Genomic DNA, 57,284 nt, shown 5'->3' on the forward strand with positions numbered 1-57,284 from the left:
CTCGCCCGGCTTGCCGCGCACCGCGTCCTCGATCGTGCCTTCCGCGCCGCCGGTGTCGGGAACCAGGAACAGCGTCATCTGCCGCGCGCCCTTCGGCACGGTCAGGGACAGGCTGTTGTCCTTCGCCTTCTTCTTCCAGCTTTCGGCGGACTTGATCCAATCCTTGGGCGGCGGGTTGGTGGCGCCGCGCAGAAAGGTGGAGAGCAGCAGGAACTTCGCGCCCTGATCCTCCGGCAGGTCGGCCCTGATCGACAGCCTGTCGCCTTCGGCCAGGCTGGGCACCTGCGCGATGGGCAGCACATCCTTCCCCCGCGTGACGGCGATGCGCAGGCCCGGCCCGCCAAGCTCGAACGGCGCGGGATCGGCGGCCTGCGCCGACGCGGCGCACAGCGCGGCGGCTGCGGCGCCGCAGGTCAGGGGCAGGATATTCCGTCGGCTCGGCAGCGGCATAAGTCCCGGCATCTTCCTGTCAGCGATCCAGATTCCGCTGTCCCATATCGCTCCCCCAATTCCAAGAGCGCGGACGAGGCAACCGGCCTTGCGACGAAGGGTCAGGATCGCGGGACGAGCAGGGGCGGCCGGTGGAGCCGCGGGGCCGTCAGGGCTGCTCCATCGCCTCCCCCGAGCGGGCGGTGACCGCCGTGCCGACAGACGCGCAGATGATGAGGCCGATGGCGAACCACTGGGCCAGGGTCAGCACTTCGCCCAGCAGGATCAGCGCCATGACCGCGCCGACGGCGGGTTCGGCGCTCATCAGGATGCCGAATGTGTTGGACGGCAATCTGGGCAGGGCCACCATCTCCAGCGAATAGGGGATGGCGCTGGAAACGATGCCCACCGCGACGCCGAGCAGCAGCGCGTCGGGCGCGAGCAGCGCGGCGCCGGCATGGACCATCCCGACCGGCGCGACGAGCAGGGCGGCGACGATCATGCCCCCGGCGGAGGCCGCCGCTCCGTGCATGCGGCCCGCGCGCCTGCCGATCAGGATATAGCCGGCCCAGCACGCGCCTGCCATAAGCGCCAGCGCGATGCCGCGCCAGTCGAGCCGGGACGATGCGCCCCAGAGCGGCAGCAGGCTGGCCAGGCCCAGCACCGCAAGGCCGATCCAGAGAAAGTCCAGCCTCCGCCGCGAGGTGAGCAGGGCGACGGCCAGGGGGCCGGTGAATTCGATCGCGATCGCCAGCCCCAGCGGAATATAGGCCAGCGCATTGTAGAAGGAGAGGTTCATGACCCCCAGCACCACGCCATAGGCCAGCAGCGGCCGCCAACCCGCCCGCCAGTCCAGCCGCCAGGGCCTGAACACCAGCGACAGGATAACCGCGCCGACGATGAGGCGCAGCGTCGTCGCCCCCTCCGGCCCCACCAGCGGGAACAGCCGCTTGGCCAGCGACGCGCCGGAAGTGACCGACAGAAGGGAAAGCGAGAGCGCCCCGAAGGCGATGGGATCGACACGCGTGGAAACGGATCGCGGCGCGGCAACAGAGGGCATGCGACACTCGAACTTTGAGGGACGGTCGCGGAATGGCCATGCCGCGAGGACGAACTGGGATGTCCGGAAACGGCCAATAGCCGATGTTGGCCGCCCTTGCCATAGTCGTCCCCCTGGACGCCGCGCATCGCGGCGCGGGACATGGCGGACCGCGACAATCCGGCGCGGCGCCTGTTCGCCGGCCCGGTCCCCAATACGAAGTCCCCAATGCGAAAAGGCTCCGGAGCATGGATGCTCCGGAGCCTTTCCTCGTCCTTCAATGCCGCATTTTCCCAGCCGTTGACCGTGAACGGTCGACTTGAAAATGCTCCGGCGACCGGGCGGAAGGACTACATGCGGATGCGCAGGCCCACCGAGACCATGCGGCCGATCGGGTTGGAGACAAAGCCGTTATAGCCCCATGCGCCGCCCAAAATGCCGTTGGTGTTGCCGTTGTAGAAGGGCGGATCCTTGTCCAGGATGTTCTGCGCGTCGACATAGATCTGCCATCCCCTGGCGAAGCTCTCGCCCTGGAACTCATATTGCAGGTGCAGGTCGAACGTGTCGTTGGCCTTGACCTTGTCGCCGCCGCCGATGGGATTGCCCGCCGAATTGACGATGATCGGCGCCACCGTGGTGCTGATCCAGTTGCGGTAGGAACCCGTATGGTTCCAGAACAGGTCAGCCGACAGCCCGTCCTTCGCCCAGCCCAGTTGGGCGCGGTTCTTGAACCGCACAGAGGGGAAGGTGGTGTTGTAACCCGACGTGTTGAGGATGCTGAAGTCCGTGCCTCCGCCGAAATTCTGCCGGAACTTGGTGAAATAGGTGAAGCCCGTGCCGATCACGAAGCTGCCCAGTTCGCCGATGTCCGCGCGATAGTTGAACTGGCCGTCAATGCCCTCCACCGTCAGGTTCAGCGCGTTGCGGCTGCTCTGGTCGATCAGGAAATAGACCTGCGGCGGGATGGCGCCCGACACCGTCGCGCCGTTGGCGATATTGGCGAACTCGTCGATCTGCGCCGGCGAACAGGTCTGCGGACAGATGGTCAGCAGGTTGCGCAGCCCGGCCGAGTTCACGATGGCGCTGGGGCTGGGGGAGGAGACGCCGCCGATGAACTTGTTGTGGAAATAGGTGAAGGCGGCGGTGAAGCCGGGCAGGAAGCGCGGCGCGAGGTCGATGCCCGCCGACCAGCTCCGCCCCTTTTGCGGGGTCATGTTGGAAAAGCCGCCGCCAAGCTGGCGCCGCATGCCCTGGATCGCCGGGGTGCCGATGGTGCAGGTGGTCGCATCGCACTGCACGCCGGGGATGTTCACGACATCGGGATAGTTGGCGATGGGCACGGCGATCTGCGTGCCGTTCACGCCGACGCTGCCCGAAGCGTAGAGATAGCCCTGGGTCGGATCGCCGATGACGGCGGTCGGCGGCGCCACGAAGGCGCGGGAATAGTTGCCGCGCAGCTTGACGCCCTCCACCGGCTCCCAGTTCGCGGCGAACTTCGGATTGGTGGTCGATCCCACGTCGCTATAGCTGTCGTAGCGGCCGGAAATGCTGAGGTCGAAGCTGTGCACCAGCGGAATGCCCATATCCGGGGAGACGACCGGAATATAGAGTTCGGCATAGAGCGACTTCACGTCGCGCTTGTAGTTGTAGACGCGGAAGTTGGAGCCGGTCGTGGTCGGGCCGGTATTGTTGGAGCCGGTGATCTTCTGCGTCTGTTCATACCAGAGATATTCGCCGCCGACCGCGATCTTGAGCTTGCCCGCGGGAAGACTGAACAGCGATCCGTTCAGGTCCAGCTTCATCTGGTTGAACGTGTTGTAGTTCGTATTCTCGCTATTGTTGCGATAAAGCGAGCGGATGACCGCTTCGGAGGTCCGGTTGGTGCCGTCGAAGGGCCGCCAGACGTCCAGCGCGTTCGCCGCCGTCAGCGGCAGGTTGAGCGCGATGACGTTCTGGCCGGGAATGTTGGTCGCCGTGGTGCTGCCGCTCAACTGCGCGGTGCCGTTCAGCGCCAGCAGGGCGCAGGCCGAACAGAAGCCGTTGACGGTGTTGAGCGCCGAGCGGTTCCAGCCGAAGGCGTCGCTGAAGGTCAGCGTCCAGTCGTCATTGACGTGATATTCCGCGACGGCGGTCGAATAGATCGAGTCCGACTGCGATTCCTGTTCGCCATAATTTCCGTCGGGCAGCAGGGCGAGCCATGTGACCGTCTGCTGCGTGGCGCCGGGCGCGCCGGCGGGCGCCTGGTAGAAGGGGTTGATCTGGCCGCCCCGGCCCGATCCGGGGCCGAAGGCGGCGGCGTTGGTCAGGCCGCCGGGGCCGGAGGCGTTATGGGTTTCCTGGCGGTTGTAGTTCATCATCGCCGTGACGGTGAACTTGTCCGAAAAATCGTTCGTCACCTTGATCATCGCGTTCGCGCGGAACTGCGAGGGCAGGAGATTGGCGTAGACCGAATTGTTGCAGGGCGCGTTCGCCTGGATATTGGGGACGGTCGTCGTCGCGCCGGGCGAAAGGAAGACGCCGCTGACCCCCGGCGCGATGATCGTCGCGGGGCTGCACTGATAGCTGTTGGTGTTGGTGCCGCCGACCGGGCGATAGTCGCCCAGGCTGGAAAAGCGGCGATCCCTGTTCTTCAGTTCCGACTGGTCCGAATAGGAACCCGCGACATAGACGCCGCCCGTGTCCCACTTCTTGCCCCAGATGAAGTTGAAGTTGGTGTTGTGATAGCTGTCGGCAAAGCCCGCCTGCGCGTTCGCCTCGAACCCGTCGAACGTCCGCCGGGTGATGAAGTTGACCACGCCCGCGACCGCGTCCGACCCGTAGACGGACGACGCGCCGTCGGCCAGAACCTCGACCCGCTGGATCGCGCTGACCGGGATGATGTTGGGGTCGGTCTGGGCGAACTGCGTGCCGCCGCCGGGCAGGCGCAGGCCGTCCATGATCACCAGCGTCGTGTTGGACGAGGATCCCGCAAGGCTGTGGATCTGCGGCGAATAATAGGAATAGGCGTTCTCGCCCTGCGCGACCGAGCCGGCCGTGGAAATGGACGGCACGGTGTTGACGAGCTGCGACACGTTGACGGGCGCGGTCTTCTCGATCGTGTCCTGGCCCACCGAAATCAGGTTGGACCCGACCGGCGCCACGCCGCGAATGGCGGAGCCGGTGACGATGATGTCGCTGTCGGCCACCGACTGGCTGCCCTGGGGCGGCGGCGCGATGGTCGCATTATCCTGCGCCAGCGCGGGCTGGCCGGCCACCATCGCCGCCGCGATCGCGATCAGCGAGCTGTTCAATCGTGCAGGCAGATATTCTCCCAACATGACTCTCTCCCTTTCCATATCATATACTATAGGATTTCTGGTTGAACTTGCGGTTTTCCGAAGAGGCTGAAAGCCTCTGGATCGTCGAGCTTTGGCGATGCGCTCCGGGGAGCGCGCTTCAGTGCGGCTGGAAGCTGTGCAGGCCGCGGGGATAAGGGTTGATCGCGACGCGCGTGGCCATCCGGCCCGGTTGCCCGCCGAAGCTGGCCCGGTGCCACCGGCCCTGCGCGGCAGTCACGACGTCGCCAGGCGACGCGGTGAAGAACGGCACGCCTTCGATCTGGTAATCGATATTGCCTTCCATGACGAACCAGAATTCATCATAGCCGAAGTGGAAATGGCCCAGGTCGCTGGCCGGCGGAGTCTGGATGCCGGCGCCGCGAATATTGTTCACGAACAGATGATCGCCGGCAATGAAGGCGCCAGCCCTTTGCCCGCCCGTCACCACATCCTTGTAATAGTCGAGATAGGGCCGGTCGGCGGCGCCGTAACGCCCGTCCCCACCCATCAGGGCGGCCTTCACATAGGTGAAGCCGGGCACGTCCTTCGGCTTGTCCGGCCTGGTCGCGACGGGATAGAGCGGCACGTCGCCCGCGCCGTGCACCTCCAGCCACAGCGCCGGCTCCTCGCCCACGCTTTCCAGCGTGAACGGCAGGCGGAAGGGGATGTTGACCTCCCCGCCCTTGACCGCGACGAAGGGTTCCTGCCCCTTGATGCTGACCCGGAGCTGCCCGCCCCAGACGATGAGGGCGGTGGCGTTGTCGGCGTACATCAGCGGTTCGGTGCGCTGCCCGGCGGCCATCTGGCGCCAGTCCGCCTCCAGGTCGCGGTTGCGGACGATGGCGTGCGTCCAGCTTTTCTCGCCCTTGTGCGCGGCCAATATGTCCGCCAGCTTCCACCAGGGACGATTGGGCGCGTCATAGGCGCGCGGCGGCGTCCGCTTGGGCGACCAGGCATTTTCCATGGGCGGCCGGGCGGGCGGCGTGGATGGGGCCTGGGACGGGGACGGCGCGGATGTCTGGGCCGCCGCCCCCAGGATGAGCAGAGCGGGCGAACACAGATAGAATGCGGCCTTGACGATTGCCATCAATCCTCCCCTTGAGCAGACTTTTGCGTCTTGCAATTGATCATATAGGATATGATGTTAGGGCATTAGTCAAACAAATTATGACATGAAAAGAGGAGAAGGGCGTGAAGCACATCTGGAAACTGGCCGTGATCGGCGGGATTGCGTTGTTTCCGCAATGCGTCGCCCATGCGCAGGAAGATGGCTGCGCGCGTCTGGACGACCCGTCGGAACGCCTGGCCTGCTATGATCGCCGGTCGGGCCGCGCGGCGGCGGACAGCCGCCCGATTCCCCTCCCCGCGTCGCCCGCACCGGGAGCGGCGGCGGCAGCGGCAGAAAGCGACAGCTATCAGGACCGTCGCGACGCGCTCAAGAGCCGCACGGATTTCGACAGCCGGCTGAAGGCCGCCGTCCCGTTGCGGCATGGCTATTACCGGCTGGAGCTGGAAGACGGCACCGCCTATGACATGACGACCGTCGGGCCGCCGCCGCCGGTCGGCGCCATGGTCCATGTCCGTCGCACGCCCTTCGGCACCACCTTCTTCGACATGGAGGGACGCAAGCCCTTCACCGTCAGGCTGTCGCGCCGCCAATAGGCCCCAGGGCGCCCTCCCCGGCCGGCTGCTCCAGCAGCCGGTTCGGGTCGACGACCGCCCAGGCGAGCACCCCCGCCAGCACCACGGCGGACCCCGCGATGAAGGCCGCCGTCCAGCCGAACTGCGCGGCGATCATCGGCGTCAGGGTGGAGGTCAGCGCCCCGCCGATCTGGCACCCCATGTTCATGAAGCCGGACACGACGCCGCTATGCGGCCCGGCGATGTCCGCCGTCACCGACCAGAAGGAGCTTTGCGAGAGGTAGATCGCGCCTGCTCCGCCCGCCAGGATCAGCACCGCCAGCGGGGCGTTGTCGACCATCGATCCGCCGGCCAGGAACAGGCCGGTGAGGACGAAGGACAGGATGCCCAGCCCGGATCGTCCCCAATAGAGGCCATGGCGCGCCGACACCCGGTCGTTGATCACGCCGCCCAGCAGGCAGCCGAAGGTCATGCACAGGAAGGGCAGCATGGAGAAGACGGCGCTCGACTTGACGTCCAGGTGCCGCGCTTCGGCCAGGTAGATGAAGAACCAGCTGAAGAAGATCCAGATGACGTAGCCGAAGGCGAAATAGCTGACGAACAGGCCCCAGACGTTGCGGCTGGAAAATATGGCGCCCCAGGGAATGGGTCCGGACGACGCCCTTTTGGCTGGGGGCAGGCCCGCCTCAATATGCGCGAGTTCGGCCGCGTTGACGGAGGGGTGCTCCTGCGGCCGGTCCCGCGCCAGCCAGAACCAGATGGCGGCGGCGGCAAGGCCCAGGACCGCGCAGACATAAAAGGATGCGCGCCAGCCGCCCCACAGGATGATCGCGGTGATCAGCGGCGGCGTGATGCCCGACCCGGCCCCCACCCCGGCGAAGATCCACCCGTTCGCCTTTCCCCTCTCCTGCGCGGGTATCCAGCGCGACAGGAACTGGTTGCCGCATGGATAGACGACCGATTCGCCGATGCCGAGCGCGAAGCGGGTCAGCGCCAGCAGCAGCAGCGCGGCGCTGCCCTCCGGATGGATGAGCGCCGTCGCGGCGGTGAACACGCCCCACCACAGCAGCGCGCCAGTCAGCACGATGCGCGGGCCGTAGCGCGCCGCGAGCCAGCCCGCCGGCACCTGGAACAGCGCATAGCCGATCAGGAAGGCGCTGAAGACCCAGCCCAGCTGGACCTGGTCTATGGCATATTCCTTCCGCATCTCCACGCCAGCGACGGAAATATTGGTGCGATCGAGAAAGGCGATCGCGCTGATGATGAACAACAGGAAGATCAGGCCCAGCCTGACCCTGGACCGCGCGGCTCCATTCATAACATCCCTCCCGCTTGGCTTCTGCGCCAAACAATATACTATATGATTCGAGACAAGATGATGTATGTCCGCATAAGCAGGCAAGAGCAAGCATTGGAGAGGGGAAGATGGGCATGGGCACGCCGCGCATGGCGCTGGTCGCAGCGCTGATGGCCTTTGGCGGAACCGCCGCGCAGGCCGCGCCGCCGCTGGCGCAACGCATCGGCCATACCGATCCGGACGGCATGCGGGTCGCGAACGGCGTCCATGGCGGCGCGGGATCGATGAAGTTCGGGCCGCTGCTGGGCGCCGCTGCGCTCAGCACCAACCTCATCTTCGTCCATCGCGGGACGATCGCGCCGAAAAGCGGCATCGGCCAGCATTTCCACAATGATTGCGAGGAGATGTTCGTCATCCTCGACGGGGAGGCGGAATTCACCATCGACGGGCGCACCTCTCGCCTGGCCGGGCCGGCCGGCGTGCCCGACCGCATGGGGCATGCCCATGGCATCTACAATCCGACCGACCGGCCGCTGCAATGGCTGAACGTCAATGTCGGCATGACCAAGAGCTACGACAATTTCGATCTGGGCGACCCGCGCACCGGCGCGACGCTCGATCCCGTGCCGCAGTTCATCAGCATGCGGCTGGACCGCGCCCTGCTGAAGCCGGCGGCGGCAGCGCTGCCCGACGCGACCGGGGCCGTTCTCTATCGCCGCGCCCTGGGGCCCGCGGTGTTCTCCACGCCCTGGTCCTATGTCGACCATATCCTTCTGCCCGCCGGCGCGACGCTGGGCCGCCGGACGCAGGCGGACATGAGCGAGGTCTATTATGCGATCTCCGGCACGGGCGAGGTGACGCTGGGCGGGGAGACCGCGCCCATCAGGGCGGGCGACGCCGTGCCCGTCGACCTGGGCGAGGCGCGGGCGATCCGCCAGACGGGCGGCCAGCCGCTCGAACTCATGGTGATCGGCGTGGCGCGCGATCTGGCGGCGAAGGCCCGCTACCGCGCCGAAGCCGAGGCGCGCCTGCGACCGCGCCGATAGCGTCGCGCCGGTCCTCTCGCCTCCCCCCTTTCCATCATCCAAGAAGGAACCAAGCCCATGTCCTCCCGCCTTCGCGCCGCCCTGCTCGCCGCGGCGCTCTGCCCCCTGACCGCGCCGTCGCTGGCGCAGGCGCCCGCCGCAGCGGCGGCCGCGCCCTCCTTCGAACGGCTGGACCCGGCGTTCGATGCGATCATCGCGCCCGACACGCCGATCGAGCGGGTGGCGACCGGCTTCGGCTTTACGGAGGGGCCGCTCTGGCATGAGGGCCGGCTCTGGTTCTCCGACGTGACCGGGGACAAGATGCGGGCCGTCACCCCGGACGGGAAGGTCGAGGAACTGCTCGCCAATTCGGGCGGCCTGCCCAATCCCCCGGCGGGCGCCAGCATCGGTTCCAACGGCATGGCCCCCGCCCCCGACGGCACGGTGCTGATGACGCAGATGGGCGCGCGCCGCATCGTCAGGGTCGGCAAGGACGGCAGCCTGCAACCCTTTCTGTCGGACTATCAGGGCAAGCGGCTGAACAGCCCCAACGACCTGGTCTATGACAAGAGCGGGGCGCTGTGGTTCACCGATCCGCCCTTCGGCCTGTTCAACGGCATGGACAAGGACCCGGCCAAGGAACTGCCCTATAACGCCGTGTTCCGCTATGCCGACGGCCGGCTGACGCCGGTCATCACCGACATGACGCTGCCCAACGGCATCGGCTTCTCGCCCGATTTCAAGACCCTCTATGTCGGCAATTACGGGCCGGACATGTATATCCGCGCCTATGACGTGCGCCCGGACGGCGGCCTGTCCGCCCCGCGCGAGCTGATCCGCTTCCCCGGCGGTCGCGGCGGGCCGGACGGGCTGAAGGTCGACAGCGCGGGCAATATCTGGACGACGGGGCCGGGCGGCATCCGCATCATCACGCCGCAGGGCAAGGTGCTGGGGCAGATCAGGCTGCCCGAAACGGCGGCCAACCTGGCCTTCGCGGAGGATGGGCACATGGTCTACATCACCGGCAGCACCAGCATCTATCGCCTGCGCAGCAAGGTGAAGGGGATGCTGCCGCTCTACGCCAGGGGTCAATGAAGGGCAGCGGGCGGCCACGCGCCGCCCGCTTGAGCCGAAGCGCGTTTAACGGCCGCCCGCGCTCGGCGCGGCGCCAGGGGCGGGGGCATAGTTTTTCGCCAGATAGGCGGTGATCGTCTTGATCTCCTCCGGCGAGACCTCCGCCCCGCGATCGGCCATGCCCTGCACGGTCGCCGCCCATTCCGCCTCGCTCCGCCGCTTCTGGAACACCTGCCCGGTCGTGTGGCAGAAGCCGCAGCGTTCATTGATCAGGTCCAGGCCGGGGCCGGGCGGCGGGGTCGCCGCGGCTACGGTGGCGGGCGCCTGCTGGGCCATCGCCCCCGCCCCGATCAGGGGCAGGGCAAGGGCCATGATCGTCAATCCGACTTTATGCATGTCATGTCCTCAAGGAAGCGCATAGGCCACCACCGCGTCGCTGGTGGCCGGTGAAAAGGCGAAGCCCCCCGTCGCCACGACGGCGACCATCTGCCGTTTCCCCGCGGCATAGGTCATCGGCGTCCCATAGCTGGAACCGGGCAGTTCCGCCGTCCAGAGCAGCTTGCCCGTCTTCGTTTCGAAGGCGCGGAAGCGCTGGTCCTTGGTCGCGCCGATGAAGGTCAGCCCGCCCGATGTCGTGAACGGCCCGCCCGCGCTGGTGATGCCCGCATCCTTGAGCGCGGGATGGCCGGTGTCGCCCAGGGGGCGGCGCCACGCCACCGCGCCCTTGACGACATCCACGGCCACCAGCTCGCCCCATGGCGGCTTGTGACAGGGGAAGCCGGTCTCCATGTCCGCGAAATAGGCGTAGCCGCCCTTCATGCCCCAGCTTCCGTCGGGCTGCTGCTCCAACTGCTGGGGGCTGGCGAGTTCGTTGAGGTTGATGACGTAAAGCCCCAGATCGGGGTCGAACGCGCCCCCGCCCCAGTCCGCGCCGCCCAGGCTGCCGGGGAAGAAGTTGATCGCGCTGTCGGCGCGCAGCGGCTGGAACGGCTTGCTGGGGGTGATGTTCAGCTTCTTGACCAGCGCCTCGCACCGGGCCTTCAGCTCCGGCGTGACGTCCAATATGTCGTCGGCATCGTAGGACAGGCGGGTCAGCGGCGGCGGCGCGACGGGCATGGGCTGGGTCGGCCAGGGCTGCTCGCCCGGCACGTCGGTCTCCGTCGGCACCGGCACTTCGCGCACGTCGAACAGCGGCTTGCCGGTCACGCGGTCCAGGATGAACATGATCGCCGTCTTGTTCATCGCCACCAGCGCCGGCGTGACCCGCCCGCCGCGTTTGATGTCGACCAGCGTCAGCGTCGGCAGGTCGAGATCCCAGATGTCGTGGTGCACGGTCTGGAAATGCCAGAGATATTTGCCGGTCGCCGCGTCCACCGCGACCACGGAGTTGGAATAGAGATTGGCGCCCTTGCGGTCCGCGCCCCACCTGTCGAAGGTCGGCGCGCCGACGGGCAGATAGGCGATGCCGCGCTTTTCATCGACCTGCACGAAGGTCCAGACATTGGTGCCCGACCGCGCCTTCGCGCTGTCCCCCTCCCAGGTCTCCGACCCCTTCTCCCCCGCCTGCGGGATGGTGTGGAAGGTCCAGACCAGCTTGCCGGTGCGCGCGTCCCAGGCGCGCACGTCGCCCGCCGCGCCCTTGACCGGCATTTCCTGCACCCGCGATCCGGTGATGACCAGATCCTTGTAGATGGCGGGCGGGCTGCTCATGCCCAGCGGCGCGGCGCGCAGGCCGTTCATCACCTCGGGCGTCTTCATGTTGACGATTCCCGCCTCCCCGAAGGCGGCGGCGGGCTGGCCGGTCGCGGCGTCGAGCGCGATCAGCTTGCCCGACCGCGTGCCGAAGAAGATGCGCGCCCCGTTCCCCCTGGCTCCGGGCCAATAGGCGACGCCGCGGGTCGAGGGCTGGTCCTTGTTCGCCAGCGTATAGGCCCAGCGTTCCTTCCCCGTCGCGGCGTCCAGCGCGACGACGCGATTATAGGGCGTGGCGAGATACATGACGCCGTCGACCACCAACGGGGTCGCTTCCGACGCCGAAAACCCCGTGGCGAACTTGGCGCGCATGCCGTCGGGCATCGGCCCCGTATCCGCTGTCACGCCGGGCGGGCGCATATGATATACCCAGGCCTGCCGCAGCGTGGATACGTTGGCGGTGGTGATCTGCCTGAGCGGCGAATGGCGCGCGCCGCCGGGATCGCGGCCATAGGCGGCCCAGTCGGCGTCGGCGGACGGCGCCGCCCCGGCCGCGCCGCCCAGGGCGCTGGCGGCAACGGAAATCATGGAGGCCAATGCGATGGACCGGCGGAACGAAGATGCGATTTTCAACGACATGCCTCTCCTGAAGGCGGGGGTTGACCTTTGGCCGACAAGCCCGGTTGTTCTTTTGTCTTAGTAATGCTAGCAGAGGGTTAAATCATATACAATATGATCTGCACGGGAAAATCTGCGCCTTTCGGAACGGCGCGTGTGGGAGAAGGAATATGGCGACGCTGCCGTTGGCCGGCATAAGGGTACTCGACATTTCTCAGGTCATGGCAGGCCCGTTCTGCTGCATGCTGCTGGGCGACATGGGCGCGGACGTCATCAAGATCGAACCGCCAAAGACGGGCGATTCGACGCGCCACTCCATGGGATTCCGCCTGAAGGGGGAGGACAGCCCCGGCTTCCTGGCGCTCAACCGCAACAAGCGCAGCATCGCCCTCAACCTGAAGGACGACGCCGATCGCGAAGTGCTCTATGCGCTGGTCAAGAGCGCCGACGTGCTGGTGGAAAATGCCCGCCCCGGCGTCGCGGCGCGGCTGGGCATCGACTATGACACCCTGGCCGCGATCAATCCGCGCCTCGTCTATGCCAGCATTTCCGGCTTCGGCCAGACCGGCCCTTGGGCACAGCGCCCCGGCTTCGACCTGATCGCGCAGGCCATGTCGGGCATTTTGAGCTCCAACGGCTTTCCCGGCATGGAACCGGCGAAGAACAGCATCGCCGTGGCCGACCTGGGCGCGGGCCTGTTTTCGGCCTACGCCATTCTTTCCGCCATCATCGGCCGGGAAAAGAGCGGGCAGGGCCAATATATCGACGCATCGCTGCTGGAAGCGGCGCTGGGCCTCTCGATCTGGGAAACGACCGAGCTTTGGGGCACGGGCAAGTCGCCCACGCCCATCGGATCGGCCAACCGCATGTCCGCCCCCTATCAGGCGGTGCAGGCGTCGGACGGCTGGTTCGTCATCGGCGCGGCGAATCAGGGCCTCTGGCTGACCTTCCTGCAAGTGCTCGGCCGGCCGGAGCTTCAGGACGATCCGCGCTATTCCACCAACGCCGCCCGCGTGACGAACCGCATCGCCCTGATCGAGGATCTGGCGCCGACCTTCCTCACCCGCACGCGGGAGGAATGGATCGACGCCCTGCTGGCGGCGGGCGTCCCCGCCGCGCCGATCCTGGACTATGGCGAGGCGGTCGGCAGCGAGCAGGCCGTCGCCCGCGACATGGTGATGCAGGTGCCCCATCCGGTGGAGGGCGAGTTCAAGGCGCTCGGCTTCCCGGTCAAGATGCGCGGCACGCCGCAGGAGGTCCGCCTGCCCCCGCCGCTGCTCGACGAGCATGGCGAGCTGATCCGGCGGGAACTGGCGGAAAGGGGCCTGCTCGCCCCGCAGCGGGAAGCGGCGAAATGAGCGAGGCGCGCCTTATTTACGAGAAGCGGGGCGACCAGGCCCATATCCGCTTCGACAACCCGGCCGCCCACAATGCGCTGACCGGCGCGATGTGGCACGACCTGCGCGATGCGGCGCGGGACATAGCGGCCGACCGCTCCATCCGCGTCGCCGTGTTCCGCGGCGTCGGCGGCAAGGCGTTCATATCCGGCACCGACATCTCCAAATTCGCGGATTATGAAAGCGGCCGGCAAGGCGTCGATTATGAACGCGACATCGACGAATGCATGGGCGCTCTCGACGCCATACCCTGCACCACCATCGCGGTGGTGGAGGGGTGGGCCGTGGGCGGCGGCATCAACATCTCCTCCGCCTGCGATTTCCGCATCGCGACGCGGGACGCGCGCTTCGGATCGCCGATCGGTCGCACCATCGGCAATTGCCTGTCGGCCGCCAGCGTGGCGCGGATCGGCGCGGCGGTGGGCCTGCAACGGGCGAAGCGCATGGTGCTGCTGGGCGAGATGCTGACGGCCGAGGAACTGCTCGCCAGCGGCTTCCTGCTGCGGATCGTGGAGCGCGAGACGCTGGATGCGGAGGCCGACGCGCTGGCCCGGCGCGCCGCCGAAAACGCGCCGCTCACCACCCGCGCCACCAAGGAGACGATCCGGCGCATGACCTTCGGCGCCTTGCCCGATGTCGAGGATCTGATTGCGCAGGTCTATGGCAGCGCCGATTTCCGGCGGGGCGTGGCCGATTTCCTGGCGCGCACGAAGAAGCTGCCGGACTGGACCGGCGCCTGACGCGGAACGGGGGGGGGGGGGCGGTTCCGCCGCCCCGCCCCTTATTTACCGCATTTGCATTCCGGCCCCGCCTTGGCCGGTTCGGGCCTTTGCGCCACGATCCTGACATTGGGCATCAGCGCCGCATTGGGCGGCAGCGCCAGGTCGCCGGCGGGAAAGCCGTTGGCTTCGAACATATAGGCTTCGATGTCCGCGACCTTCCGCCCGCCCAGGCTGCCCGGCGCGTTGAGCGGCATGGTCGTCTGGATGCGCGCGAACAGGTCGCCCGCCGAGGTGTTGTTCCAGTTGTTGAGGAATGTCGGCCCGACCAGCGCGGGCGCGACGTCGATCCCGGCCAGCGTGTCGCCATGACAGGCGGCGCAATTTTCCGCATAGGCGGCCTTGCCGCGCTCCGCCTGATCCTTGGTGTAGACCCCGGTCCAGACGTGGCGTTCCGGCGCCTGCGCGCGCGTCACGACCGCCCCGCCCGCCAGCAGCAGCGCGCCCGCCAGCCAATATCCCCGCGTCACCTTGCCCATCAAGCCACTCCTGCCATTAAGCCACTCCGGGAAGTCGGAACGCCACCAGTTCGGCGCTGTAATTGCCGCCGCCGATGGCGACGACGATATATTGGCGGTTGTTCAGCATATAGGTCATGGGCGATCCGCTCTGCGGCGCGGGCATGTAGACCGCGCCCTTCTCCTCGCCCGTGGCCTTGTCATAGGCGCGCAGCATCGCGCCCCTGATGCCATATTCATTGGTGTAGAAGCCCGCCTCGCCGCAGATCACCAGGCTCTTGGTGCAGAGCGGCCCCAGATTCCCCGCCCGGCCGGTGCGGGGAATCTTCAGTCCCTTGAGCGCCGGATGGTTGCGGACATTGTCCGGCGTCTCGCCATGGGCGACCTGCCATTTGAGGTCGCCCTTGCTGAGGTCGATGGCGGTGATGCGGCCATAGGGGGGCTTGAGCAGCGGCAGGCCCTGCACGGTCAGGAAGCCGGGCGGCGGGCCGGAGCCGGGCTTCGCCGCCGGGGGCCGCATGAAGGGCGTCGGCGCCGCCGCGCCCATCGCCACCTGCGGCCGCACTTCGGACCCGGCAATGCCGTGCACATGCGGAAATTCGGAGACGCTGGGGTCGTCGTTCGGGATGATGCCGATCACCGACGGCTGGGTCTTCGAATAGACGAAGACGGTATGGCTTTCCGGGTCGTAGCAGCCGCCCGGCCAGTTGGTGCCGCCCTGGATGCCCGGAACGGAGATGGTGCCCCAGCGGCCGGGCTTGCTGACCACGGGCGGCGTGTAGAGCGGCCCGATCTTGTACTGCTTCACCAGCTCCACCGCCTGCTTGCGCAGTTCCGGCGTGAAGTCGATGAGGTCGTCCATGCCGATGCCCTGCACGTCATAGGCGGGCGGCTTGGTCGGAAAGGGCTGGGTCTTGGCATACCATTCGCCCGGCACGTCGCCCGCCTCCACCGGCCGCTCGACAATGGGCCAGATCGGCTGGCCGTTGGTGCGGTCCAGCACATAGAGGAAGCATTGCTTGGTCGGCTGGGCCAGCGCCTTCACCGTCCTGCCGTTCACCGGAATGTCGCACAGGATCGGCGCGCAGGGAATATCGCGGTCCCACAGGCCATGATGGACAAGCTGGTAATGCCAGCGCCGCACGCCCGTCTCCAGGTCCAGCGCGACCAGCGATTCCCCGAACAGCGCATTGCCGCGGCGGAACATGCCCATCTCGTCGCCGGTGGGCAGTTCCACCGGCACATAGACCAGCCCCAGTTCCTCGTCGGCGGACATTTCCGCCCAGACGCCGCCATTGCCGGCTTCGTCGGCATCGCCGTTCAGCCAGCTGTCATAGCCATATTCGCCCTTTTTGGGGATGGTGTGGAATATCCACTTGCGCTTGCCGGTGCGCACGTCGAAGCCGCGCACATAGCCCTTCACATTCTTGCGCACCGCCGGCACGTCGCCCGCCGTATGCGCCGCGCCCACCACCACCGTGTCGCGGGCGACGAGCGGCGTCGCGTGCAGCCCGACATCGGCGGTTTCCGGGTCCAGTTCCTGGTCGAAATCCTTTTTCAGGTCGACCACGCCGTTCACGCCGAAGGCCGGATCGGGAATGCCGGTCGCCGCGTCCAGCGACACAAGCTGATAGCCGATGGTCACGAACAGGATGCGTTCCTGCTTGCCGTCGGTCCAGTAGGAACAGCCATGGCCCGAAAGCTGGCGCGGCGAATTGAGCGCGCGCTGCCCCTCATCCTTGCGGAACATCCAGAGCAGTTCGCCGGTCGCCGCGTCGACGGCCACGCAGTCGCGCCGCGACCCGGCGGTCAGGAACAGCCGCCCCTTGACCAGCAACGGCGTCGGTTCGAACTGATATTCCTTGCGCGCCCCCAATATGTCGGTCTTGAAACTCCACGCGACCTGAAGGTCGCTGAAATTGTCGGCGTTGATCTGGTCGAGCGGCGAGTAGCGCGTATTGGCCTGGTCGGCCGCATAATGGCGCCATTCGGTGTCCGGCCCGCCGGGCTGTTCCTGCGCCATGGCGCGCCGCACCGGGGCCGTGCCGATGGTCGCGGCGACGGCGACCGTCCCGCCCAACAGCCTGCGTCGGGTCATCTTCAACATCGCGCTTTAGGCCCCTTCCCTCTCTCTTTCCCGGCTGCGGCTTACCAGCTCACCGCGATATATTTGGCTTCGCAATATTCCAGCAGGCCGTGATGCCCGCCCTCGCGCCCCAGGCCGCTCTGCTTGACGCCGCCGAAGGGCGCGGCGGCGTCCGACACCAGGCCGCGATTGACCGCCACCATGCCCGCCTCGATCCGCTCCGCCAGTTGCAGCCCGCGCTTGAGGTCGGCGGTATAGACATAGGCGGCCAGGCCATATTCGGTCGCATTGGCCAGCGCCACCGCCTCCGCCGGATCGTCGAACGGGATCACCGCCGCGACCGGGCCGAACACCTCCGTCGTCAATATCTCCGACCCCGGCTGGACGTTCGCGATCACCGAGGGCGGGTAGAAGAAGCCCGCGCCCTCCGGCGTCCTGCCGCCCAGCCTGACCTCCGCGCCGCGGCCGACCGCGTCCGCCACCAGATGCTCGATCTTGTCGATCGCCTGCCGGTTGATCATCGCGCCGCACTGGGTCGCGCTTTCCGTGCCGGGGCCCATCTTCATCGCGCCCATGCGCTCCGCCAGCTTCGCGACGAAGGCGTCATGGATGCCGCGCTGGACGTAGAAGCGGTTGGCCGCCGTGCACGCCTCCCCCGCATTGCGCATCTTGGCGACCATCGCGCCCTCGATCGCCTCGTCGATGTCGGCATCGTCCAGCACCAGGAACGGCGCGTTGCCGCCCAGTTCCATGGACGAGCTGATGACCTGGTCCGCCGCCTGGCGCAACAGGATGCGGCCGACCTCGGTCGATCCGGTGAAGGACAGCTTGCGCACGCGCGGGTCGTGCAGGATGCCGCTGCACAGCGGGCCCGGATCGCTGCTGTTGACGACATTGACCACGCCCGCCGGCACGCCCGCCCGGCGCATGATCTCCGCCACGGCGAGCGCCGTCAGCGGCGTTTCCTCGGCCGGTTTCAGGATGCAGGTGCAGCCCGCCGCCAGCGCCGGGGCGATCTTGCGCGTCGCCATCGCCGCCGGGAAGTTCCAGGGCGTGATCAGCAGGGCGATGCCGATGGGCTGATATTGCACCATGATGCGGTTGGCGCCGGACGGCGAGACGGCCAGTTCCCCGTTGATGCGCACCGCTTCCTCCGCATACCAGCGGAAGAATTCGGCGGCATAGGCCACCTCCCCCCGCGCATCGGGCAGCGCCTTGCCATTTTCCAGCGATATGAGCTGCGCCAGCCATTCCTGCTCCGCCATCATCGCATGGAAGCAGGCGAGCAATATGTCGGCGCGCCTGCGCGGCGGGGTCGCGGCCCAGTCCGCGGCGGCCGCGGCGGCGGCGTCCACGGCGGCGATGCCCTCGGCCGGACTGGCGTCGGCGACGGAGGTCAGCACCGTCTCCGTCGCGGGGTTGAGGATGTCGATGCGCCTGCCGCTGGCGGCGGGCACCCACGCCTCCCCGATCAGCAGGTCGGTCGGAATGGCGAAGGGGCCGGCATGGCCGTCGGTCGTCGTGCAGCTATAGCTTTGCGTCGTCATGGGAAACCTTGTTCGAGAAGTCAGGCTGACTTGAGCGCCGCCCGCTCGCCGGCAAAGGCGGCGCGGGTGATGCTCTGCATCGCCGGGAGATCGAGGGGACGGGGATTGTTCTTGACCAGCCTGGCGGCGTTCAGGGCGTTTTCCGCCACGAAGTCCTGCTGCTCCGCCTTCAGCCCCAGCGCCGCCAGGGAGCGGGGGATGTCGACGCTGCCCAGCAGGTCGGCGACGGCATCGATGAACGCCTGAGACATGTCCTCCTCCGCCGCGTCGGGCAGTCCCACCGTCCGCGCCAGTTCGGCGAAGGCCGGGGCGCAGAAGGGACGGTTGAACTGCATGACATAGGGCAGCAGCGTCGCCACCCCGTCGCCATGCGCGGTGTGCGTCAGGTTGCCGACCGGATATTGCAGCGCATGCGCCGCCGCCGTGCCCGCCGTGCCGAAGGCGCAGCCCGCCGCCAGCGCCGCCAGCATCAGCCCCTCGCGCGCCTCCATGTCGCCGCCGTCGCGATAGGCCCGCTCCAGGAAGCGGAAGATGTTGTCGACCGCCAGCCGGGCGAAATGGTCCGACAACAGGTTCTTGCCCACGAACACATGATCCTGCGTCAGCATCGGGTCGGCCGGGCGCGCCAGCGTCGTATAGGCCTCCACCGCATGGGTCAGCGCGTCGGCGCCGGAACAGGCGGTCAGGGCGGGCGGGCAGGTGGCGGTCAGTTCCGGATCGCAGATCGCGACCAGCGGGATCAGATGCGGGCTGGCGATGCCGACCTTCACCCCGCGCTCGTCGTCGGACACCACCGCGACCGGCGTCACTTCCGATCCGGTGCCCGCCGTCGTCGGCATGGCGATCAGCGGCATGACCGGGCCGGGCACGGCGAATTCGCCATAATAGGACCGGATGTCGCCGCCATGGGTCAGCAGCACGGCGACGACCTTGGCCATGTCCATCGAACTGCCGCCGCCGATGCCGACGACCAGATCGGGGGCGAAGCCGCGCACTTCGTCGACGCAGGCATTGATCGATCCGATCGGCAGGTCGGGGATCGTCCGGTCGAAGACCCGGACCTCCAGCCCATGGGCTTTCAGGTCCGCGACCATGGCGTGGAATTCGGGCTGGGCGGCCTGCCGCTCATCGGTGCAGAGCAGGGCGCGGCTGCCCAGCTTGCCGGCGGCGGAGCCGAGCGCGTGGCGCTGCCCGCGCCCGAACAGGACGGAACGGGGCAGGCGCAGCGCGCCGAAGGCGGTATGGACGTCGCTCACTTCTTCCTACCATCCGCGCCAAATTGTTTCAGATAGGCGATGATGTCGGCGCGATCCTGCGCGGCGGCCATGCCGGGGAAGATCATCTTCGTGCCGGGGACCAGCTTCGACGGGCCTTGCAGCAGCTTGTCGATGCTGGTCTCGTCCCATTTGATGCCCGACGCCTTCATCGCGGGCGAATAGCCATAGCCGCCTTGGCTGCCCGCCGCCCGGCCGACGACGCCGTTCAGCGACGGCCCCATGGCGCGCGCCGGGTTCGGCCCGACCTTGTGGCAGGCGGCGCAGCGCGCGAAAAGCTGCTGCCCATGCGCGGCATTTCCCTTCGGCGCGGGGGCGGCGACCGCCGCGCCGGCGATCACCGCGCCGATGCCCGCAGCGAATATCCAAGTCTTCACCTAAGCAACCTCCTGTCGTGCGCGCCATGCGCGCGATGTTCAGATTTCTTCCGGGGCCCGCGCCCCCTGCCCGTCTTCCAGCCTGCGCGAGGCGTCGATGCGCAGGAACAGCGCCGCCGCGATCAGGCAGAGGACGGAAAGAACCGCAAAGGCGGCGAACCAGCCGCTCATGCTGACGATATAGCCGGTGACCGCCGCCGCGACCGCCGCGCCGCTGTTGCCCAGCGTGTTCATGACCGCCGACACCGACCCCGCATATTCGCCGCCGATGTCGAGCGTCACAGCCCAGGACACGCCGACCGTCAGCTCCAGCCCGAACAGCGCGATGCAGAAGCACAGGATGCTGGCCACATGCCCGTCCATGGCGGCGGCCAGCGGGATCATCGCGGCCGCCGTCAGGAAGCCGACCACGGCGACCGAGCGGCGCGCCATCTTCAGCCCCGCGCCGCGCTTCACCAGCAGGTCCGACGCCCATCCGCCCATCAGGTCGCCCACCACCCCCGCCATCAGCGGCAGGCTGGCGAACAGGCCCATCAACGCGATGTCGAACCCCCGCGCATCGTGCAGATATTTGGGGAACCAGGTCAGGAAGATGTTGATGCAATAGGCGTAGCAGAAATACATGGCCGACAGCACCCAGAGCTGCGAATTGGCCAGCAGGTGCCGCCACGGCACGCTCACCCGCGCCCGGCCCGCGCCCAGCGCGCCCTCGATCATCGCCAGTTCGGCGCCGTTGACCGCCGGATGCTCGCGCGGCGTGTCGCGATAGTACCAAAACCACAGGGCCGCCCAGCCGATGCCGATCAGCGCGAAGGCCATGAAGGGCATGCGCCAGCCGAACTGGACGATCAGCAGCGCGACGAACACCGGCGTCACCGCCCCGCCCAGCCGCGCTCCCGCATGGGTGACGCCCTGCGCCCAGCCGCGTTCCGACGGCAGCATCCAGCGCGACAAGGACCGGGTGGCGATGGGAAATGCCCCCGCCTCCCCCATGCCGAAGAGGAAGCGGCACACCATCATCGACCCGGCCGACCAGGTCAGCGCCGTGGCGGCGGTGAAGGTCGACCACCAGAGCACCACGCCCGTCAGCGCCCGGCGCGGCCCGAACCTGTCGCCCAGCCAGCCGCCGGGTATCTGGAACAGCGCATAGGCGATGGAGAAGGACGCGAAGATCCAGCCCATCGTCACGGGCGAGAAGCCATATTCCTTCTCGATCACCGGGGCCGCCGTGGCGATCACGACGCGGTCCATATAGGTGATGAGATAGGCCAGCACCGTCAGCCACAGGACGACATGGCGCGCCCGCGTCGGGCGCGCCGCGCCGGCTCCGGCGGCGGCGGCGCGCGGTTCCGCGACGCTTGCCTCGCCGGTCACGGGCGGGGTCCGCAGGCATCGGCGGCGCGGCCGGTGCAGGTCTGCCAGATGGTCGGCACCTTGTTGCCGGCGATATAGACGGCGTCGATGGCGCGGGTGTTGCGGATGTCCGCCGTGGGATCGCGGTCCAGCACCAGCAGGTCGGCCCATTTGCCCGGCGCGACCGTGCCGATGTCCCTGGCCCCCATGAATTCCGCATTGGCGCTGGTCGCCGCGGTGATCGCCTGCATCGGCGTCACACCGGCCTTCACCATCAGTTCCAGTTCCCAATGCGCGAAATAGCCGGGGAAGCGCGCCGTCGGGCCGCTGTCCGTGCCCATGCCATATCGGATGCCCGCCTTCGCCTCCGCCGCGAAATTGTCCATCGCATATTGCAGGGTGGGCGCATATTTGGGGAAATTGGGCGCCGCGCCCAGCTTCGCCGCCCGCTCCGGACTGGCCAGTTCCTTCAGCACGGCGGGCGTCACCCCCCGCGCGAAGAAGGGATCGTCCAGGAAGGGCAGCGTCTTGTAGGTGAAGGACGCCTCGCGGCTCAGCGTCGCGGCCATCTGCCACACGCTCCTGGCCTTCATCTGGCCCAGCAGCGCGTCGTCAACGGCGCGGTCGCGCACGGAATGGGCGAAGGCGTCCACGCCTTCCCGCGTCAGTTCGGCGGCGTTGGAATAATAGAAGATATGCGCGACCGCCTTCTTCCCGTCCTTGTGCGCCTGGTCGATCACGGCGCTGCTGATCGGGGGCGGCATGCGTTCCTCCAGCATGCCGAATTCGTCGTCGACCCACAGCTTGATGAGGTCGGCGCCCTTGGCCGCCTCCCTGTCCACCATCGCCCGCGCCTCTTCGGGCGTGGCGACCGACTGGTCGAGGCCGGCGACACCGCCATAGCTGCCCTTGAAGACCACGCCCTGCCCCACGGTATAGACCCGCGACATCGCCGCGCGGCCCTTGCGCCGCTGCTGGATCGGGAAGATCATGTCCTTTTCCGTCCCCAGCGTCTGGACGGTGGTGACGCCGTAGGCGGCGTAGGTGCGGAGCTGCTTCTCGATATTTTCCGGCGTCTGATATTGCAGGTTCTGGGTGATGCCGTCGACCAGCCCCAGATGGACATGGCTGTCGATCAGGCCGGGCATCAGATATTTGCCCTTCAGCCTTTCGACCTTCGCGCCCGCCGGCGCCTTGAGCTTCGCGACCGGCCCGACCCATTTGATCCGCCCGTCCGTCATGACCAGCGCCTGGTTCGCCGCGGGCGCCTTTCCGGTGCCGTCGATCAGCGTGAAGTCGCGCAGCACCCTGGTTTCGGCCATCGCCGTCGCCGGAAGTCCGGCGAGCATCGCGACCGTCAGGCTGACAAGTGAAAAACCGGCTTTCATGGCTGACCGCATATCCATCCTCTCCAGACCTATTTCATATCCTATATGATCTGGTAAGCCCGTGGTAAGTGGTTGCCGCAGGCGCGTCAAGGGCCTTTCCCACCTTGTCGAACGGTCGGGCGGCCCGCGCCGCGCATCATTCCGAAAGCCGGTGCCAAGGACGCGACCGCCATGGCCCGCCCGTCCCCGGCCGGCGGGTTCGCGCTTCAGGCGGCCATGGCCGTCAGCGGGGCGAGGTGCCGTTCGCCCGGTCCATCCGCTGCTGAGAACAGGTCAGATGGTCGCGCACCGACTGCTCCGCCGCGACGGGATCGTGCGCCAGCAGGGCGGCGATGATCGCCTGATGCTCCCGCGCCGCCACTTCGGGCGCATTGGGCTGGGCGCTGTTCTGGTAGAGCGATCGGAAGATCTGGAGATGCGCGTGCAGCCGCTCGATCGTCTCCTCGATCAGGCGGTTGCCGCTGCCCTTGGCGATCAGCCGATGGAGCAGCGCGTCCGCCTCCGCGAAGCGGGCATAGGCCTGCTCGTCGCGCTCGACGACCGCGTCCATGTCCGCCTGGATCGACTGGAGGATGGAGAGCGTCTCGTCGTCCATCTGCTCGGCGGCGCGGGCGGCGGCATAGGGTTCGATCAGCAGGCGCAGCGTGTAGAGGTCATGCACCTCCTCCGGCGTCATCTGCGGGCTGGCGCGGTAGCCGACATTGGTGGTCTTGTAGACCAGCTTCTCCGCCTCCAACTGGCTCAGCGCCTCGCGAATCGGGGTCTGCGAAATGCCGAGCTGCCGCGCCACGGTATCGATGGGGATGCGTTCGCCCGGCGCGATCTTCACCGTCATCAGCATGGAGAGAAGATGCTCATAGGCGCGCTCCACCAGCGTCGGGCCGGAAGCGGCGCGCGCTGTGGGACCGATGGCACTGGCAGGCTGTGACATATTGTGCAGGTCGGACATGATCGCCGCTTATAGGGTCGGATACGGAACATATAGGATATTTTCGTCGCAATGGCGATGGCGTTCTTGCAAAGGCAGGGCGGCGCGAGGGAAATCGTCACGGTCTCAGCCCATCGGCCCGATGCGCACGGCCCCGCCGGAATCCGGCGTCGCGCCCAGGCCGCGATAGTCGATGATGACGGGATGGCGCGTCTCCATCGGCCGGTGGTGGGTCGCGGCGACGACCAGGATGCTCGCGCCGGCGCGTTCCGCCGCCATGATGCCGGCGACCGAATCCTCGATCACCAGGCAACGGTCCGCCCTCGTCCCCAGGCGCTCGGCCGCCAGATGGAAGCAGTCCGGCGCGGGCTTGCCGCGTTCCACATCCTCCGCCGCGATCAGCAGCGGCGGTGCGGGCAGGCCCGCCGCCCGGATGCGGCGCTGGGCAAGCCGGCGCGGGGCGGAGGTGACGACGGCCCAGCGGCAATCGGCCAGCGCGGCCAGGAACGCCGCCGCGCCCTCAATGGCCTCTATCCCCTCGACCGCGTCGATCTCCGCCTGGGTGACGAGCGCCGCCTCCGCCACCGGATCGACGCCGGGCAGCCCCAGCCGCCTGATCGTCTCCACCGACTGAACGCCATGGACGGTCGGCAGGAAGGCGTCGACATCCAGCCCATGGCGCAGCGCCCATTCACCCCAGACGCGTTCCGCCGCCTTGATCGAATTCAGGATCGTGCCGTCCATGTCCAGCAGCACAGCATCCACGGACCTGTGTTCCATCAGCGTCGTCATCCCTGCGAAAAGGCCTTCAGGCTGTATCGACATTCAGAAGATGGCGAGCCGAAAATGGTGGTTTTCCGTGACCCGGCGCGCAGCCTACTCAAAGTAGGTGAGCACCGGAAGCACGGGATTGAAGCGAGGCACGTGACTCGCTTCAACCATTTGCAGGCCGCCAGGGCTGAATGTCGATACAGCCTAGGGGCGGGTCGGGGCCCGCACCACGCCTCCTACACGGGGACGGATCGAAACGCACGTCCGTTTCGATCCGCCGGCGCGCCGCCGGACTGGCGGGTCACTTCGCCGTCGTCTCCACCCTGGCGTGGCTGCCTTCCTCGGCCGGGCGGATCTTGCCGCCGAACAGCATCTTCAGCTTGCCGGTCAGGGACACGTCCGCCTCCCACAATTCCGCCTCGTCGATGTCGAAGCGCAACAGGGCCAGATTGGGGTCCGACTTGCCGCCGGGGAACCAGGCTTCGACCGTGGTCGACCACAGCTTGTCGATCATCGCGGGATCATTGTCGATGCGCGCTTGGCCCGCGAAGCAGGCGAAGAAGTCGTGCCCCTTGGAAACGAACTGCCCCATCGCAGCGCCGCCGCCGGCCAGGCGGTTGTCCTTGCCGATGAAGAACCACAGCCTGTCCACCTGGTCCTCGTCCAATTGGACGGTGAGCGGCTCGCTGTGCTGTCCGCTGCCCGTCAGGCCCAGCATCATGAAGGGGCTGTCGGCCATCCGATCCCACAGATGGTCCTTCAGCTTTCGCGCATCGGTCATGATCGTCTCCTGATTTATGGAACCGGCTATACGAACGGCAGGCGCGAAGGGTCCGCCATGCTCGACGGGATGAAGCCGATCGGCCGTCCAGGCGTTGTCCACCCATGATCTTCGCCGATTTCCTCCGCAACCGTCGCCGCGAGCAACTGTCGGACCGCGATCTCGCGGCGCTGGAGGCCAGCGTCAGCCAAGTGCGCAAGACCCATGCGCGCCAGCTTATCGCCCAGGCGGGCGAGCCGATCGCGTACAGCACCTATCTGATGGAAGGGTTCATCTGCCGCTACATGGACGACCGCAACGGCCTGCGCCAGCTCGTCGCCGTCCACGTCCCCGGCGATTTCGTCGACCTGCACGGCTATCCGCTGGGGCGGCTGGACCATGATGTCGCGACCCTATGCGCCTCCCGGATCGCCATGGTCCCGCATGAGGCGCTGGACGGCCTGCTGGCGCAGCGGCCCAATCTGACGAAGCTGCTGTGGTTCAGCACGCTGCTGGACGCGGCCATGCACCGGGAATGGATATTCCGCCTTGGCCGATTGGACGCCATGGCGCGGATCGCGCATTTCTTCTGCGAGATCGAGGCGAAGCTGCGCGCCGTGGGGCTGAGCGACGGCAGCCGGTTCGCGCTGCCGCTGACCCAGGCGGACCTGGGCGAGGCCTGCGGCATGACGTCGGTGCACATCAACCGCATGCTGCGGGAACTCCGCGAACGGGAACTGCTCCAGGTCCAGCGCGGGCGGGTCACCATCTTCGACCTCGCCGCGCTGCGGCGGCTGTGCGATTACGACCCGTCCTATCTGTTCATCGGCGGCTGAGGGAACCGCATCCGCCCGCAAAGCGTCCTTTGCACCCGAACGGAAGAGGAGAATCCATGCCCCGAGACGGCGTTTTCGATGAATCCGGCAAGGCCTATGCCGAGGAAGGACAGGTGATGCTGGACGGTCCCGACGGCGTCGCCATCAGCATGACGCCCGATGCGGCGGAAGAGACGGGGAACGAACTGATCCGCGCCGCGGCGGAGGCGCGGCAACAGATCGACGATAGCGCGCGGGGCGCGCCCGGCCCATGAGCCGCATCGGACCGGCGGGACTTGATCGAAATCAATCTGCGACGCATTCAGGGCCGCCGCTTCTCGTGGTAATCGCCGATGCTCCTGCTCTGAAAGGGAGGTGACGTGGAGACCTATTCGACCAAACAGGCCCTGGCGGGCGTGGATGGCCTGGACGACATTCTTTCCGGCGGGCTGACCCGCGGCCGCGTGTTCCTGCTGGAAGGCAGTCCGGGCACGGGCAAGACCACCATAGCGACGCAGTTCCTGATCGAGGGCGCGCGGCGCGGCGAACGCTGCCTCTACATCACCCTGTCCGAAACCGAGGAAGAGATGCGCGAAAGCGCCGCGTCGCACGGCTGGACGCTGGAGGGGGTGGACCTGTTCGAACTGGTCCCTCCCGAAAGCCTGCTGGACGAGCAGCAGCAGCAAAGCCTGCTCTATTCGTCCGACCTGGAACTGGGCGAGACCACCCGCCGCATCTTCGACGCGTTCGAACGGGTCCGGCCGGACCGGGTGGTGCTGGACAGCCTGTCGGAAATCCGCCTGCTGGCGCAAAGCTCCCTGCGCTACCGCCGCCAGATCCTGGCGCTCAAGCATTTCTTCTCGAAACAGAATGCGACCGTGCTGATGCTGGACGACCTGACGGCCGAGGTCGCGGACAAGACGGTGCACAGCGTCGCCCATGGCGTCATCCGGCTGGAGGAGCTGTCGCTCGACTACGGCCCGGAGCGCCGCCGGATGCGCGTCATCAAATATCGCGGCCGGCATTTTCGCGGCGGCTTCCACGATTTCGTCATCGAAAGGGGCGGCGTCCGCGTCTTCCCCCGGCTGGTGTCGGCCGAACACAAGACCGATTTCCAGCGCGACGTGCTGAAAAGCGAGTCCACCGAACTCGACGCCCTGCTGGGCGGGGGGATAGAGCGCGGTTCGAGCGTGCTCGTGCTGGGCCCGGCGGGCACGGGCAAGTCGCTGCTCGCCCTCACCTTCGTCACGGCGGCGGTCGCGCGCGGGGAAAAGGCGGCGATGTTCGTCTTCGACGAGGAGATGGGCCTGCTTTTCAACCGCGCCCTGGGCCTGGGCATCGACATGCGGGCGATGGCCGACAGCGGCGATCTGATCGTCGAGCAGGTGGACGCGGCCGAACTGTCCCCCGGCGAATTTTCCCAGCGGGTGCGCAACTGCGTGGAACGGCATGGCGTGAGAACCGTCGTCATCGACAGCCTGAACGGCTATCAGTCCGCCATGCCGGAGGAGAATGCGCTGGTCCTGCACATGCATGAACTGCTGCAATATCTGAACCGGCAGGGGGCCACCACCTTCCTCACCGTCGCGCAGCATGGACTGGTGGGCGACATGAAGACGCCGGTCGACGTCACCTATCTGGCCGACACGGTCATCCTGCTGCGCTATTTCGAGGCGCTGGGCCGGGTGCGCCGCGCCATGTCGATCATCAAGAAGCGCACCGGATCGCATGAGGACACGATCCGGGAGTTCCGCATCGGTTCCTACGGCATCCGCCTGGGCGAACCGCTGATCGGCTTCCAGGGCGTGCTGCGCGGCGTGCCGCATTTCGTCGGCGGCGCGCCCGCGCTGCTGGAAGACGAGGAGGCGTGATCCCGCACCTGTCCGAACGGGCGCTCATTCTCGCTCCGATCGGGCGCGATGCGGAGATCGCGGCGTCGATGCTGGCGGAGGCGGGATTGCGCTCGCATGTCTGCCGGGATCTTCCCGACCTGCTGGGCGGCATCGACCATGGCGCCGGCTTCGCGCTGGTGACGGAGGAGGCGCTGCACAATCGCGATCTGCATCCCCTGGTCGGCTGGCTGCAGAACCAGCCGGAATGGTCGGACTTCCCCTTCATCCTGCTGACCCGGCGCGGCGGCGGGCTGGAGCGCAACCCGTCGGCGTCCCGCTATCTGGAGATGCTGGGCAACGTCAATTTCCTGGAGCGGCCCTTCCACCCCACCACGCTGATCAGCCTCGCACGGTCGGCGCTGCGCGGCCGCCGCCGGCAATATGACGCCCGCGCAAGGCTGGAGGAACTGCATCGCGGCGCGGAGAAATATCGATCCCTGTTCGATTCGATCGAGGCGGGCTTCTGCATCATAGAGATGATCTTCGACGATGCGGGGAAGCCGGTCGACTATCGCTTCATCGAAACCAATCCCGCCTTCGCGCGCCATACCGGCCTCAGCGACGCGGTGGGAAAGAGCATGCGATCGCTGGTGCCGGGGCATGAACAGCATTGGTTCGACATTTACGGCCAGGTGGCCCGCACCGGCGAGGCCGTCCGCTTCGAGGACGCGGCAGAGGCGCTGGGCGGCTATTGGTACGATGTCTACGCCTTTCGCGTGGGCGATCCCAAAGCGCCCCAGGTCGCCGTGCTGTTGAACGACATCACCGAACGCCGCCGCATGGAGGCGGCGCTGCGCCGGAGCGAGGAGCGGCTGCGCGCGCTCAACGAGACGCTGGAGGAACGCGTGCAGCAGCGGTCGCATGAACTGGAACTGGCGCAGGAGGCGCTGCGCCAGTCGCAGAAGCTGGAGTCCATGGGCCAGTTGACCGGCGGCGTCGCCCATGATTTCAACAACCTGCTGACGCCGATCGTCGGCAGCCTCGACCTGCTCCACCGCCGCGGCCTGGGCACGGATCGGGAGCGGCGGCTGATCGAGGGCGCGCTGCAATCCGCCGACCGGGCGAAGATGCTGGTGCAAAGGCTGCTCGCCTTCGCGCGGCGGCAACCGCTGCAACCCACCGCCATCGACATAGGCGGGCTGGTGCGGGACATGCGCGACCTGATCGTCAGCACGTCCGGCCCGCGGGTGCAGGTCGAACTGGCGGTGGCGGAAGGCCTGCCGGCCGCCCATGCCGACGCCAACCAGATCGAAATGGCGTTGCTGAACCTGGCGGTGAATGCGCGCGACGCCATGCCGGATGGCGGACAGCTTCGCATCGGCGTGACATGCGACAGCATGGCGGCCGACAACCGGCTGCGCCTGCGGGAGGGACGCTATGTCCGCCTGTCGGTGGCCGACACCGGCATCGGCATGGACCAGCAGACCGCCGAAAAGGCGATAGAACCCTTCTTCACAACCAAGGGCGTGGGCCAGGGGACCGGCCTTGGCCTGTCGATGGTGCACGGCCTGGCCGCGCAACTGGGCGGGGGCCTCACCATCGAAAGCGCCGTGGGCCAGGGCACGACGATCAGCCTCTGGCTGCCGACCAGCGAGATCGAGGCCGGAAGGGACGCGGCCGGGCCGGACACCGCGCCCGTGAAGCTGGACCATGGCATGGCGCTGGTGGTGGACGATGAGGAACTGGTGCGCGCCAGCACCGTGCATATGCTGCGCGAACTGGGATATGACGTGCTGGAGGCCAGTTCCGCCGAACATGCGCTGGCGATCATGAAGGCCGAGCCGGACATCGACGTGCTGGTCACCGATCATCTGATGCCGGGCACGACCGGCACCGACCTGATCGAGCAGGCACGGGTGCTCAAGCCGGCGATCCGGGCGCTGCTGATTTCGGGCTATGCCGAAAATGCCGGGATTTCGGCGGAACTGCCGCGACTGACCAAGCCTTTCAAGCAGATCGATTTGGCCAAGAGCCTTGCCGCGCTGTGACGGCGGGATGGCTCCGGCGGCGCGTTCCAGGCGGATTGCGCAAGGAATTGCGGGGGTTGGCGTGGAACTTTTCCGGCGCGGCTGCGTAACGACTCCGCGGCGCGCGGGGGATCATCGCCTCGGGCCTCGCGTCGGGGGCAAGCGCAATGGGCAGCGCGGGGGGATAATGGGAATGGCATGGGCTTTTGGCGGCGCGGCGTTCGGCGGAGTGGCCGTGGGCCTTCTATCCCTATGCTGCACCGCCGCCCAGGCGCAGAGCCTGGAAGAATTGCGCGACATGCCGATCGCCGCCCTGTCGAAGCTGGACGTCACCTCCGTCACCCGGTCGACGGCGTCGCTGGCCGATTCCCCGGCGTCGATCTACGTCATCACCCATGACGACATCGTCCGTTCGGGCACGCTGACGCTGCCGGGCATTCTCCGGCTCGCGCCCAATCTGCAGGTCATGCGCGGCGGCCCCAACAATACGGTCATTGCCGCCCGGGGGATGGGCGGCAATGACGCCGCGCAAAGTTTCTCCAACAAGCTGCTGGTGCTGATCGACGGCCGCAGCATCTATTCGCCGCTCTATTCCGGCGTCTATTGGGACATGCAGGACGTTTTGCCGGAGGATGTCGACCGCATAGAGGTGATTTCCGGCCCCGGCGCCACGCTGTGGGGGTCCAACGCGGTCAACGGCGTGATCAACATCATCACCCGCGACGCGGGGGCCTCCCAGGGCCTGTACGGCACGGGCGTGGTCGGCAACAGCACCTATGACCTGGGGCTGCGCTATGGCGGCCATGCCGGCGGCAACGCCAGCTACCGCCTGTTCGTGAAGCGGCACGAGAATTTCGAGAGCGCGAACGACGCGGACGACGGCAATCGCCGGACCCAGGGCGGCTTCCGCTTCGACTGGAACGCGACGCCCGACGACGCGCTGATGGTGCAGGGGGACGGCTATTACGGTTCCCGCTCGCAGGGGGCCGCGCCGGACGAGAGCCTGCACGGCTACGACCTGCTTGCCCGCTGGCGCCATGGCGCGGCGTCCGGGGCCACGCTCCAGCTCCAGGCCTATTACGACCACAGCGCCCGCAAGATCGAGAATGACGGCGGCCGCTTCGCGCTCGACACCTTCGACGTGGAGGGGCAGCACAGCTTCGCGCTCGGCTCCGGCCACAACATCGTCTGGGGCGGCGGCGCGCGCCTCAGCCGCTATGTGATCCGCAACATTCCCGGCCTGGACTTCGTGCCCGACCGGCGAAACCTTTTCGTCGGCAATCTGTTCGCGCAGGACAGCATCGCCCTGACGCCGTCCGTCACGGCCACGGTCGGGGCCAAGCTGGAGCGGCGCAGCTATATGGACCTCACCTTCCTGCCCAGTGTTCGCCTGTCCTGGAAGCCCGACCCCGAAACCCTGCTGTGGGGCGCGGTTTCCCGCGCCGTCCGTTCGCCCACCCCCTTTGACGAGGATGTGGTCGAATCCATCGGGGGCACCGTCTTCCTGACCGCCCTTCCCGGCTTCCGCTCCGAAAAGCTGACCGCCTTCGAACTGGGCACGCGGCTGATGCTCTCGCCCCGCGCGTCGCTTTCGGTCTCCGCCTTCTACAATGTCTATGACGACCTGCGGACAGTGGAGCCGGCGCCGGGCGGGTTCCTGCCGCTGCGCTGGGGCAATGGGATAAAGGGCGACAGCTATGGCTTCGATGCCTGGGCCGACATCCGGCTGGCAAGCTGGTGGCGGCTCAAGCCCGGCTACAGCCTGCTGATCCAGAAGTTCCGCTTCAAGCCGGATTCTGTCCCCCTGATCGGCGTGTCGCAGGTCGGCAACGATCCCAGGCACCGCGCCACGCTGCGCTCCTCCATGGACATCGGGCCGGAGGTGAATGTCGATTTCGACCTGCGCTACGTGTCCGCCCTGCCCGACCCGCATGTGCCGGGCTATGTGGAACTGGGCGCAAGGCTGGGCTGGCAGTTCGACGAGCGCGCCGAATTGTCGGTGTCGGGCTTCAACCTGCTGCACCGCCGCCACCGGGAGCTTCCCGCCTCGCAGGCGACGCCGCTTCGCCGCAGCGTGTTCGTGGCGCTCAAATGGACGATCTGAGCCCCTGGCGCGGCAGGCGCGGGCAACGAGGACGCCGGGCCGCGCTGTCCTGTCTCGCGGCGGTCGCGCTCCTCGTTCCGGCGCCGGTGCCGGCCAATTCGCCCGCCGCGCTGGAACGCGCGATCCAGGCGAATTTCCTGTTCAAGTTCGCGCCCTTCGTGGAATGGCCCCCGGCGGCATTTTCAGGGACGGAAAGGAATTTCGTGATCTGCGTGGTTGGGGAGGATCCGTTCGGCGCCATGCTCAACGATGTGGTGCGCGGGCAGAAGATGGTCGGCCGCCCGGTGGTGGTGCGGCGGACCGGCGGCGAGGCGGGTCCGGCCGGCTGCCACATCCTGTTCGCCGGCCGCTCGGCCGACCCCGGCTATGCGCCCTTCGCGACCACGGGCGGCCAGCCGGTGCTGACGGTCGCGGACAAGGGCGCCGGTCCCAGCGGCGCGATGATCGAATTCGTGCGGCGGAACGGGCGGGTGCGGTTCCAGATCGACGACAAGGCGGCCCGCGCCAACGGCCTCAAGATCAGTTCCAAATTGCTGGGCCTTGCCATCGCGGTGGACCGGAAATGAAGCCGGCGACCCAAGGCAGGCTCAGCCTGGGCAAGGTCGTCGGGCAGATGGCGACGCCCCTGTCCGCGGTCCTGATCGCCTTCCTGCTGCTCGCCGCGGGGCTAGCCGCCGCCATCCAGCTCGAACAGCTCGGCCGGGTCGAAAAGCTGCGGCAGACGACGGTCCAGGCGCAGGTGCTGGCCAACGGGATCGCCGCGCCGCTGGCGTTCGAGGACGATGTCGCGCTCCAGGAATATCTGAACGCGCTGAAGGCCGATCCGCAGATCGTCGCGGTCGCCGCCTATGACGGCAAGGGCGCCTTCGCCGCCGGCTTCGCGCGCCCTCCCGCCCGGCTGCCCAGGCTGGCGGCGGAGGCGGGCCGGGATTCGCCGCCGTCGGGCCTTGCCGTCACGGTCCCGGTGAAGCAGGGCGGCACGCAGCTTGGCTCCGTCTATCTGCAATCGACCATGGACAGCCTGTCGCGCCGCCTGACCCGCTATCTGGGCATCGCGGTCATCGTCATCGCGGCGGCGGTGCTGATCGTGATGCTCGCCGCCTCCTATTCGTCGCTGCGCCGCGCGCATCAGGCCTTGCAGGCGGAGATCGCCAGCCGCCAGCAGGCCGAAGAGGCGCTGCGCCAGTCGCAGAAGATGGAGGCGATGGGCCAGTTGACCGGCGGCGTCGCGCATGACTTCAACAATCTGCTGATGGTCGCTTCCGGCGGCCTCGACCTCATGGAACGCACCCAGGACGCCGCCAGGCTAGAGAAGCTGCGCGCCGGAATACGCCAGGCGCTGGACCGGGGCGCGAAGCTGACGCGGCAACTGCTCGCCTTTTCCCGCCGCACCCCGCTCAATCCCGAAGTCGTCGACCTGCGGGAGCGGATCAGGGGCATGGACGCGCTGCTCGAACGATCGCTGGGCGAAAGCATAGAGGTGGCCATGCATCTTCCCGCCGACCTCTGGCCGGTGGAGGTCGACGCGTCGGAACTAGAGGTGGCGATCCTCAACATCGCCCTCAACGCCCGCGACGCCATGCGCAAGGGCGGCGCCATCGTCATAGAGGGCGCGAACCGTCCGGGCCATGGCGGCCTGCCCGACCGGGTGCAGATCGCGGTGACGGACAGCGGAGAGGGCATCGCGCCTGAACTGCTCAACAAGATATTCGAACCCTTCTACACGACCAAGGCGGTGGGACAGGGCACGGGCCTTGGGCTCAGCCAGGTCTACGGCTTCGCGCGCGCTTCCGGCGGGGAGGTGCTGGTCGACAGCATCGTCGACCGGGGGACGACCATCACCCTGCTGCTGCCGCGATCCCTGCTCGCCCCCCGGCCGGGCGACGGGCCGGTCGAGCCGGTCGGCGCCTCCGGCAAGCAGCGCATCCTGCTGGTCGAGGATGACGACACGGTGGCCGACACGGTGGGCGGCATGCTGACGACGCTGGGCTATGAGATGGAGCGGGTCGACAATGGCGACGCGGCGCTGCGCCGGCTGGAGCGGGCGGACGATTTCTCCCTGATCCTGTCCGACATGATCATGCCGGGCGAGGTCGGCGGCATGGAACTGGCGCTCCGGGTCCGGACGCACTGGCCGCATCTGGGCACGATGCTGATGACGGGCTACAGCGCGGCGGCGGCCTCCGCCGCGAAGGAGGGTGTCCCGCTGCTGGCCAAGCCCTTCACGATACAGGATCTGTCCGTCCACCTGATGGCTGCGCTGGACCGCGCCGGCGGGCACAGGGCATAGAGCTTGTCGTCATTTGAACCTTGTTCCTGCGCAGGCAGGAACACGACCCAAGCCAAGGCTCAGAGCGCCCGCAGCGCCCGCGCGGGCCGCACCGACATCAGCGGGATCGACCCCAGCAACCCGATCCCCAGCGTCAGCACCGCCCCCGCGCCCAGCGTCGACAGCACCAGCAGCCAGTCCGGCGCCCAGTGGAATTCGAATATCCGCACGATCACGAACCACCCCGCCGCCAGCCCCAGCCCCAGCGCCACCAGCGCCAGCACCCCGGCCAGCAGCGCATATTCGATCCCCTGCGCCCCCAATATCTGCCAGCGGGTCGCGCCCAGCGTCTTCAATATCACGCTGTCATAGGCCCGCGCCTGCCGCGACGCCGCGATGGCGCCGATCAGGACGGCGATCCCCGCCAGGATCGCGACCGACCCCGCCAGCACGATGGCGGTCGACATCTGCCCCAGCAGCACCGTGACCTGCGCCACCACATCCCCCACCGCTATGATCGATATGGAGGGGAAGGCCGCCAGCAGCGTCCGCGCCATCGCCCCTTCCGACGCGCCCTTCATCGTGATCGTCGCGGACAGGCTGTGCGGCGCGCCGCGCAGCGTGTTGGGGGAAAAGACCATGATGTAGTTGAACCCCATCGTCTCCCAATTCACCTGCCGCAGCGATGCGATGCGCGCCTCCATCTCCCGCCCCAGCACCGACACGGTCAGCATGTCGCCGACGCCGACGCCCATCACCTCCGCCGCCTCCCGGTCGAGCGAGACCAGCGGCGGCCCGGCATAGTCGCGGGGCCACCACCGCCCCTTCACCAGTTCCGATCCTTCGGGCAGCGCGTCGCTATAGGTGACGCCCCGCTCCCCGCGCAGGAACCACGCCCCTTCGGGCAATTGCTTCAGGTCCGCCACCCGCTGCCCGCCATAGGCGACGATGGTGCCGCGCAGGGTCGGCGCCATATTGACCTTCGCCCCCGGCGCCTCTTGTCCGACGAGGGCAAGGAATCGGTCTTTGGCGGCGATGGGAATGTCCAACACGAACTGGTCCGGCGCGGTCCGGGGCACGGTGTTGCGGATTTCGGCGCTGAGGCTCGACTGGATCGCCGCCAGCGTCACGAACAGGGTCAGCCCCAGCCCCAGCGCCACCACCAGCGCCGAAGTCTGCGCGCCCGGCCGGTGCAGATTGGCCACCGCCAACCGCGCCAAAGGACGACGCGGCGCGGGCGCCCGCCGCGCCCCATGCCGGACGAGCAGCCCGATCCCGGTCAGCAGCGCCAGCATCGCCGCGACCGCGCCCAGCATCGCCGCCGCGAACCACGGCTCCCGCGCCGTGCCCAGCGCCAGTCCCAGCGCAGCCGCCCCCGCCGCCCCCACGGCGATCATGCTCGCCCGGTCGACGCCGCGCCGCCGGTCCACCGTCTCGCGGAACAGGGCGGCGGCGGGCAGGGTCCGCGCCCGCGCCAATGGCGGCACCGTGAAGATGAAGGCGATCAGCAGGCCGTAGAGCGCGCTCGTGACCAGCGGCCAGGGCGCGATGGCGAAACCGGGCTGCACCGGCAATATGTCCCGCATCGCCGTCACCAGACCCAGCGGCAGCACGACCCCCGCCGCCAGCCCGCAACCGATGGCCAGCACGGCCACCGCGCCGATCTGCATCAGATAGATGCGGGCGATGTCGGCAGAGGAAGCGCCCAATATCTTCAGCGTCGCAATGCCGTTGCGCTTGATCGCCAGATAGGAGGCTACCCCGTTGCTGACCCCGATCCCCGCTATGGCGAGCGCCGCGAGACCGATCAGCGACAGGAATTGCCCCATCCGCTCCAGGAAACGGCTGGTCCCCGGCGCCGCGCCGTCGCGGTCCTTGATTTCGAAACCGGCAGAGGGGAAGGCGCGCTTCAGCCGGTCCCCCGCCGCCCCGGCATCCCTGCCCGCGCCCAGGCGGATGCGATATTTGCTCTCATACAGGCTGCCCGGCTGGATCAGGCCGCTGCGCCTGATACCCTCCATGGAGGTGAGCGCGACCGGCCCCAGGGTGAAGCCCTCCCCCACCCGGTCCGGCTCCTCCGCGATGATGTCGCGGATGCGGAAGGTCGCCGCGCCATAGCGCAGGCCATCGCCCGGCTTCACGTCCAGCCGGTCCGCCAGCGCCTGTCCGATGACCAGCTCATCGGCGCGCATCGGCCCGGCCCGCCCGCCTTTCAGCACCAGCGCGCCATAAAGCGGATAGGCCCCGTCCACGCCCTTGAGTTCGGTCAGCACGGCGGACGGGCCATTGCCAGCGCCCTGCCCCACCCGCTGCGCCATCGCCCGCAATCGGATCGTCTCGCTCAGCGCGCCCTCGCGCCGGAAGGCCGCCTTCTCCGCCGCGCCCGCCTCGCGCTGCGACATCGCCACCTCGACATCGCCGCCCAGCAGCACCTGTCCCTTGCTGGCGATCTCTCCGGTGATCGCGGCGGTCAGGCCGCCGATGGTCGCCAGCGTCGCCACGCCCAGGAACAGGCAGATGAACAGCAGCCGCAACCCCCGGAAACCGCGATGCAGGTCGCGCCGGGCGATCCGCCAGCAGCCGCGCCAACCCAGCGCCTTCACGGCCTGCGATCCGCGACGATCGACCCGTCGCGCATCTCCACGATGCGGTCGCACCGCGCCGCGAGGCTGGGATCATGGGTGATGATCACCAATGTCGCGCCGTTCGCGGCCCGCCGGGCGAACAGCAGTTCGACGATGGACCCGCTGGTCGCCCCGTCCAGATTGCCCGTCGGCTCGTCGGCGAAGAGGATGTCCGGCCCCGGCGCGACAGCGCGGGCGATGGCCGCGCGCTGCTGCTCGCCCCCCGAAAGCTGCGCCGGATAATGGTGCAGCCGGTGCCCCAGCCCCACCGCCGCCAGTTCGTCCGCGGCGCGGGCGAAGGCGTCGGCAAAGCCCGCCAGTTCCAGCGGCACGGCGACATTCTCCACCGCCGTCATGGTCGGCAGCAGGTGGAAGCTCTGCAATATGATGCCCACGCGCCCGCGCCTCGCCCGCGCCAGCGCATCCTCGTCCAGCGGCCCATAATCGATCCCGGCGACCCGCACGTCGCCGCCGCTGGCGCGCTCCAGCCCCGACAATATCGCCATCAGCGACGATTTGCCCGACCCCGACGGACCCAGGATCGCCAGGCTCTCGCCCTTCGGGATGGAAAGGTCGACGCCCCTCAATATCTGCGTCGGCGCTTCGCGGGTGCCGAGCGAAAGGGTGACATTGCGCGCTTCAATCGCAATATGGGCAAGGGAGGACGAACCGTGCATCGGCGAAAGGAACCCCATGAAGGCGGGAAGACGGTCAATATATGTGGGCGCGGCGGCGATTGTGCAATTGCTCACCGCCTGTTCGGGCGAACCGGCCGCAGACAATCATGCCGCGCCGTCCGTTCAGGCCGGTAACGCGGCTGCCCCGGTCGCGGACGGCAAGCTGGTGCTGGCCTTCGGCGACAGCCTCTATGCGGGCTATGGCGTGGCCCAGAATGAAAGCTTCCCCTTCCGCCTGGAACAGGCGCTGAAGGCGCAGGGGCTGGCGGTTCAGGTCCGCAATGCCGGGGTCTCCGGCGAAACCTCCTTGGGCGGCCTGCAGCGCCTGGCCTTCACGCTGGACGGCCTGCCGCGCAAGCCCGACCTGCTGCTGCTGGACCTGGGCGGCAACGACATGCTGCGCGGACTGCCGCCGGAGGACAGCGAGAAGAATCTGCGCGCCATATTGGACGAACTGAAACGGCGGCAGATCCCCGTGCTGCTCACCGGCATGCTGGCCGCGCCGAATATGGGCAAGGATTATGGCGCGAAGTTCGACGCCATCTATCCCCGGCTGGCGAAGGATTACGGCCTGCCGCTCTACCCCTTCTTCCTGGACGGCGTGATCGGCGATCCCAAGCTGATGCAGGCCGATTCCATCCACCCCAATCCCGCCGGGGTGAACATCGTCGTCGGCAGGATCGCGCCGGTCGTCGCGGGCTTGCTCAAGGACGCATAAACGCGCCGTGTTCCTGCGCAGGCAGGAACACGGTTCCGCCGTCAGTTCATTGGCGCAACCGTCTGATCTGGCCCCTGCCTGCGCAGGAGCATCTTGCCCTTTAACCAGCCCTCATCCGATCATCATCAGGCTCGCATTCCCACCGGCGGCCGTCGTGTTGATGGAGGTCGACACCTCCTCCAGCAGCCAGTGGAGCGGATACATCCCATCCGCCCCCGCCGCATGGACGCTGACGACCGGCCCCGGCAGGCCGGCCACGTCCCGAACCGCCGCGCCGATCCGCCCGGCATCGCCCTCTACCAGCACCGCCCCCAGCGGCCCTTCCGGCCGAGACGCGAAATGCGCGGCGATATGCGGGGGCAATCCCCGCGGCAGCGCCATGTCCTGCAGCACCCCGCGATTGCCCGTCGCCAGCACCGCCGCCATCTGCCCCAAAAGGCCCTGCCGCGTCGCGGGCCGCATCCCGATCCATCCGCGGGGATGCAACGCATAGAGGTTGCGCTCCCCCACCGGCCCCGGCAGCGCCATCTCCACCCCCAGCGCCGAGGCATCGCCGCAGCGCCGCGCCATGGCCGAAGCCTCCGCCTCGCCCTCCGCCGCCAGCCAGTCGGCGAAATCGGCGAGCGCCGACGGGAACGAACCGGCCCGCCCGGCAAAGGCCGGCGGCACGCGCACAAGCCGCCCCAGATAGAGCGGCCCGCCCGCCTTGGGTCCGGTTCCCGACAGCCCGCGCCCGCCAAAGGGCTGCACCCCCACGATGGCGCCGATCACATTGCGGTTCACATAGAGATTGCCCGCCTTCACCCGCCCCGTCACCTGGGCGACGGTATCGTCCAGCCGCGTATGCAGGCCGAAGGTCAGGCCATAGCCGGTCGCGTTGATCGCATCCACCAGCGCGTCCAGCCCTGCGCGGGGGAAGCGGATGACGTGCAGCACCGGCCCGAACACCTCCCGCCGCAACTGCGCGATGTCGTCGATCTCGATGATCGTCGGCGGCACGAAGCTGCCATGCGCGCTTTCCTCCGGCAATGGCTGCTGCTCCACCGCGCAGCGCAGGGCGCGCATCGCCTCTATGTGCCGCCCGATTCCTTCCTGCGCCTCGTCGGTGATGACCGGCCCGATGTCGACCGCCAGCCGGTCGGTCCGCCCGATGCGCAATTCCCTGAGCGCCCCCTTCAGCATCGCCAGCGTCCGGTCCGCCACATCCTCCTGCAGGCAGAGGATGCGCAGCGCCGAACAGCGCTGCCCCGCGCTGTCGAAGGCGGAGGCGATGACATCCGCCACCACCTGTTCCGCCAGCGCGGAGCTGTCGACGATCATCGCATTCTGCCCGCCCGTCTCCGCGACCAGCGGAATGGGCCTGCCCGAAGCGGAGAGGCGCGAGGCCAGTTGCCGCTGGATCAGCCGCGCCACCTCGGTCGATCCGGTGAACAGCACTCCTGCGGTTTGCGGCGCCGCCACCAGCGCCGCGCCGATCTCCCCCGCGCCGGGCACAAGCTGCAACGCATCGCCCGGCACCCCAGCCTCGTGCAGCAGGCGAACCGCCTCCGCCGCGATCAGCGGGGTTTCCTCGGCGGGCTTGGCCAGCACCGCATTGCCCGCGACCAGCGCCGCCGCCACCTGGCCGGTGAAGATCGCCAGCGGGAAATTCCAGGGCGAAATGCACACCACCGGCCCCAAAGGCTCCTGCGCCGGGCCGAAGGTCGACCGCGCCTGCGCCGCATAATAGCGCAGGAAATCGATCGCCTCCCGCACTTCGGCAATGGCGTTGGGCAGCGACTTGCCCGCCTCCCGCACGATCAGGCCCAGCAGGATCGGCATGCGCGCCTGCATCGCGTCGGCCGCCCGCTCCAATATCGCGGCGCGTTCCGTCACGGGCGCCCTCGCCCAGCCGCTTCCGTCCGCCCGCGCGACCGCCGCCCGCGCAAAATCCGTCGACGCCTCGAACACCGTCCCCACGACATCGCGCCGGTCGGCGGGGTTGAGCACGGGCCGCGCCGCGCCCTCCCCGCCCTCCGGCCGGGCCGTCCAGCCGATCTGCGCGCTTTCCGCCAGCGCCCGCGTCAGCATGGCCAGCGCATTTTCATCGCTGAGGTCGATCCCGTCGGAATTGCGCCGGTCGGGATAAAGCCCGGACGGCAGGGCGATGTCCGCATGCCGCGCCCCCGGATGCGGCATCGCCCGCACCTGCTCGACCGGGTCGGCGATCATCTCCTCCACCGGCACCGCCGGATCGGCGATGCGGTGCACGAAGGAGCTGTTCGCGCCATTTTCCAGCAGCCGCCGCACCAGATAGGCCAGCAGCGTCTCATGCGTGCCGACCGGCGCGTAGATGCGGCAGGGCCGGTCGAGATCGCCCTTCCCCACCACCTGCTCGTACAGCGGCTCGCCCATGCCGTGCAGGCACTGATATTCATAATCGCCCAGCGTGAAATCATGCCCCGCCAGATGATGGACCGTCGCCAGCGTCTGCGCGTTATGCGTCGCGAATTGCGGAAACACCCGGTCCCGCGCCGCCAGCAGCTTCCTCGCGCAGGCGATATAGGCGACGTCGGTATGGACTTTGCGCGTATAGACCGGGAAATCGGCCAGCCCGTCGACCTGCGCCCGCTTGATCTCCGCGTCCCAATAGGCGCCCTTGACCAGCCGCACCATGATCCGCCGCCCGGCCCGCCCGGCCAGATCGACGATCCAGTCGATCACGAAGGGGCAGCGCTTGCCATAGGCCTGCACCACGAAGCCCAGCCCGTTCCACCCCGCAAGCTCCGGGTCCAGCGCCAGACTCTCCAGCAGGTCGAGCGACAATTCGAGCCGATCCGCCTCCTCCGCATCGATGTTGAGTCCGATGTCATAGCCGCGGGCGAGCAACGCCAGCTCCTTCACCCGCGGCAGCAATTCCCCCATGACCCGCTCCGCCTGTGCGCGGGAATAACGCGGATGCAGCGCCGACAGCTTGATCGAAATGCCCGGCCCCGCATAGACGCCGCGCCCGGCCGACGCCCGGCCGATGGCATGGATCGCCTGCCGGTAATCCTCCAGGTAGCGCGCCGCGTCCGCCGCCGTCGCCGCCGCTTCGCCCAGCATGTCATAGCTGTACTGGAAGCCCTTGGCCTCCTGCGCCCGCGCCCGCTTCAGCGCTTCGCCGATGGTCTCGCCGGTCACGAACTGCTCGCCCATCATCCGCATGGCGAGGTCGACGCCGCGCCGGATCACCGGCTCGCCCAGCCGCGCCACCAGCCGCGTCAGCGCCGCGCCGAGGCCCCGGTCATCGACGCTGCCGACCAGCTTGCCCGTCACCACCAGCCCCCAGGTCGCCGCATTGACGAACAGCGACCTGCCGCCGCCCAGATGCCCGCCCCAGTCGCCGTCGGCGATCTTGTCGCGGATCAGCGCATCGCGGGTCGCATCGTCGGGAATGCGCAGCAGCGCTTCGGCCAGGCACATCAGCGCCACGCCCTCCTGGCTGGAGAGCGAATATTCCTGCACCAGCGCCTCGACCCCGCTGCCCTTGCCATTGGCGCGCAGCGTCGTCACCAGCCTGCGCGCCATGTCCCGCACTCCACGCCGCATGGCGTCGGGCAGCGCGGCGGCTTCCAGCAGGGGCGCCATGCACTCCGCTTCGTCGCGGCGATAGGCGGCGGTGATCGCCTGGCGGAGCGGCGACTGAGGCCGGATGACAGGGGCGAAATCGGTGAAGGGGGGCGGGTTCGTCATGCGCGCCATGATAGGGAAATCATGGCATGCAATCCGACTTATGAACAGCGGATGCCAAGGAGATAAGCCTTATTGCAGCGGTATTTTCAGCCAAATCGACTATCCTGACCAGCCTAAAACGGACGAAAATCCGCCTGCCGTCAATCCTCGTCGATCAGGATGCGCACCGCCGCCCCGTCCGTGTCCTCGAACTGGCCATTGCCCAGCGCCCAGAAAAAGGCCGCCAGCCCCAGCAGCCCCAGTCCAAGCGCAATCGGAATCAACAGGCTGAGACCCGTCATTTCGCGACTCCTTTCAGACGCAGCGCATTGGCGATGACGATCAGCGAGGATGTCGACATGGCGACCGCCGCGACCAGCGGCGTCACCTTCCCCGCCATGGCGAGCGGCACCGCCAGCAGATTATAGCCGATGGCCAGCGCGAAATTCTGCTTCACCACGGCCACGGTCCGCCGCGCCGCATGCACGGCCAGAGCCACCGGCGCCAGCCTGTCGCCCAGGAACACGGCGTCGGCGGCAAGCTGGCTGGCGTCGCTGGCGGAGGCGGGGGCCATGCTGGCATGCCCCGCCGCCAGAGCCGGGCCGTCGTTCAGCCCGTCCCCGACCATCAGCACCTTCTCGCCCCGGGCCTTCAGCCGCCCGATCAGCGCCAGCTTGTCGGCGGGGCGCAGATGGCCGATGGCGGTGGCGCCGGTCGTCCGGGCGATCTCCTCCAGCGCTTCGGGCCGGTCGCCGCTGGCGATCAGCACCTTCGTCCCCATGCCGCGCAGCGCGTCCAGCGTCTCCGCCGCATCGGGCCGCAGCGCGTCGGCGAAGCCCAGCAGCGTGGCCTGATCGCCGCGCCGATATTCCGCCGCCAGCCCGAACAGGTTGACCAGGCTGCGCGGCCGCGCCAGCGACACGGCCACGCCCTGATAGTCCCCGAACACGCCCTCCCCCGCCACTTCGCGGACATTGTCGAGCACAGCAGGCGCCACCCCCCGCGCCTCCAGCGCCTGCCGTAGCGCAACGCTCAGCGGATGGCGCGAGGCCCGCGACAGCGCCAGCAGGATCGCCCGGTCGTCGCGCCACAGGCGGCGCAGCCCCTGCGGCACCGGGCGGCCCAGCGTCAGCGTGCCGGTCTTGTCGAACACGGCTTCGCTCACCTCCGCCAGCCGCTCCAGCGCCGACCCGTCCTTCACCAGCACGCCCCGCCGCATCAGCGCGCCGCAGGCGACGATCTGCGCGGCGGGCACCGCCAGCCCCAAGGCGCAAGGACAGGTGATCAGCAGCACCGCCACCGCGATCAGCAACGCCTGATGCACGCCCGCCCCGGCGATCATCCACCCCGCGAAGGACAGCGCCGCCAGCAGATGGACGCAGGGCGCATAGAGCCGCGCCGCCCGGTCGGCCAGCCGCACATAGCGCGACTTGCCCTGCGCAGCCTCCTCCATCAGCCGGGCGATGTCGGCGATGACCGTATCGGCCCCCGCCGCCGTCACCTCCACCCGGATCGGCCCGTCGACATTGAGCGCGCCCGCCTGCACGGCATCGCCCGGATGCACCCGCACCGGCGCGCTTTCCCCGGTCAGGAAGGCGATGTCGAGGCCGCTTTCGCCCTCCGTCACGCGCCCGTCGGCGGCCAGCCTTTCGCCCGCCGCCACCAATATCGTCATGCCGGGGCGCAGCGCGTCCGCCCGCGTCCACCGGCTGCCCCCGTCCGCCTCCAGCACCAGCGCGCCCGGCGCGGTCTGCTTCAGCAGCGCCGCCACCCCCGCCCGCGCCCGCCCGCGCATCATGCTGTCCAGCGCCCGCCCGGCCAGCAGGAAGAACAGCAGCATCACCGCCCCGTCGAACCAGGCATGCGCCCCGCCGGTGACGGTCTCATACAGGCTCATTCCGGTGGTCAGCAGCACGCCGATGCTGATCGGCACGTCCATGTTCGTCCGCCCATGCCGCACCGCCGCCCAGGCCGACCGGAAGAAGGGCTGGCCCGCATAGGCCACCGTCGGCAGCGCGATCAACGCGGAGAGCCAGTGGAACATCCCCCGCGTCGCCCCGGCCGCCCCGGACCAGACCGACACCGACAGCAGCATGATGTTCATCGCCGCGAAGCCCGCCACCACCAGCGCCCGCGTCAGGCGGCGACTTTCCGCCGCCGCCACGTCCAGCCCCGCATCGGCCAGCGGCTCCGCCTCGAACCCCAGGGCGGCGATGGTGGCGCGCAGGTCGGGCGGCGTCAACGCCGGATCGTGCCGGATGGCGACCCGCTTCGCCCCCATATTGACTCGCGCAGAGATGATGCCGGGCTGGCGGGGCAATCCTTCCTCGATTTTCGCGATGCAGCTCACGCAATGGATGCCGGGGACGGCGAACAGGCTTTCGACCGCCTCTTCCGCCACCGGATCGGCGATCAGCGCTTTCGTGGCCATCAGTCGACCTCCCTCAAAAGATGCTCCTCGCGCCCGGCGACGCGCAGGTCGAAGCGGAGCTGCCAGCGCCCCTTCGGCAAGACCCGGTCGCTCACGTAGACGCCCGGCGCGGTTTCGTGGAAGGCGAGCGGCATGTCCGGCGCCCGCCCCAGCGGATGCTGCGCCACCGCCGTCACGACGACGCCCGCCAGCGGCGCGCCCTTCGCATCCTTCAGCGCCAGCCCGACATGCCGCCCCGCATCCAGCGTCGCTTCGTCCCGCCAACCCAGCCGCCGCTGCGCCCGCGCCTGCGCCAGCCAGCCGTTGAACTTCTGGCTGGCGACATAGCTGTTCTCGACCACCGTGCCGCCGAAGGAGCGCACCGCGACGGTCGCCATCAGCATGTTGACCGCGATCACCGCGGCGAAGAAGGCGATCAATATCGCCGTCATGTGCCAGCCGGTGAAGCGGCGGATGGGGGATGGTGCAGGGGTCATGTCTCAGGGCCTTTCAAATCGGGCGGGTTCGCTGGCGCTGCCGCCTTCGCGATCCAAAGCGCGCAGGGTGAAGCGGAAATCCTGCCGCGCCGGGCCGCCGGACGGCAGCGTCAGGAAGATGCGCAGCTTCGCCACGCTGTCGGCGGGCACGGTCGTGCGCACCGTCGCGGCGGCACTCTCCCGCGATCCGGCATCGGTCCATATCCGGCCGCCGGGCAGTCCATCCAGGCCCACTTCCATCGGCCGGGGCCGCGCCTGCATGTTGCGCAGCTTGACCGTATAGGCGTTGCGGATCGCGCCGTCGGACAGGCGCACGAAGATCGGGTTGCGGTCCTGCTGCGCGCTGATCTCCAGCCGCTCCCGCGCCCCCAGCGCGAACAGCATGGCCGCGCCGATCCCGGCCCAGATCGCGAAATAGGCGATGGTGCGCGGCCGCAGCAGCGTCTTCAGCACCGGGCGCGGTTCCGACCCCTTCTGCTCCCCTTCGGCGTCATCCTGCGTGCAATAGTCGATCAGCCCGCGCGGCCGCCCGACCTGCGCCATCACCTTGTCGCAGGCGTCGATGCACAGCGCGCAGGTGATGCAGCCGATCTGCGGCCCTTCGCGAATGTCGATGCCGGTCGGGCAGACCGCGACGCACTGGTTGCAGTCGATGCAGTCGCCGAACGCGCCGGGATTCGCTTCGGCCTTCTTCAGGCTCCCGCGCTTCTCCCCGCGCCAATGCTTGTAGGTGACGACCAGCGACTTCTCGTCCAGCATCGCCGTCTGGATGCGCGGCCAGGGGCACATATAGATGCACAGCTGCTCCCGCATGAACCCACCCAGCACGAAGGTGGTCGCGGTCAGCACGAAAGTCGTCGCATAGGCTTGCCACGCGGCGGTCCCGCTCCAGAATTCCCGTTGCAGGGTCGGGGCGTCCGCGAAATAGAATATCCACGCGCCCCCGGTGATAAAGGCGATCCCCAGCCAGACCGACCATTTGACGATCCGCCGGGCCATCTTGGCCGCGCTCCACGGCGCCTTGGCAAGCCGCAACTGCGCATTGCGGTCGCCGTCCACGAAACGCTCGACATGCTGGTAAAGATCGGTCCACACCGTCTGCGGACAGGCATAGCCGCACCAGGCCCGCCCCACCGCCGAGGTAACGAGGAACAGCCCGATCCCCGCCATGATCAGCAGGCCCGCGACATAATAGAATTCCTGCGGCCAGATCTCGATGGCGAACATGTAGAAGCGCCGATGGGCCAGATCGACCAGCACCGCCTGATCCGGCGCATAAGGCCCCCGGTCCCAGCGCAGCCAGGGCGTGCCCCAGTAGATGGCCAGCGTCACCGCCATGATCGCCCATTTCAGGCGACGATAGAAGCCGTCGACGGCCTTGGGATAGACCCCTTTGCGCTTCTCATAGAGCGAGGCAGACCCAGACATCAGCACCCCCCTATTCCTCCCTGCGCCGAAGGCGTGGGGAGGGGGACCAGCCGAAGGCTGGTGGAGGGGAAATGCGCAACCTCAGCCCATTTCCCCTCCACCACCGCCTTCGGCGGCGGTCCCCCTCCCCATGCAAGCATGGGGAGGAACAGAAAAGCCTCACCGCCCCGCATCACCCTCGCCCCCGCCAAGGCTATGCACATAGGCCGCCAGCATGCGGATGGTCGCCTTGTCCAGCTTGTCGTCCCAGCGCGGCATCACGCCATGGCGGCTGTTCCACACCGTCTCGCGGATCGTCCCCGCGTCTCCCCCATAAAGCCAGATCGCATCGGTCAGATCGGGCGCGCCCAACGCCCGGTTCCCCTTGCCCGCAGGCCCATGGCAAACCGCGCAATTGTCGGCAAAGACCCTGTCCCCCCGCCGCGAAGCCGCGCCTGGCCGGTCCTGCCCGCTGATCGCCCGGACATGCGCCACCACGTCGTCCACCTGCGCCGCCGTCAACAACTGATCCTTGCCGAAGGCGGGCATCAGCGACTGGCGCGTGGCGTCATGACCGGGATTGCGGACGCCGTCGGTGATCGTCTTCTCGATGGCAGCCAGATCGCCGCCCCACAGCCAGTCGTCGTCATTGAGGTTGGGATAGCCCTTCGACCCTGCGGCCCCCGACCCATGGCACTGGACGCAATGCACCCGGAACGCGGCGCGCCCGCCCTCGACCGCCTGCTGCATCAGTTCGGGCCGCCCCGGCAGGGCCGTGATCGGCGTGTCCGCAATCGCTTTCCGGATCGGCGCGATCTGCCTTTCCCGCGCCGCCAGTTCCCTGTCCAGCGCCCCCCGGCTCGACCAGCCGAGTATGCCGCCGGTCGCCCGGTCGATCATCGGGATGGCCGGATAGGCGATCATGTAACCGACAGCGAACAGGATCGTCGCGTAGAAGGTCCAAAGCCACCAGCGCGGCAGCGGCGTGTCCAGTTCCTGGATGCCGTCCCATTCATGATGCTTGATCTCCGTCCCGGTGGCGGGATCGATGCGCTTGTCGTCAGCCATGGTCGGCCTCCGTCTGATCGTCGAAAATGGCGAGCGCGGCGTCGGCGCTGCGCTGCCGCCCATGGGGCAGGAAATGCCAGCCGATCAGGATCGCATAGAGCAACCCCATGAACACCAGCCCCCAGCTATCGGCGAAATGCCGCAAGGCGTCGTAGCTCATCTGTCGACCTCCTGCGGCTTGGCGCTGTCCACATCGACCAGCGTGCCCAGCATCTGGAGATAGGCGACCAGCGCATCCATCTCCGTCAGCTTGCCCGGATCGCCGTCGAAATCGCGGGCCTGCGCCTTGGGATAGCGTTTCAGCAGGTCGCCGCTGTCCGCATCGGGATTGGCCTGCGCCTTCAGGTCGTCATTGGCCCTGTCGATATCGTCCTTCGTATAGGGCACGCCGACATCATTGAGCGCGGTCAGATCCCCGCGCATGTCGCCCGCCTTCAATTCCCGCTCCGCCAGGAAGGCATAGCCGGGCATGATCGATTCCGGCACCACCGCGCGCGGGTCTTTCAGATGCTGGACATGCCATTCGTCCGAATAGCGGCCGCCCACCCGCGCCAGATCCGGCCCCGTCCGCTTCGACCCCCATTGGAAGGGATGGTCGTACATGCTCTCCGCCGCCAGGCTATAATGGCCATAGCGCTCCGTCTCGTCCCGGAAGGGCCGGATCATCTGGCTATGACAATTATAGCAGCCTTCGCGGATGTAGATGTTCCGCCCCGCCAGCTCCAGCGGCGTATAGGGACGCACGCCCTCCACTTTCTCGATAGTGTTGTCGATCCAGAAGAGCGGCGCGATCTCCACGATGCCGCCGATGGCGACTGTGATCAGGGCTGCAATGCCCAGCAGCGAAACATTCCGCTCCAGCCTGCCATGGTCGAAGAACTTGCCCTTGGTCTTGGTTTCCATGTCCGGATACTCCTTCAGGCAGGCTGCGCGACGATGGGCCGGTCGGCCTCGGCATCATAGGCCGCATCGTTCATCGGCTTCTCCACGCGCAGCGGGCTACCCGCGATGGTCCTGCCGATGTTCCAGGCCATGACGATCGCGCCGCTCAGGTACAGCAGGCCCCCCGCCGCCCGGATCAGATACATGGGGAACATGGCGCTCACCACTTCGGAGAAGGCGTAGACCAGATAACCGTCGCTGCCATATTCGCGCCACATCAGCCCCTGCATGATGCCCGCGACCCACATCGACGCGGCGTAGAGGACGATGCCCACCGTCGCCAGCCAGAAGTGCCAGTTCACCAGCCGAAGACTGTACAGCCTCTCCCGCTTCCACAGTCGTGGCGTAAGATAATAAAGGCAGGCGAAAGTAATCAGCCCGTTCCACCCCAGCGCCCCGCTATGCACATGGCCGATAGTCCAGTCGGTATAGTGGGAAAGACTGTTGACCGCCTTCACCGACATCATCGGCCCTTCGAAAGTCGACATGCCGTAGAATGCCAGCGCCATCACCATCATGCGGATGATCGGATCGGTGCGGATGCGGTCCCATGCGCCGTTCAGCGTCATGAGGCCGTTGATCATCCCGCCCCAGCTAGGCATCCACAGCATGACCGAAAAGACCATGCCCAAGGTCTGCGCCCAGTCGGGCAGCGCGGTATAATGAAGATGGTGCGGCCCCGCCCAGATATAGAGGAAGATCAGCGACCAGAAATGGATGATGGAAAGCCTGTAACTATAGACCGGCCGTTCCGCCTGCTTGGGCACGAAATAATACATCATGGCCAGGAAACCGGCGGTCAGGAAGAAACCGACCGCATTATGCCCGTACCACCATTGGGTCAGCGCGTCCTGCACACCCGCGAAGGCGCTGTAGCTCTTGGAACCGAGCCAGCTCACCGGCATGGAAAGATTGTTGACGATATGCAGCATCGCGATCGTCAGGATGAAACTCAGGTAAAACCAGTTCGCGACATAGATATGCGGCTCGCTGCGGCGCAGGATCGTCCCGCCGAACACCACCAGATAGGCGACCCAGACGATGGTCAGCCACAGGTCGACATACCATTCCGGCTCGGCATATTCCTTGCCCTCGGTGATGCCCAGCAGATAGCCGGTCGCCGCCAGCACGATGAAAAGCTGATAGCCCCAGAAGACGAACCGGGCGAGCGCCGGAAAGGCCAGCCGCGCCCGGCACGTCCGCTGCACCACATAGAAGCTGGTGGCGATCAGCGCATTGCCCCCGAAGGCAAAGATCACGGCGGAGGTGTGCAACGGCCGCAGCCGCCCGAAACTCGTATATTCCAGCCCCAGATTGAGCGCCGGAAAGGCAAGCTGGAGCGCGATGTAAAGCCCGGCCAGAAAGCCCGCCAGGCCCCAGAAGACCGTCGCGATCACGCCCCAGCGGATCGGATCGTCGTCATATCTGCCCTGGGAGGCGGGCATTTTCAGCAGCCCGCGAGTGATCGCCTCATAATCGGCATGCCGCATCGTCAGCACCGCCACGGCCAGCGCGGCCGCGCACACGATCCCCATATGCACGGCAAAGCCGAAGTCCGCCGCCGCCAGCGCCGCCAGAAAGGCCAGCGTCGCGAGCGCGAACCAGCCGCCCGTCTTCCACACCAGTTGCTCCATCGGATTTCCCCGTCAAAGGCTATGCGGCGTCCTTCCTCCGGGAGCCGCCCCCATGCATTGACCTCTGTCAAAGCCGGCGGCGCAGGTATGTAGGGGAATGTCCGTATGGGGCCGGAAAGCCGACCCATCCTATTCCTCCCCATCGAAAGATGGGGAGGGGGACCGCCGCCAAAGGCGGTGGTGGAGGGGAAGATTCGAAGGTCGCGCCCCCTTCCCCTCCACCAGCCTGCGGCTGGTCCCCCTCCCCACGCTGCGCGTGGGGAGGATTTAATATTCCCCCTCGGCCATCCCCTCCAGCCGCTCTTCATCCACGACGCGCACCCCGCGCCGCCCGGCCAGCGCAATCACGCCCATCCGCTTCAACTCGCCGATCTGCCGCGACACCGTCTCTATGGTCAGCCCCAGCACGTCCGCGATCTGCTGCCGCGACAAAGGCAATTCGATCACCCCGGCCGGGTCCGCCCGCAACCGCCGCCGCATGTCCAGCAGCAACGTCGCGACCTTCTCCCGCGCATTCTTCCGCCCCAGCAGCAGCATCCACGCCCGCGTCCGGTCCAGATCGTCCAGCGTCCGCCGCAACAACCGATGCTCCAACGCCGGATGCTCCCGCGCAAAACCGTCGAACGCCCCTCGCGGATAAAGGCACAGCCGCGCATCGGTCAGCGCCGTGACGCTGTGCGGCGTGCGCGCGCCGAAGGGGCGGCCGATGAAATCCGATGCATAGACGACGCCGACGATCTGCTCGCGCCCGTCGCCGGTGGAGGTGGACAGCTTCAGCGTCCCCTCGATCACATTGGCGACCAGCGTCGAACTGTCGCCTTCCCACATCACGGTCTGCCCGGCCTGCAACGTCACGCGCCGCCCGATCCGGTTCAGCGCCCCGCGCTGCTTTTCGTCGAGATCGGCGCAGATCGCCCGATCGCGCACCTCGCAACGGTCGCAATATTGCCCGCCGCAGCCCTTGGCCGATGGCGTTGCCGCCATGGCGAAGGCCGCATCCTCCTGCGCCTTTTGCGCCAGGTCAAATCGCATATCCATGCGCCGATCCATGCCGCCCCGGCACGCCGCGACCTATCCGTAATTGTCCCTAGGGTGTTGGAGAGCGGACCTCCCCAATTCCTCCCCATCGAAAGATGGGGAGGGGGACCGCCGCCAAAGGCGGTGGTGGAGGGGAATGGGGCACGACCTGCGCATTTCCCCTCCACCACCGCTTTCAGCGGCGGTCCCCCTCCCCACGCTGCGCGCAGGGAGGATTTCACCCCATCAAAACTTCATCCCCACGCCCACGCCAAAGACAAAGGGATCAAGCTCCAGCTTCACCCTCTGCACGCCCGCACCGGCGATCGACAGCCGCGCCGTGGTGTCGATGTCGATATATTTGACGTCGAAATTCAAAAACATCCGCTCGTTGAGGTCGATGTCGACCCCCACCTGCCCCGCCCAGCCGAAGCTGTCGGACATATGCACTTTGGTCGCGCCCACCGCGCCCTCCAGCGCGCCCGAAGCCTTCTCGCTATAGAACAGCGGGCTCTGTTGCAAAAATCGTGAAGCTTGAGCATGCTTGGCGGAGATTGGACGGACGGAACGATGACGGATTTCAAGTGGCGCCATTTCCAGGGTGATGTGATCCTGTGGGCGGTGCGCTGGTATTGTCGCTATCCGATCAGCTATCGCGACCTTGAGGAAATGCTGGCGGAACGCGGCATTTCGGTCGACCATACGACGATCTATCGCTGGGTCCAGTGCTACGCCCCGGAGATGGAGAAGCGGCTGCGCTGGTTCTGGCGGCGTGGCTTTGATCCGAGCTGGCGCCTGGATGAAACCTACGTCAAGGTGCGGGGCAAGTGGACCTACCTGTACCGGGCAGTCGACAAGCGGGGCGACACGATCGATTTCTACCTGTCGCCGACCCGCAGCGCCAAGGCAGCGAAGCGGTTCCTGGGCAAGGCCCTGCGAGGCCTGAAGCACTGGGAAAAGCCTGCCACGCTCAATACCGACAAAGCGCCGAGCTATGGTGCAGCGATCACCGAATTGAAGCGCGAAGGAAAGCTGGACCGGGAGACGGCCCACCGGCAGGTGAAGTATCTCAATAACGTGATCGAGGCCGATCACGGAAAGCTCAAGATACTGATCAAGCCGGTGCGCGGTTTCAAATCGATCCCCACGGCCTATGCCACGATCAAGGGATTCGAAGTCATGCGAGCCCTGCGCAAAGGACAGGCTCGCCCCTGGTGCCTGCAGCCCGGCATCAGGGGCGAGGTGCGCCTTGTGGAGAGAGCTTTTGGCATTGGGCCCTCGGCGCTGACGGAGGCCATGGGCATGCTCAACCACCATTTCGCAGCAGCCGCCTGATCGGCGCAGAGCGACAGCCTACCTCTGACTGCCGCCAATCTTTGCAACAGAGCCGCAGCGCGAGCCATTCCAGGGCCCGGGCGCGGGCAAGGCCTTCCGTGGGCAGCAAGGCCTTTTCGGGCACGAGTTCCGCGATATGGTTGAGGATGGCGATATTTTCGGTCAGGACATCATCGCCGATCTGGAGCGCGGGCACCCGCGCCCACGGGTTTTTCTGACGATAGGCGTCTGAAAACTGGGCGTTTTGCGTCAGGTCGATCAGCTCCGCCTCATAAGGAAGGCCGGCTTCCTCCAATGCGGCATGGGACGCCAATGAGCATGAACCTGGATTGTAGTAGAGCTTCAACATGTCCCTGCAATTCTCCTGCGGACTGGGCAAAAAATGGCTTAATGCATATGTTCGGCACCGGAGCGTCGCCCCGAACGGAAGCAATCATCCGCCCGGTCGGAAAACGCTCCGAAACGACAGGCCGGAGCATTCCATCCGATGCGATCAGGCCGAAATGTTCAAAAATCCATCGGCTTCGAAAACCTTTCTGGCACGTTCCTCAATCCGATCCGCAAGTGACCTGCGAAGCGGCATGCCGTTCGAGACTTTTCTCAGCGTGTTATAGCTGAAGCCGAATGTTTCGAATATCTCCTCATTATTTCTCATCGTCGACAATGATGTGATCCGATCGGCGATCGAGGGATCCAAACAGCGCATTCCATTAGGCATTCGATCTTCCCCTACTGACGAATTCCAGCCGGTGCACGGTCGCAACTTGCCTGCCCGCGCAGTTCATCGGGCCATTCCCGCCGTTCCGGAAAACAGGCGGCGGGGTTTCCCCCTGGACCATGTTGCGCATGGGCCGGACACGCAGCGAGCGGGCCAGCGGACGTCGAGGCCGGGAGCGGATTGCGACGGACGCGCCGCGCATTGCCCGGAGATCGAAGCATAGGAATATCCTCTCCATGCGCTGTTATGGATCAGCGCCTGTCTTATCCGGCACGTCGGTGATTATTATGCTTATCGGGCCGTCCGGAAAGGATCGCAGCTTTCGCCTGCGGAGGAAATTGCTGCAAATGAATTAGGAATATTCGCGATACGGATTTGATCGAAACGGGGCCAACTGCCCACAAATCGGTCATGGGGATTGAGCGACCGCGCTTTGAAAGCAGCCATCGCATGCTATGGTCGCCTTGAGCATTTCCCGGCAGGCGGAATATCCGCCGACCGGAAAGCCCGCTAAAACAGGAAGCCGGAGCAGCCGGGCCGACGCCGTCGGACCGGACGCCGCTTCGGCTTCGCATCGCCAGGAATTGGAAGCGAACATGTCTCGAGACAATGCCATCGTCATGCGATACGACAATCCCGACATTCCGTCCGGCCGCGACATCGTATATCTTCACGGCCGCGGCAGCACCGAAAGGGAAGCGGGGTTCGCGCTGCCCCTTTTCGGCCGCGCGAATGTTCGCTCCTATCGCGGGCCGCTTCCCCAGGGGCCGGGGTTCGCCTGGTTCGAAAATGCCGGGATCGGCGTCGCCCTGCCCTCCAGCCTGTCGGGCGAAACGTCGAAGGTCGGCGACTGGATCGCCGCAGATACCGGCCGCCAACGGCCCTGGCTATGCGGTTTCAGCAACGGCGCCGCGATGGCCGCCAGTCTTCTGCTCAGCAATCCGGGGGCCTATAGCGGCCTCATCATGATCGGCGGCTGCTTCGCGGTGGAGGACGGCGACCTGCCGGACAACGGCCTGCTCGACAAGCCGGTCCTCTTCTGCCGGGGCCAATTCGACGATGTGATCCCGCGCCACAAGTTCGAGCAGGCGGAAGCCTATCTCTCCGGCCCCAGCGGCGCGCGGGCGACTTTCATCCCTTATGAAGGCGGGCATGAACTGCCGTTGCCGATCAAGGCGGCGGTGCAGGGCTGGCTCGGCGCGGAAAGCCGCTGAATTTCGTCCCGTCCTTGGCCATGGCCGAACGGGAGCGCCGGATGATCGAGAACCGGCCGCATCCGGAAATGATCGGATGCGGCCGGCACTGTTCCAGGATCAGGCCTTTGCTTATGCGGTGATCGGCGGAAGCCCCTCCACCGCGCGGCTCAGAAGCTGCACGATGCCCTCCTCCGTGATCGGACGGGGGTTGGGATAGGGGTTGGCGACCGCCAGCGCGGCGGCCTTCGCGATGCCGTCCTTGGGCATGCCGAGCTTCGCCAGCGACATTTCCGCGCCCAGGCCCACCGCCAGTTCGTACAGCTTGGTCGCGGGGTCGCCGCCGCCTAGTGCGCGGCTAGCCCGTTCCATCGCCTCCGGCACCGACGGCGCATTATAGGCGATCGCATGGGGCAGCACGGCGGTGTGGGTCTGCGCATGCGGCATGTCGAAGGTGCCGCCCAGCGTGTGGCAGAGCTTGTGGTGCAGCGCGACGCTCGCCGCGCCCAGGACGCTGCCGGCGAGCCAGCAGCCATAGAGCGCGTCGCCCCGCGCCTTCGCATCGGTGGGATCGGCCTTGATCAGCGGCAGGCTCCTGGCGAGCGCCCTGATGCTTTCCTCCGCCATCAGGGAGACGATGGGATTGCCGTCGAAGGCGTAAAGGCTCTGTTGCAAAAATCGTGAAGCTTGAGCATGCTTGGCGGAGATTGGACGGACGGAACGATGACGGATTTCAAGTGGCGCCATTTCCAGGGTGATGTGATCCTGTGGGCGGTGCGCTGGTATTGTCGCTATCCGATCAGCTATCGCGACCTTGAGGAAATGCTGGCGGAACGCGGCATTTCGGTCGACCATACGACGATCTATCGCTGGGTCCAGTGCTACGCCCCGGAGATGGAGAAGCGGCTGCGCTGGTTCTGGCGGCGTGGCTTTGATCCGAGCTGGCGCCTGGATGAAACCTACGTCAAGGTGCGGGGCAAGTGGACCTACCTGTACCGGGCAGTCGACAAGCGGGGCGACACGATCGATTTCTACCTGTCGCCGACCCGCAGCGCCAAGGCAGCGAAGCGGTTCCTGGGCAAGGCCCTGCGAGGCCTGAAGCACTGGGAAAAGCCTGCCACGCTCAATACCGACAAAGCGCCGAGCTATGGTGCAGCGATCACCGAATTGAAGCGCGAAGGAAAGCTGGACCGGGAGACGGCCCACCGGCAGGTGAAGTATCTCAATAACGTGATCGAGGCCGATCACGGAAAGCTCAAGATACTGATCAAGCCGGTGCGCGGTTTCAAATCGATCCCCACGGCCTATGCCACGATCAAGGGATTCGAAGTCATGCGAGCCCTGCGCAAAGGACAGGCTCGCCCCTGGTGCCTGCAGCCCGGCATCAGGGGCGAGGTGCGCCTTGTGGAGAGAGCTTTTGGCATTGGGCCCTCGGCGCTGACGGAGGCCATGGGCATGCTCAACCACCATTTCGCAGCAGCCGCCTGATCGGCGCAGAGCGACAGCCTACCTCTGACTGCCGCCAATCTTTGCAACAGAGCCGATGCTGGCAAGCTCGGTCATCTCGTTCATGCGACGAACTCCTTTACAGCGTTGGCTCTGCCGTCCGCAGGATGCGGACCTGGTGCGGATAGGGCGAATTGTGCGCGCGCGGCTGCTTGTGCAATTCTACGGACATCGCCGCGTGAGCCAGCGCCAGCTGTAGCCTGAACAGGCGCAGCGTCGGCGCCGGCATCGCGTCGAGCGGAAAGGTCTCGACATGGTCGAGGATGGCTTCCGAACGGGAGAGCAGCACATCGTAGAAGCGGGTTATCTCCGCCATAGTCGCGCGCGCCCGGATATCCCATCGTTCCTGCGCCGTCTCGCCGATCCAGTGCGGCACGAATTCGAGAAGATCCTCGAAGCCGGGGGGCAGCACGGGCTCCTCGTCGAGCGCGGGGGCCGGCATCAGATCACCCGCTCGGCCGATGCCAGCATCGTGTAATGCTGGCCGGCCTGTGCCAGGAGCGCATCGAACGCCGCGCGATCACCCGCCACGCCGCGTTCGAAATCGGATAGCGTCGGCCACCACAGTTCGCGCGCGCCGATGAACGGCGAGGTGCCCTTGTGCACCGCGTCTATCGCGAACGAGCGGACATGCCGAAACGCGCCGATGCGATCGCCCAGCGCCTTGTCCTGATCGCCTGCCCAGGCCGGATTGCCATCCGCCTTGACCAGTTGCAGGATCTTGACGCTTACCGACCATTCGGTGGGCGACCACTGCACGGCCGCATCATCGGGATCGTCCACCGCCGGTCGCGAGCGGATAATGTCCTCCTCGAAGAAGGTGAACTTCAGTCCGTCCATGTCGACGAACAGCGGTTCGTCGGGGATGTTGTATTTGCGATGCGCGGGATCTTTGCCCATGTTGAGCGCATCGTCGAGACTGTCATACCACAGCTCGGTAATGCCGTCGTAGGCCAGCTGTGTATCAGGCAGCAGCGGAGAGACGATCCGGTGCGATTGCACATAGCCGCGCAGGCACGCGATCTTCTTGCTGAGTGTGCCGTGCGGATGGCGCCAGTGATCGTGGAACTGCTGTTCCGAAATGTCCTTCCGGCGCGGGATCGTCGCGAGTATCTTGATGCTGTGCATGGAGGCTGCTCCGTAAAATGATCAGATCGCGGTAAAGCCGCCGTCTGCTGCAAGGCAGGAGCCGGTGACGAACGAAGCCGCGTCGGACAGCAACCATACGGCGGCCTGGGCCTGCTCGTGCGGTTCGCTGAAACGGCCGATCGGGTGGATCGAGTTCAGATAGGGCTCAAGGCCCGCATCATTGTCCATCGCGCGCTGCAGCATAGGCGTGCGCACCGCGCCGGGCACAAGCGCGTTCACGCGAATGCCGTGCTTGCCATAGTCTGCCGCCGCCACGCGGGTCAGCCCGACCACCGCATGCTTCGCGCCGACATATTCGCCGTGCATCGGCACGCCGACCACGCCAGCGACGGATGCGGTGTTGACGATCGATCCCTTCGTCCCGCGCTCGATCATCGCAAGGATCTGGTACTTCATGCA

At 67.2% G+C, this 57,284-nt stretch carries 49 protein-coding genes and 2 pseudogenes (2 of these 51 cut by a window edge); 16 read left to right on the top strand and 35 right to left on the bottom strand.

Annotated elements, in window-relative coordinates; translation table 11 throughout:
• The 4 genes from SIDU_RS17905 to SIDU_RS17920 all read right to left on the bottom strand — a co-directional run.
• Positions 1–450, bottom strand: partial view of a hypothetical protein gene (locus SIDU_RS17905; protein WP_007688099.1) — the start only. It extends 1,950 nt beyond the left edge of the window; only the first 450 of its 2,400 coding nucleotides appear in the window; it begins with the start codon at positions 448–450; its stop codon lies beyond the left edge, outside the window.
• A gap of 148 nt (positions 451–598) precedes the next feature.
• Positions 599–1,489 carry an EamA family transporter gene (locus SIDU_RS17910; RefSeq protein ID WP_007688101.1) on the bottom strand — a complete coding sequence of 297 codons (891 nt, stop codon included), beginning with the start codon at positions 1,487–1,489 and terminating at the stop codon, positions 599–601.
• Positions 1,490–1,818: 329 nt separating this feature from the next.
• Positions 1,819–4,785: a TonB-dependent receptor domain-containing protein gene (locus SIDU_RS17915; protein ID WP_007688103.1), complete on the bottom strand. Its 2,967-nt coding sequence runs from the start codon at positions 4,783–4,785 to the stop codon at positions 1,819–1,821.
• 118 nt (positions 4,786–4,903) lie between these two features.
• The gene (locus SIDU_RS17920; protein WP_007688105.1) at positions 4,904–5,872 is read right to left on the bottom strand and encodes a cupin domain-containing protein; all 969 of its coding nucleotides are present in this window, start codon (positions 5,870–5,872) and stop codon (positions 4,904–4,906) included.
• A gap of 104 nt (positions 5,873–5,976) precedes the next feature.
• Between SIDU_RS17920 and SIDU_RS17925 the strand changes: the two genes are divergently transcribed.
• Positions 5,977–6,447: a hypothetical protein gene (locus tag SIDU_RS17925; protein WP_007688107.1), complete on the top strand. Its 471-nt coding sequence runs from the start codon at positions 5,977–5,979 to the stop codon at positions 6,445–6,447.
• Here the strand turns inward: SIDU_RS17925 and SIDU_RS17930 are convergent.
• On the bottom strand, positions 6,425–7,744 hold the full coding sequence (locus SIDU_RS17930; RefSeq protein ID WP_007688108.1) for an MFS transporter: 1,320 nt from the start codon (positions 7,742–7,744) through the stop codon (positions 6,425–6,427). The two genes, SIDU_RS17925 and SIDU_RS17930, sit on opposite strands and share 23 nt — an antisense overlap.
• A 113-nt stretch (positions 7,745–7,857) precedes the next feature.
• Here SIDU_RS17930 and SIDU_RS17935 point away from each other — a divergent pair, with 113 nt between their 5' ends.
• Together SIDU_RS17935 and SIDU_RS17940 are read left to right on the top strand one after the other, a co-directional pair.
• Positions 7,858–8,769, top strand: a complete 912-nt coding sequence (locus SIDU_RS17935) for a cupin domain-containing protein (RefSeq protein WP_233431909.1) — start codon at positions 7,858–7,860, stop codon at positions 8,767–8,769.
• A 57-nt stretch (positions 8,770–8,826) separates the two neighbouring features.
• Positions 8,827–9,843, top strand: a complete 1,017-nt coding sequence (locus SIDU_RS17940) for an SMP-30/gluconolactonase/LRE family protein (protein ID WP_007688111.1) — start codon at positions 8,827–8,829, stop codon at positions 9,841–9,843.
• A 45-nt stretch (positions 9,844–9,888) separates the two neighbouring features.
• Here SIDU_RS17940 and SIDU_RS17945 read toward each other — a convergent pair whose 3' ends face one another.
• Both SIDU_RS17945 and SIDU_RS17950 read right to left on the bottom strand, forming a co-directional pair.
• Entirely contained in the window at positions 9,889–10,218 is a 330-nt protein-coding gene (locus tag SIDU_RS17945) for a c-type cytochrome (RefSeq protein ID WP_007688114.1), read from the bottom strand.
• A gap of 9 nt (positions 10,219–10,227) precedes the next feature.
• A complete protein-coding gene (locus SIDU_RS17950) occupies positions 10,228–12,153 on the bottom strand; it encodes a pyrroloquinoline quinone-dependent dehydrogenase (RefSeq protein WP_007688116.1) in 1,926 nt (641 codons plus the stop codon).
• A gap of 149 nt (positions 12,154–12,302) precedes the next feature.
• Here SIDU_RS17950 and SIDU_RS17955 point away from each other — a divergent pair, with 149 nt between their 5' ends.
• Positions 12,303–13,490 (top strand): CaiB/BaiF CoA transferase family protein, encoded by a 1,188-nt coding sequence (locus SIDU_RS17955; protein WP_007688118.1) that lies wholly within the window; start codon positions 12,303–12,305, stop codon positions 13,488–13,490.
• Entirely contained in the window at positions 13,487–14,269 is a 783-nt protein-coding gene (locus tag SIDU_RS17960) for an enoyl-CoA hydratase (protein WP_007688120.1), read from the top strand. The genes SIDU_RS17955 and SIDU_RS17960 overlap by 4 nt, the downstream gene beginning before the upstream one ends.
• Before the next feature lie 41 nt (positions 14,270–14,310).
• Here SIDU_RS17960 and SIDU_RS17965 read toward each other — a convergent pair whose 3' ends face one another.
• From SIDU_RS17965 to SIDU_RS18010, 10 genes are all read right to left on the bottom strand, one after another.
• Positions 14,311–14,787, bottom strand: a complete 477-nt coding sequence (locus tag SIDU_RS17965) for a c-type cytochrome (protein WP_007688122.1) — start codon at positions 14,785–14,787, stop codon at positions 14,311–14,313.
• 16 nt (positions 14,788–14,803) lie between these two features.
• Positions 14,804–16,873, bottom strand: coding sequence for an outer membrane protein assembly factor BamB family protein (locus SIDU_RS17970; protein ID WP_007688123.1), 2,070 nt, complete (start codon positions 16,871–16,873; stop codon positions 14,804–14,806).
• A gap of 41 nt (positions 16,874–16,914) precedes the next feature.
• Positions 16,915–18,399 carry an NAD-dependent succinate-semialdehyde dehydrogenase gene (locus tag SIDU_RS17975; RefSeq protein WP_007688125.1) on the bottom strand — a complete coding sequence of 495 codons (1,485 nt, stop codon included), beginning with the start codon at positions 18,397–18,399 and terminating at the stop codon, positions 16,915–16,917.
• Between the two features lie 20 nt (positions 18,400–18,419).
• A complete protein-coding gene (locus SIDU_RS17980; RefSeq protein WP_007688126.1) occupies positions 18,420–19,655 on the bottom strand; it encodes an iron-containing alcohol dehydrogenase in 1,236 nt (411 codons plus the stop codon).
• The gene (locus tag SIDU_RS17985) at positions 19,652–20,050 is read right to left on the bottom strand and encodes a c-type cytochrome (protein WP_007688128.1); all 399 of its coding nucleotides are present in this window, start codon (positions 20,048–20,050) and stop codon (positions 19,652–19,654) included. The genes SIDU_RS17980 and SIDU_RS17985 overlap by 4 nt, the downstream gene beginning before the upstream one ends.
• Positions 20,051–20,089: 39 nt before the next feature.
• Positions 20,090–21,424: an MFS transporter gene (locus SIDU_RS17990; RefSeq protein WP_025160724.1), complete on the bottom strand. Its 1,335-nt coding sequence runs from the start codon at positions 21,422–21,424 to the stop codon at positions 20,090–20,092.
• Positions 21,421–22,791 carry an amidohydrolase family protein gene (locus SIDU_RS17995; protein WP_007688132.1) on the bottom strand — a complete coding sequence of 457 codons (1,371 nt, stop codon included), beginning with the start codon at positions 22,789–22,791 and terminating at the stop codon, positions 21,421–21,423. Before SIDU_RS17995 ends, SIDU_RS17990 begins: the two co-directional genes overlap by 4 nt.
• Before the next feature lie 223 nt (positions 22,792–23,014).
• Positions 23,015–23,740, bottom strand: coding sequence for a GntR family transcriptional regulator (locus SIDU_RS18000; RefSeq protein WP_007688134.1), 726 nt, complete (start codon positions 23,738–23,740; stop codon positions 23,015–23,017).
• Between the two features lie 105 nt (positions 23,741–23,845).
• Entirely contained in the window at positions 23,846–24,511 is a 666-nt protein-coding gene (locus SIDU_RS18005; RefSeq protein WP_007688136.1) for an HAD-IA family hydrolase, read from the bottom strand.
• 280 nt (positions 24,512–24,791) lie between these two features.
• Positions 24,792–25,271 (bottom strand): pyridoxamine 5'-phosphate oxidase family protein, encoded by a 480-nt coding sequence (locus SIDU_RS18010; RefSeq protein ID WP_025771470.1) that lies wholly within the window; start codon positions 25,269–25,271, stop codon positions 24,792–24,794.
• Positions 25,272–25,375: 104 nt separating this feature from the next.
• On the opposite strand from SIDU_RS18010, the gene SIDU_RS18015 reads away from it, so the two are divergent.
• The 7 genes from SIDU_RS18015 to SIDU_RS18045 all read left to right on the top strand — a co-directional run bounded on the left by SIDU_RS18015 (position 25,376) and on the right by SIDU_RS18045 (position 34,318).
• The gene (locus SIDU_RS18015; protein ID WP_007688140.1) at positions 25,376–26,086 is read left to right on the top strand and encodes a Crp/Fnr family transcriptional regulator; all 711 of its coding nucleotides are present in this window, start codon (positions 25,376–25,378) and stop codon (positions 26,084–26,086) included.
• A 56-nt stretch (positions 26,087–26,142) separates the two neighbouring features.
• The gene (locus SIDU_RS18020; RefSeq protein WP_007688142.1) at positions 26,143–26,340 is read left to right on the top strand and encodes a hypothetical protein; all 198 of its coding nucleotides are present in this window, start codon (positions 26,143–26,145) and stop codon (positions 26,338–26,340) included.
• A 105-nt stretch (positions 26,341–26,445) separates the two neighbouring features.
• Positions 26,446–27,936: an ATPase domain-containing protein gene (locus tag SIDU_RS18025; RefSeq protein ID WP_007688144.1), complete on the top strand. Its 1,491-nt coding sequence runs from the start codon at positions 26,446–26,448 to the stop codon at positions 27,934–27,936.
• Positions 27,933–29,945 (top strand): hybrid sensor histidine kinase/response regulator, encoded by a 2,013-nt coding sequence (locus SIDU_RS18030; protein ID WP_007688146.1) that lies wholly within the window; start codon positions 27,933–27,935, stop codon positions 29,943–29,945. The genes SIDU_RS18025 and SIDU_RS18030 overlap by 4 nt, the downstream gene beginning before the upstream one ends.
• A gap of 172 nt (positions 29,946–30,117) precedes the next feature.
• Positions 30,118–32,028, top strand: coding sequence for a TonB-dependent receptor plug domain-containing protein (locus SIDU_RS18035; RefSeq protein WP_007688148.1), 1,911 nt, complete (start codon positions 30,118–30,120; stop codon positions 32,026–32,028).
• A complete protein-coding gene (locus tag SIDU_RS18040; RefSeq protein WP_020818353.1) occupies positions 32,016–32,594 on the top strand; it encodes a YfiR family protein in 579 nt (192 codons plus the stop codon). Before SIDU_RS18035 ends, SIDU_RS18040 begins: the two co-directional genes overlap by 13 nt.
• A complete protein-coding gene (locus tag SIDU_RS18045; protein WP_007688151.1) occupies positions 32,591–34,318 on the top strand; it encodes an ATP-binding protein in 1,728 nt (575 codons plus the stop codon). The genes SIDU_RS18040 and SIDU_RS18045 overlap by 4 nt, the downstream gene beginning before the upstream one ends.
• 59 nt (positions 34,319–34,377) lie before the next feature.
• Here SIDU_RS18045 and SIDU_RS18050 read toward each other — a convergent pair whose 3' ends face one another.
• Positions 34,378–36,900: an ABC transporter permease gene (locus SIDU_RS18050; RefSeq protein ID WP_007688153.1), complete on the bottom strand. Its 2,523-nt coding sequence runs from the start codon at positions 36,898–36,900 to the stop codon at positions 34,378–34,380.
• Positions 36,897–37,598 (bottom strand): ABC transporter ATP-binding protein, encoded by a 702-nt coding sequence (locus SIDU_RS18055; protein WP_025771473.1) that lies wholly within the window; start codon positions 37,596–37,598, stop codon positions 36,897–36,899. Before SIDU_RS18055 ends, SIDU_RS18050 begins: the two co-directional genes overlap by 4 nt.
• Before the next feature lie 16 nt (positions 37,599–37,614).
• Between SIDU_RS18055 and SIDU_RS18060 the strand changes: the two genes are divergently transcribed.
• Positions 37,615–38,316 carry an arylesterase gene (locus SIDU_RS18060; RefSeq protein ID WP_007688157.1) on the top strand — a complete coding sequence of 234 codons (702 nt, stop codon included), beginning with the start codon at positions 37,615–37,617 and terminating at the stop codon, positions 38,314–38,316.
• Positions 38,317–38,427: 111 nt separating this feature from the next.
• Here SIDU_RS18060 and putA read toward each other — a convergent pair whose 3' ends face one another.
• From putA to SIDU_RS18115, 11 genes and pseudogenes are all read right to left on the bottom strand, one after another.
• Positions 38,428–42,030, bottom strand: coding sequence for a trifunctional transcriptional regulator/proline dehydrogenase/L-glutamate gamma-semialdehyde dehydrogenase (gene putA / locus SIDU_RS18065; RefSeq protein ID WP_039980346.1), 3,603 nt, complete (start codon positions 42,028–42,030; stop codon positions 38,428–38,430).
• Positions 42,031–42,170: 140 nt separating this feature from the next.
• Complete coding sequence (gene ccoS, locus SIDU_RS18070) at positions 42,171–42,311, bottom strand: cbb3-type cytochrome oxidase assembly protein CcoS (protein ID WP_007688161.1); 141 nt, start codon at positions 42,309–42,311, stop codon at positions 42,171–42,173.
• On the bottom strand, positions 42,308–44,440 hold the full coding sequence (locus SIDU_RS18075; protein ID WP_007688163.1) for a cation-translocating P-type ATPase: 2,133 nt from the start codon (positions 44,438–44,440) through the stop codon (positions 42,308–42,310). Before SIDU_RS18075 ends, ccoS begins: the two co-directional genes overlap by 4 nt.
• Entirely contained in the window at positions 44,440–44,916 is a 477-nt protein-coding gene (locus tag SIDU_RS18080) for a FixH family protein (protein ID WP_039980341.1), read from the bottom strand. Before SIDU_RS18080 ends, SIDU_RS18075 begins: the two co-directional genes overlap by 1 nt.
• A 3-nt stretch (positions 44,917–44,919) precedes the next feature.
• Positions 44,920–46,350 carry a cytochrome c oxidase accessory protein CcoG gene (ccoG, locus tag SIDU_RS18085; RefSeq protein ID WP_007688166.1) on the bottom strand — a complete coding sequence of 477 codons (1,431 nt, stop codon included), beginning with the start codon at positions 46,348–46,350 and terminating at the stop codon, positions 44,920–44,922.
• Positions 46,351–46,503: 153 nt separating this feature from the next.
• Positions 46,504–47,391 carry a cytochrome-c oxidase, cbb3-type subunit III gene (gene ccoP / locus SIDU_RS18090; protein ID WP_007688169.1) on the bottom strand — a complete coding sequence of 296 codons (888 nt, stop codon included), beginning with the start codon at positions 47,389–47,391 and terminating at the stop codon, positions 46,504–46,506.
• On the bottom strand, positions 47,384–47,551 hold the full coding sequence (locus tag SIDU_RS18095; protein ID WP_007688171.1) for a cbb3-type cytochrome c oxidase subunit 3: 168 nt from the start codon (positions 47,549–47,551) through the stop codon (positions 47,384–47,386). Before SIDU_RS18095 ends, ccoP begins: the two co-directional genes overlap by 8 nt.
• The gene (gene ccoO, locus SIDU_RS18100) at positions 47,548–48,294 is read right to left on the bottom strand and encodes a cytochrome-c oxidase, cbb3-type subunit II (protein ID WP_007688173.1); all 747 of its coding nucleotides are present in this window, start codon (positions 48,292–48,294) and stop codon (positions 47,548–47,550) included. The genes SIDU_RS18095 and ccoO overlap by 4 nt, the downstream gene beginning before the upstream one ends.
• A gap of 14 nt (positions 48,295–48,308) precedes the next feature.
• Complete coding sequence (gene ccoN / locus SIDU_RS18105) at positions 48,309–49,967, bottom strand: cytochrome-c oxidase, cbb3-type subunit I (protein ID WP_007688175.1); 1,659 nt, start codon at positions 49,965–49,967, stop codon at positions 48,309–48,311.
• Between the two features lie 267 nt (positions 49,968–50,234).
• Positions 50,235–51,005, bottom strand: coding sequence for a Crp/Fnr family transcriptional regulator (locus tag SIDU_RS18110; protein ID WP_007682182.1), 771 nt, complete (start codon positions 51,003–51,005; stop codon positions 50,235–50,237).
• A 225-nt stretch (positions 51,006–51,230) separates the two neighbouring features.
• Positions 51,231–51,491 (bottom strand): annotated as a pseudogene (locus tag SIDU_RS18115) (OmpW/AlkL family protein); the annotation flags it as partial.
• A 63-nt stretch (positions 51,492–51,554) separates the two neighbouring features.
• Here SIDU_RS18115 and SIDU_RS18120 point away from each other — a divergent pair.
• Positions 51,555–52,319 (top strand): IS6-like element IS6100 family transposase, encoded by a 765-nt coding sequence (locus tag SIDU_RS18120; protein ID WP_001389365.1) that lies wholly within the window; start codon positions 51,555–51,557, stop codon positions 52,317–52,319.
• Here the strand turns inward: SIDU_RS18120 and SIDU_RS18125 are convergent.
• Positions 52,291–52,668, bottom strand: coding sequence for a glutathione S-transferase N-terminal domain-containing protein (locus tag SIDU_RS18125; RefSeq protein ID WP_015460613.1), 378 nt, complete (start codon positions 52,666–52,668; stop codon positions 52,291–52,293). The genes SIDU_RS18120 and SIDU_RS18125 overlap by 29 nt on opposite strands.
• 965 nt (positions 52,669–53,633) lie before the next feature.
• On the opposite strand from SIDU_RS18125, the gene SIDU_RS18135 reads away from it, so the two are divergent.
• Positions 53,634–54,251, top strand: a complete 618-nt coding sequence (locus SIDU_RS18135) for an alpha/beta hydrolase (RefSeq protein WP_013054035.1) — start codon at positions 53,634–53,636, stop codon at positions 54,249–54,251.
• Positions 54,252–54,362: 111 nt separating this feature from the next.
• Here the strand turns inward: SIDU_RS18135 and SIDU_RS18140 are convergent.
• Positions 54,363–54,899, bottom strand: a pseudogene (locus SIDU_RS18140) (iron-containing alcohol dehydrogenase); the annotation flags it as partial.
• Positions 54,900–54,953: 54 nt separating this feature from the next.
• On the opposite strand from SIDU_RS18140, the gene SIDU_RS18145 reads away from it, so the two are divergent.
• Positions 54,954–55,718 (top strand): IS6-like element IS6100 family transposase, encoded by a 765-nt coding sequence (locus tag SIDU_RS18145; RefSeq protein WP_001389365.1) that lies wholly within the window; start codon positions 54,954–54,956, stop codon positions 55,716–55,718.
• Positions 55,719–55,815: 97 nt separating this feature from the next.
• Here the strand turns inward: SIDU_RS18145 and SIDU_RS18150 are convergent, their stop codons facing one another.
• The 3 genes in view from SIDU_RS18150 to linC are tightly spaced (at most 21 nt apart) and all read right to left on the bottom strand, a layout consistent with a single transcriptional unit that may run on beyond the window.
• Complete coding sequence (locus SIDU_RS18150; protein WP_007682395.1) at positions 55,816–56,178, bottom strand: hypothetical protein; 363 nt, start codon at positions 56,176–56,178, stop codon at positions 55,816–55,818.
• Positions 56,178–56,864, bottom strand: coding sequence for an EthD domain-containing protein (locus tag SIDU_RS18155; RefSeq protein ID WP_007682394.1), 687 nt, complete (start codon positions 56,862–56,864; stop codon positions 56,178–56,180). Before SIDU_RS18155 ends, SIDU_RS18150 begins: the two co-directional genes overlap by 1 nt.
• A gap of 21 nt (positions 56,865–56,885) precedes the next feature.
• Positions 56,886–57,284: the 3' portion of a 2,5-dichloro-2,5-cyclohexadiene-1,4-diol dehydrogenase LinC gene (linC, locus tag SIDU_RS18160; RefSeq protein WP_015460611.1), read on the bottom strand. It continues 354 nt past the right edge of the window; only the last 399 of its 753 coding nucleotides appear in the window; its start codon lies off the right edge, out of view; the stop codon is at positions 56,886–56,888.

The organism is Sphingobium indicum B90A (assembly GCF_000264945.2).
GTDB classification, from domain to species: Bacteria; Pseudomonadota; Alphaproteobacteria; order Sphingomonadales; family Sphingomonadaceae; genus Sphingobium; species Sphingobium indicum.

Coding starts and splice junctions, on each gene's coding strand:
- SIDU_RS17910 (WP_007688101.1), bottom strand. CDS start 1,489: ATGCCCTCTGTTGCCGCGCCGCGATCCGTTTCCACGCGTGTCGATCCC.
- SIDU_RS17915 (WP_007688103.1), bottom strand. CDS start 4,785: ATGTTGGGAGAATATCTGCCTGCACGATTGAACAGCTCGCTGATCGCG.
- SIDU_RS17920 (WP_007688105.1), bottom strand. CDS start 5,872: ATGGCAATCGTCAAGGCCGCATTCTATCTGTGTTCGCCCGCTCTGCTC.
- SIDU_RS17930 (WP_007688108.1), bottom strand. CDS start 7,744: ATGAATGGAGCCGCGCGGTCCAGGGTCAGGCTGGGCCTGATCTTCCTG.
- SIDU_RS17935 (WP_233431909.1), top strand. CDS start 7,858: ATGGGCACGCCGCGCATGGCGCTGGTCGCAGCGCTGATGGCCTTTGGC.
- SIDU_RS17940 (WP_007688111.1), top strand. CDS start 8,827: ATGTCCTCCCGCCTTCGCGCCGCCCTGCTCGCCGCGGCGCTCTGCCCC.
- SIDU_RS17945 (WP_007688114.1), bottom strand. CDS start 10,218: ATGCATAAAGTCGGATTGACGATCATGGCCCTTGCCCTGCCCCTGATC.
- SIDU_RS17950 (WP_007688116.1), bottom strand. CDS start 12,153: ATGTCGTTGAAAATCGCATCTTCGTTCCGCCGGTCCATCGCATTGGCC.
- SIDU_RS17955 (WP_007688118.1), top strand. CDS start 12,303: ATGGCGACGCTGCCGTTGGCCGGCATAAGGGTACTCGACATTTCTCAG.
- SIDU_RS17960 (WP_007688120.1), top strand. CDS start 13,487: ATGAGCGAGGCGCGCCTTATTTACGAGAAGCGGGGCGACCAGGCCCAT.
- SIDU_RS17965 (WP_007688122.1), bottom strand. CDS start 14,787: ATGGGCAAGGTGACGCGGGGATATTGGCTGGCGGGCGCGCTGCTGCTG.
- SIDU_RS17970 (WP_007688123.1), bottom strand. CDS start 16,873: ATGTTGAAGATGACCCGACGCAGGCTGTTGGGCGGGACGGTCGCCGTC.
- SIDU_RS17975 (WP_007688125.1), bottom strand. CDS start 18,399: ATGACGACGCAAAGCTATAGCTGCACGACGACCGACGGCCATGCCGGC.
- SIDU_RS17995 (WP_007688132.1), bottom strand. CDS start 22,791: ATGAAAGCCGGTTTTTCACTTGTCAGCCTGACGGTCGCGATGCTCGCC.
- SIDU_RS18000 (WP_007688134.1), bottom strand. CDS start 23,740: ATGTCCGACCTGCACAATATGTCACAGCCTGCCAGTGCCATCGGTCCC.
- SIDU_RS18005 (WP_007688136.1), bottom strand. CDS start 24,511: ATGACGACGCTGATGGAACACAGGTCCGTGGATGCTGTGCTGCTGGAC.
- SIDU_RS18010 (WP_025771470.1), bottom strand. CDS start 25,271: ATGACCGATGCGCGAAAGCTGAAGGACCATCTGTGGGATCGGATGGCC.
- SIDU_RS18015 (WP_007688140.1), top strand. CDS start 25,376: ATGATCTTCGCCGATTTCCTCCGCAACCGTCGCCGCGAGCAACTGTCG.
- SIDU_RS18020 (WP_007688142.1), top strand. CDS start 26,143: ATGCCCCGAGACGGCGTTTTCGATGAATCCGGCAAGGCCTATGCCGAG.
- SIDU_RS18035 (WP_007688148.1), top strand. CDS start 30,118: ATGGCATGGGCTTTTGGCGGCGCGGCGTTCGGCGGAGTGGCCGTGGGC.
- SIDU_RS18040 (WP_020818353.1), top strand. CDS start 32,016: ATGGACGATCTGAGCCCCTGGCGCGGCAGGCGCGGGCAACGAGGACGC.
- SIDU_RS18045 (WP_007688151.1), top strand. CDS start 32,591: ATGAAGCCGGCGACCCAAGGCAGGCTCAGCCTGGGCAAGGTCGTCGGG.
- SIDU_RS18055 (WP_025771473.1), bottom strand. CDS start 37,598: ATGCACGGTTCGTCCTCCCTTGCCCATATTGCGATTGAAGCGCGCAAT.
- SIDU_RS18060 (WP_007688157.1), top strand. CDS start 37,615: ATGAAGGCGGGAAGACGGTCAATATATGTGGGCGCGGCGGCGATTGTG.
- putA (WP_039980346.1), bottom strand. CDS start 42,030: ATGACGAACCCGCCCCCCTTCACCGATTTCGCCCCTGTCATCCGGCCT.
- ccoS (WP_007688161.1), bottom strand. CDS start 42,311: ATGACGGGTCTCAGCCTGTTGATTCCGATTGCGCTTGGACTGGGGCTG.
- SIDU_RS18075 (WP_007688163.1), bottom strand. CDS start 44,440: ATGGCCACGAAAGCGCTGATCGCCGATCCGGTGGCGGAAGAGGCGGTC.
- SIDU_RS18080 (WP_039980341.1), bottom strand. CDS start 44,916: ATGACCCCTGCACCATCCCCCATCCGCCGCTTCACCGGCTGGCACATG.
- ccoP (WP_007688169.1), bottom strand. CDS start 47,391: ATGGCTGACGACAAGCGCATCGATCCCGCCACCGGGACGGAGATCAAG.
- SIDU_RS18095 (WP_007688171.1), bottom strand. CDS start 47,551: ATGAGCTACGACGCCTTGCGGCATTTCGCCGATAGCTGGGGGCTGGTG.
- ccoO (WP_007688173.1), bottom strand. CDS start 48,294: ATGGAAACCAAGACCAAGGGCAAGTTCTTCGACCATGGCAGGCTGGAG.
- ccoN (WP_007688175.1), bottom strand. CDS start 49,967: ATGGAGCAACTGGTGTGGAAGACGGGCGGCTGGTTCGCGCTCGCGACG.
- SIDU_RS18110 (WP_007682182.1), bottom strand. CDS start 51,005: ATGGATATGCGATTTGACCTGGCGCAAAAGGCGCAGGAGGATGCGGCC.
- SIDU_RS18120 (WP_001389365.1), top strand. CDS start 51,555: ATGACGGATTTCAAGTGGCGCCATTTCCAGGGTGATGTGATCCTGTGG.
- SIDU_RS18125 (WP_015460613.1), bottom strand. CDS start 52,668: ATGTTGAAGCTCTACTACAATCCAGGTTCATGCTCATTGGCGTCCCAT.
- SIDU_RS18135 (WP_013054035.1), top strand. CDS start 53,634: ATGTCTCGAGACAATGCCATCGTCATGCGATACGACAATCCCGACATT.
- SIDU_RS18145 (WP_001389365.1), top strand. CDS start 54,954: ATGACGGATTTCAAGTGGCGCCATTTCCAGGGTGATGTGATCCTGTGG.
- SIDU_RS18150 (WP_007682395.1), bottom strand. CDS start 56,178: ATGCCGGCCCCCGCGCTCGACGAGGAGCCCGTGCTGCCCCCCGGCTTC.
- SIDU_RS18155 (WP_007682394.1), bottom strand. CDS start 56,864: ATGCACAGCATCAAGATACTCGCGACGATCCCGCGCCGGAAGGACATT.